At 69.7% G+C, this 55,147-nt stretch carries 50 protein-coding genes and 1 pseudogene (1 of these 51 cut by a window edge); 30 read left to right on the top strand and 21 right to left on the bottom strand.

Annotated elements, in window-relative coordinates:
* A protein-coding gene (locus ACJ8AN_RS02615) for a 2-keto-4-pentenoate hydratase (protein WP_407753600.1) crosses the window boundary here: on the bottom strand, window positions 1-634 show its 5' portion. 152 nt of this gene lie to the left of the window's left edge; only the first 634 of its 786 coding nucleotides appear in the window; its start codon is at window positions 632-634; the stop codon falls past the left edge of the window.
* A gap of 126 nt (window positions 635-760) precedes the next feature.
* Here ACJ8AN_RS02615 and ACJ8AN_RS02610 point away from each other — a divergent pair, with 126 nt between their 5' ends.
* The 8 genes from ACJ8AN_RS02610 to ACJ8AN_RS02575 all read left to right on the top strand — a co-directional run bounded on the left by ACJ8AN_RS02610 (window position 761) and on the right by ACJ8AN_RS02575 (window position 8,149).
* Window positions 761-1,258, top strand: coding sequence for a DUF1579 domain-containing protein (locus ACJ8AN_RS02610; protein WP_407753599.1), 498 nt, complete (start codon window positions 761-763; stop codon window positions 1,256-1,258).
* A gap of 104 nt (window positions 1,259-1,362) precedes the next feature.
* Complete coding sequence (locus ACJ8AN_RS02605) at window positions 1,363-2,805, top strand: aldehyde dehydrogenase (protein ID WP_407753598.1); 1,443 nt, start codon at window positions 1,363-1,365, stop codon at window positions 2,803-2,805.
* Window positions 2,802-3,233 carry a RidA family protein gene (locus tag ACJ8AN_RS02600; protein ID WP_203410376.1) on the top strand — a complete coding sequence of 144 codons (432 nt, stop codon included), beginning with the start codon at window positions 2,802-2,804 and terminating at the stop codon, window positions 3,231-3,233. The genes ACJ8AN_RS02605 and ACJ8AN_RS02600 overlap by 4 nt, the downstream gene beginning before the upstream one ends.
* 1 nt (window position 3,234) lies before the next feature.
* The gene (gene nbaC, locus ACJ8AN_RS02595; protein ID WP_407753597.1) at window positions 3,235-3,759 is read left to right on the top strand and encodes a 3-hydroxyanthranilate 3,4-dioxygenase; all 525 of its coding nucleotides are present in this window, start codon (window positions 3,235-3,237) and stop codon (window positions 3,757-3,759) included.
* The gene (locus tag ACJ8AN_RS02590; RefSeq protein WP_407753596.1) at window positions 3,756-4,769 is read left to right on the top strand and encodes an amidohydrolase family protein; all 1,014 of its coding nucleotides are present in this window, start codon (window positions 3,756-3,758) and stop codon (window positions 4,767-4,769) included. Before nbaC ends, ACJ8AN_RS02590 begins: the two co-directional genes overlap by 4 nt.
* On the top strand, window positions 4,770-6,050 hold the full coding sequence (gene kynU, locus ACJ8AN_RS02585; RefSeq protein ID WP_407753595.1) for a kynureninase: 1,281 nt from the start codon (window positions 4,770-4,772) through the stop codon (window positions 6,048-6,050).
* Entirely contained in the window at window positions 6,037-7,434 is a 1,398-nt protein-coding gene (locus tag ACJ8AN_RS02580) for an FAD-dependent oxidoreductase (protein ID WP_407753594.1), read from the top strand. Before kynU ends, ACJ8AN_RS02580 begins: the two co-directional genes overlap by 14 nt.
* Window positions 7,424-8,149, top strand: a complete 726-nt coding sequence (locus tag ACJ8AN_RS02575) for an SDR family oxidoreductase (RefSeq protein WP_407753593.1) — start codon at window positions 7,424-7,426, stop codon at window positions 8,147-8,149. Before ACJ8AN_RS02580 ends, ACJ8AN_RS02575 begins: the two co-directional genes overlap by 11 nt.
* Here the strand turns inward: ACJ8AN_RS02575 and ACJ8AN_RS02570 are convergent, their stop codons facing one another.
* On the bottom strand, window positions 8,150-8,956 hold the full coding sequence (locus ACJ8AN_RS02570; protein WP_407753592.1) for an alpha/beta hydrolase family protein: 807 nt from the start codon (window positions 8,954-8,956) through the stop codon (window positions 8,150-8,152). It lies immediately after the preceding gene.
* Window positions 8,957-9,114: 158 nt separating this feature from the next.
* On the opposite strand from ACJ8AN_RS02570, the gene ACJ8AN_RS02565 reads away from it, so the two are divergent.
* The 3 genes from ACJ8AN_RS02565 to ACJ8AN_RS02555 all read left to right on the top strand — a co-directional run bounded on the left by ACJ8AN_RS02565 (window position 9,115) and on the right by ACJ8AN_RS02555 (window position 11,961).
* A complete protein-coding gene (locus ACJ8AN_RS02565; protein WP_407753591.1) occupies window positions 9,115-10,707 on the top strand; it encodes a glucose-6-phosphate isomerase in 1,593 nt (530 codons plus the stop codon).
* Between the two features lie 228 nt (window positions 10,708-10,935).
* Window positions 10,936-11,340, top strand: coding sequence for a response regulator (locus ACJ8AN_RS02560; protein ID WP_407753590.1), 405 nt, complete (start codon window positions 10,936-10,938; stop codon window positions 11,338-11,340).
* 219 nt (window positions 11,341-11,559) lie between these two features.
* Window positions 11,560-11,961 (top strand): two-component system response regulator, encoded by a 402-nt coding sequence (locus ACJ8AN_RS02555; RefSeq protein WP_407753589.1) that lies wholly within the window; start codon window positions 11,560-11,562, stop codon window positions 11,959-11,961.
* A 41-nt stretch (window positions 11,962-12,002) separates the two neighbouring features.
* Here ACJ8AN_RS02555 and ACJ8AN_RS02550 read toward each other — a convergent pair whose 3' ends face one another.
* Together ACJ8AN_RS02550 and ACJ8AN_RS02545 are read right to left on the bottom strand one after the other, a co-directional pair.
* On the bottom strand, window positions 12,003-13,355 hold the full coding sequence (locus tag ACJ8AN_RS02550; protein WP_407753588.1) for a haloacid dehalogenase-like hydrolase: 1,353 nt from the start codon (window positions 13,353-13,355) through the stop codon (window positions 12,003-12,005).
* A gap of 203 nt (window positions 13,356-13,558) precedes the next feature.
* Window positions 13,559-14,359 carry an alpha/beta fold hydrolase gene (locus ACJ8AN_RS02545; RefSeq protein WP_407753587.1) on the bottom strand — a complete coding sequence of 267 codons (801 nt, stop codon included), beginning with the start codon at window positions 14,357-14,359 and terminating at the stop codon, window positions 13,559-13,561.
* Window positions 14,360-14,560: 201 nt separating this feature from the next.
* Here ACJ8AN_RS02545 and ACJ8AN_RS02540 point away from each other — a divergent pair, with 201 nt between their 5' ends.
* The 6 genes from ACJ8AN_RS02540 (at window position 14,561) to ACJ8AN_RS02515 (ending at window position 23,657) form a co-directional block, all read left to right on the top strand.
* Window positions 14,561-16,699 (top strand): dipeptidyl-peptidase 3 family protein, encoded by a 2,139-nt coding sequence (locus tag ACJ8AN_RS02540; RefSeq protein WP_407753586.1) that lies wholly within the window; start codon window positions 14,561-14,563, stop codon window positions 16,697-16,699.
* Between the two features lie 4 nt (window positions 16,700-16,703).
* The gene (locus ACJ8AN_RS02535; RefSeq protein WP_407753585.1) at window positions 16,704-17,333 is read left to right on the top strand and encodes a hypothetical protein; all 630 of its coding nucleotides are present in this window, start codon (window positions 16,704-16,706) and stop codon (window positions 17,331-17,333) included.
* 154 nt (window positions 17,334-17,487) lie between these two features.
* Window positions 17,488-18,450, top strand: a complete 963-nt coding sequence (locus ACJ8AN_RS02530) for a DUF2381 family protein (protein ID WP_407753584.1) — start codon at window positions 17,488-17,490, stop codon at window positions 18,448-18,450.
* Between the two features lie 701 nt (window positions 18,451-19,151).
* Window positions 19,152-20,072, top strand: a complete 921-nt coding sequence (locus tag ACJ8AN_RS02525; protein ID WP_407753583.1) for a hypothetical protein — start codon at window positions 19,152-19,154, stop codon at window positions 20,070-20,072.
* A gap of 184 nt (window positions 20,073-20,256) precedes the next feature.
* Entirely contained in the window at window positions 20,257-21,645 is a 1,389-nt protein-coding gene (locus tag ACJ8AN_RS02520) for a hypothetical protein (protein ID WP_407753582.1), read from the top strand.
* A 314-nt stretch (window positions 21,646-21,959) separates the two neighbouring features.
* Window positions 21,960-23,657, top strand: coding sequence for a CotH kinase family protein (locus ACJ8AN_RS02515; protein WP_407753581.1), 1,698 nt, complete (start codon window positions 21,960-21,962; stop codon window positions 23,655-23,657).
* Between the two features lie 3 nt (window positions 23,658-23,660).
* On the opposite strand, the gene gloA is transcribed toward ACJ8AN_RS02515, so the two are convergent.
* Both gloA and ACJ8AN_RS02505 read right to left on the bottom strand, forming a co-directional pair.
* Window positions 23,661-24,047: a lactoylglutathione lyase gene (gloA, locus tag ACJ8AN_RS02510; RefSeq protein ID WP_407753580.1), complete on the bottom strand. Its 387-nt coding sequence runs from the start codon at window positions 24,045-24,047 to the stop codon at window positions 23,661-23,663.
* 5 nt (window positions 24,048-24,052) lie between these two features.
* Window positions 24,053-24,784, bottom strand: a complete 732-nt coding sequence (locus ACJ8AN_RS02505; protein ID WP_407753579.1) for a hypothetical protein — start codon at window positions 24,782-24,784, stop codon at window positions 24,053-24,055.
* 145 nt (window positions 24,785-24,929) lie between these two features.
* On the opposite strand from ACJ8AN_RS02505, the gene ACJ8AN_RS02500 reads away from it, so the two are divergent.
* Window positions 24,930-25,424, top strand: coding sequence for a RebB family R body protein (locus ACJ8AN_RS02500; protein ID WP_407753578.1), 495 nt, complete (start codon window positions 24,930-24,932; stop codon window positions 25,422-25,424).
* Window positions 25,425-25,743: 319 nt separating this feature from the next.
* Here ACJ8AN_RS02500 and ACJ8AN_RS02495 read toward each other — a convergent pair whose 3' ends face one another.
* Both ACJ8AN_RS02495 and ACJ8AN_RS02490 read right to left on the bottom strand, forming a co-directional pair.
* Window positions 25,744-27,414, bottom strand: coding sequence for a hypothetical protein (locus ACJ8AN_RS02495; protein ID WP_407753577.1), 1,671 nt, complete (start codon window positions 27,412-27,414; stop codon window positions 25,744-25,746).
* 153 nt (window positions 27,415-27,567) lie between these two features.
* Window positions 27,568-30,111, bottom strand: coding sequence for a VIT and vWA domain-containing protein (locus ACJ8AN_RS02490; RefSeq protein WP_407753576.1), 2,544 nt, complete (start codon window positions 30,109-30,111; stop codon window positions 27,568-27,570).
* Between the two features lie 325 nt (window positions 30,112-30,436).
* Here ACJ8AN_RS02490 and ACJ8AN_RS02485 point away from each other — a divergent pair, with 325 nt between their 5' ends.
* Together ACJ8AN_RS02485 and ACJ8AN_RS02480 are read left to right on the top strand one after the other, a co-directional pair.
* Complete coding sequence (locus tag ACJ8AN_RS02485; protein ID WP_407753575.1) at window positions 30,437-30,868, top strand: hypothetical protein; 432 nt, start codon at window positions 30,437-30,439, stop codon at window positions 30,866-30,868.
* A 66-nt stretch (window positions 30,869-30,934) separates the two neighbouring features.
* Window positions 30,935-31,429, top strand: a complete 495-nt coding sequence (locus ACJ8AN_RS02480) for a YybH family protein (protein WP_407753574.1) — start codon at window positions 30,935-30,937, stop codon at window positions 31,427-31,429.
* Window positions 31,430-31,439: 10 nt separating this feature from the next.
* Here the strand turns inward: ACJ8AN_RS02480 and ACJ8AN_RS02475 are convergent, their stop codons facing one another.
* Both ACJ8AN_RS02475 and ACJ8AN_RS02470 read right to left on the bottom strand, forming a co-directional pair.
* Window positions 31,440-31,985 carry a glutathione peroxidase gene (locus ACJ8AN_RS02475; protein ID WP_407753573.1) on the bottom strand — a complete coding sequence of 182 codons (546 nt, stop codon included), beginning with the start codon at window positions 31,983-31,985 and terminating at the stop codon, window positions 31,440-31,442.
* Window positions 31,986-32,039: 54 nt separating this feature from the next.
* Window positions 32,040-33,011: a DUF6328 family protein gene (locus ACJ8AN_RS02470; protein ID WP_407753572.1), complete on the bottom strand. Its 972-nt coding sequence runs from the start codon at window positions 33,009-33,011 to the stop codon at window positions 32,040-32,042.
* Between the two features lie 238 nt (window positions 33,012-33,249).
* On the opposite strand from ACJ8AN_RS02470, the gene ACJ8AN_RS02465 reads away from it, so the two are divergent.
* Together ACJ8AN_RS02465 and ACJ8AN_RS02460 are read left to right on the top strand one after the other, a co-directional pair.
* Window positions 33,250-35,214 carry an APC family permease gene (locus ACJ8AN_RS02465; RefSeq protein WP_407753571.1) on the top strand — a complete coding sequence of 655 codons (1,965 nt, stop codon included), beginning with the start codon at window positions 33,250-33,252 and terminating at the stop codon, window positions 35,212-35,214.
* Window positions 35,215-35,267: 53 nt separating this feature from the next.
* Window positions 35,268-36,572 (top strand): CapA family protein, encoded by a 1,305-nt coding sequence (locus ACJ8AN_RS02460; RefSeq protein WP_407753570.1) that lies wholly within the window; start codon window positions 35,268-35,270, stop codon window positions 36,570-36,572.
* On the opposite strand, the gene ACJ8AN_RS02455 is transcribed toward ACJ8AN_RS02460, so the two are convergent.
* Window positions 36,569-37,018: a hypothetical protein gene (locus tag ACJ8AN_RS02455; RefSeq protein ID WP_407753569.1), complete on the bottom strand. Its 450-nt coding sequence runs from the start codon at window positions 37,016-37,018 to the stop codon at window positions 36,569-36,571. The genes ACJ8AN_RS02460 and ACJ8AN_RS02455 overlap by 4 nt on opposite strands.
* Before the next feature lie 242 nt (window positions 37,019-37,260).
* On the opposite strand from ACJ8AN_RS02455, the gene ACJ8AN_RS02450 reads away from it, so the two are divergent.
* Window positions 37,261-37,665, top strand: coding sequence for a helix-turn-helix transcriptional regulator (locus tag ACJ8AN_RS02450; RefSeq protein ID WP_407753568.1), 405 nt, complete (start codon window positions 37,261-37,263; stop codon window positions 37,663-37,665).
* A 66-nt stretch (window positions 37,666-37,731) separates the two neighbouring features.
* Here ACJ8AN_RS02450 and ACJ8AN_RS02445 read toward each other — a convergent pair whose 3' ends face one another.
* The 3 genes from ACJ8AN_RS02445 to ACJ8AN_RS02435 all read right to left on the bottom strand — a co-directional run bounded on the left by ACJ8AN_RS02445 (window position 37,732) and on the right by ACJ8AN_RS02435 (window position 40,233).
* Window positions 37,732-38,922, bottom strand: coding sequence for a cysteine desulfurase-like protein (locus ACJ8AN_RS02445; RefSeq protein ID WP_407753567.1), 1,191 nt, complete (start codon window positions 38,920-38,922; stop codon window positions 37,732-37,734).
* Window positions 38,923-39,036: 114 nt separating this feature from the next.
* Entirely contained in the window at window positions 39,037-39,534 is a 498-nt protein-coding gene (locus tag ACJ8AN_RS02440) for a rhodanese-like domain-containing protein (RefSeq protein WP_407753566.1), read from the bottom strand.
* Between the two features lie 171 nt (window positions 39,535-39,705).
* Window positions 39,706-40,233, bottom strand: coding sequence for a pyridoxamine 5'-phosphate oxidase family protein (locus ACJ8AN_RS02435; protein ID WP_407753565.1), 528 nt, complete (start codon window positions 40,231-40,233; stop codon window positions 39,706-39,708).
* A 337-nt stretch (window positions 40,234-40,570) separates the two neighbouring features.
* Between ACJ8AN_RS02435 and ACJ8AN_RS02430 the strand changes: the two genes are divergently transcribed.
* Window positions 40,571-40,912, top strand: a complete 342-nt coding sequence (locus ACJ8AN_RS02430; protein ID WP_407753564.1) for a hypothetical protein — start codon at window positions 40,571-40,573, stop codon at window positions 40,910-40,912.
* Window positions 40,913-40,941: 29 nt separating this feature from the next.
* Here ACJ8AN_RS02430 and ACJ8AN_RS02425 read toward each other — a convergent pair whose 3' ends face one another.
* Complete coding sequence (locus tag ACJ8AN_RS02425; RefSeq protein ID WP_407753563.1) at window positions 40,942-42,843, bottom strand: glycoside hydrolase family 15 protein; 1,902 nt, start codon at window positions 42,841-42,843, stop codon at window positions 40,942-40,944.
* Window positions 42,844-43,075: 232 nt separating this feature from the next.
* Here ACJ8AN_RS02425 and ACJ8AN_RS02420 point away from each other — a divergent pair, with 232 nt between their 5' ends.
* Window positions 43,076-43,978: a hypothetical protein gene (locus ACJ8AN_RS02420; protein ID WP_407753562.1), complete on the top strand. Its 903-nt coding sequence runs from the start codon at window positions 43,076-43,078 to the stop codon at window positions 43,976-43,978.
* Window position 43,979: 1 nt separating this feature from the next.
* Here the strand turns inward: ACJ8AN_RS02420 and ACJ8AN_RS02415 are convergent, their stop codons facing one another.
* The 3 genes from ACJ8AN_RS02415 to ACJ8AN_RS02405 form a co-directional block, all read right to left on the bottom strand.
* The gene (locus ACJ8AN_RS02415) at window positions 43,980-44,663 is read right to left on the bottom strand and encodes an amino acid ABC transporter ATP-binding protein (RefSeq protein ID WP_407753561.1); all 684 of its coding nucleotides are present in this window, start codon (window positions 44,661-44,663) and stop codon (window positions 43,980-43,982) included.
* Window positions 44,660-46,117, bottom strand: a complete 1,458-nt coding sequence (locus ACJ8AN_RS02410; RefSeq protein ID WP_407753560.1) for an ABC transporter substrate-binding protein/permease — start codon at window positions 46,115-46,117, stop codon at window positions 44,660-44,662. Before ACJ8AN_RS02410 ends, ACJ8AN_RS02415 begins: the two co-directional genes overlap by 4 nt.
* Window positions 46,118-46,285: 168 nt before the next feature.
* The gene (locus ACJ8AN_RS02405; RefSeq protein WP_407753559.1) at window positions 46,286-46,657 is read right to left on the bottom strand and encodes an STAS domain-containing protein; all 372 of its coding nucleotides are present in this window, start codon (window positions 46,655-46,657) and stop codon (window positions 46,286-46,288) included.
* A gap of 233 nt (window positions 46,658-46,890) precedes the next feature.
* Here ACJ8AN_RS02405 and ACJ8AN_RS02400 point away from each other — a divergent pair, with 233 nt between their 5' ends.
* Together ACJ8AN_RS02400 and ACJ8AN_RS02395 are read left to right on the top strand one after the other, a co-directional pair.
* Window positions 46,891-47,388 carry a hypothetical protein gene (locus tag ACJ8AN_RS02400; RefSeq protein WP_407753558.1) on the top strand — a complete coding sequence of 166 codons (498 nt, stop codon included), beginning with the start codon at window positions 46,891-46,893 and terminating at the stop codon, window positions 47,386-47,388.
* Window positions 47,389-47,647: 259 nt separating this feature from the next.
* A complete protein-coding gene (locus ACJ8AN_RS02395) occupies window positions 47,648-49,045 on the top strand; it encodes an LA_2272 family surface repeat-containing protein (protein WP_407753557.1) in 1,398 nt (465 codons plus the stop codon).
* 333 nt (window positions 49,046-49,378) lie between these two features.
* Here ACJ8AN_RS02395 and ACJ8AN_RS02390 read toward each other — a convergent pair whose 3' ends face one another.
* The 3 genes from ACJ8AN_RS02390 to ACJ8AN_RS02380 all read right to left on the bottom strand — a co-directional run bounded on the left by ACJ8AN_RS02390 (window position 49,379) and on the right by ACJ8AN_RS02380 (window position 52,312).
* The gene (locus ACJ8AN_RS02390; protein ID WP_407753556.1) at window positions 49,379-50,017 is read right to left on the bottom strand and encodes a hypothetical protein; all 639 of its coding nucleotides are present in this window, start codon (window positions 50,015-50,017) and stop codon (window positions 49,379-49,381) included.
* Between the two features lie 182 nt (window positions 50,018-50,199).
* Window positions 50,200-51,867 (bottom strand): lamin tail domain-containing protein, encoded by a 1,668-nt coding sequence (locus ACJ8AN_RS02385; protein WP_407753555.1) that lies wholly within the window; start codon window positions 51,865-51,867, stop codon window positions 50,200-50,202.
* Window positions 51,868-52,018: 151 nt separating this feature from the next.
* Entirely contained in the window at window positions 52,019-52,312 is a 294-nt protein-coding gene (locus ACJ8AN_RS02380; RefSeq protein ID WP_407753554.1) for a hypothetical protein, read from the bottom strand.
* A 145-nt stretch (window positions 52,313-52,457) separates the two neighbouring features.
* On the opposite strand from ACJ8AN_RS02380, the gene ACJ8AN_RS02375 reads away from it, so the two are divergent.
* The 3 genes and pseudogenes from ACJ8AN_RS02375 to ACJ8AN_RS02365 all read left to right on the top strand — a co-directional run.
* Entirely contained in the window at window positions 52,458-53,657 is a 1,200-nt protein-coding gene (locus tag ACJ8AN_RS02375; RefSeq protein ID WP_407753553.1) for an esterase/lipase family protein, read from the top strand.
* Between the two features lie 216 nt (window positions 53,658-53,873).
* The gene (locus ACJ8AN_RS02370; RefSeq protein ID WP_407753552.1) at window positions 53,874-54,449 is read left to right on the top strand and encodes an imm11 family protein; all 576 of its coding nucleotides are present in this window, start codon (window positions 53,874-53,876) and stop codon (window positions 54,447-54,449) included.
* A gap of 124 nt (window positions 54,450-54,573) precedes the next feature.
* Window positions 54,574-55,147, top strand: a pseudogene (locus ACJ8AN_RS02365) (hypothetical protein); the annotation flags it as partial.

The raw sequence follows: 55,147 nt of genomic DNA, 5'->3' as shown, positions 1-55,147 counted from the left end.
ACAGCTGGACGACGGACAGCACCGGGTCCCCCGAGATGGCATCCGAGCGCGCCGCCTGGACGCGCTCGCCATTCACTTCCATCACCATCTGCAGCCGGGACAGGTCCAGCTCGCGGGGAGGGCGCTCGGTGGTGCCCAGCACGAAGAGGGAGGACGAGGAGTTGTCCGCGACCACGTCGGGCAGGGAGAAGTATTTGAAGTCGGTGTAGCGCGAGTCGAGGATCTCCATCGCGGCGAAGACACTCGCGCAGGCGTCGAGGGCCTGCTCGCGGGTGATGCGGCCGCGCAGCTCGTGCGAGGTGCGGAAGGCGATCTCCGGCTCGATTTTGGGGTGGATGGCGCCCTGGAGGCGGAGGGTGCCGCCGGCCGGCACTTCCATGCGGTCCGTGAGGACGCCGTACACGGGGGAGTCGAGGTTCATCTGCCGGCGCTTGGCCTCGGAGGTGAGGCCCATCTTGAGGCCCACGACGCGCTCGCCGCGCGAGGTGCGCAGGCGGATGCCCTCGGCCTGGATGGCGTAGGCGTCCGGGAGCGGGAGGTCCGGGTGCTGCCGGGTGAGGGGAGGAATCTCGCGGGCCTCCAGCCGTGCCTGGTCCAACAGCCGGGCCAGCTCCTCGTGCATGCGTGCCGTCATCGCCATCTCCGAAGCGGGGGAGGGCCCCTTTTCCGATGCTCCCGCCTGGAGCGCAAGCGGCGAGGTGGGCGATAGTCTGCCGCCGGCGGGTCCGGGTCATCTGCCTGGACCCGGGGAGGCTCACACATGGCGCGGCCGACGTTCGAGGAGTCCAGGCAGGAGGGTGGCATCCACCACCGGTTGAATCAGCTCGTCGGGGAGTGGGAGGGCACGACGCGCACGTGGTTCGAGCCGGGCAAGCCCGCGGACGAATCCCCCTGGCGGGGAACCATCCGTCCCGCGCTCGGGGGACGGTTCGTGGTGCACGAGTACGAGGGCTCGCTGCAGGGCAAGCCGCTCGCCGGGATGGCCATCTATGGCTACCACCTGGATTCGGACCGCTACGAGATGGCGTGGGTGGACAGCTTCCACAACGGCTCGAGCATCCTGTTCTCCAAGGGAGCGAACGAGGGCCGGGGCTTCGGTGTCCGGGGCAGCTTCGAGGCACCATCCGGGCCGCCCTGGGGCTGGCGCACGGAGATTCAACTGCCCGAGCCGGACCAGCTCGTCATCACGCACTACGTCATCCCCCCCGAGGAGCAGGAGGCCAAGGCAGTCGAGACGGTGTACCGGCGCAAGTCATGAATGCGTGAACCAGAAGTGAACGCCGGGGGTTACCTCCTCAGGTGGCTGTGGCGTGGGGCCCGTGCTATTCCGGGCCCCCGTCTGCCCCAGAGGAGGATGCGCGCGTGGAGAAGGTCCTCAATTACATTGGTGGGGAGCTGGTCCCGCCGGGCTCGCGGGTCTGGTTCGACAAGCCAGATCCCTCCACCGGGGAGCCCTCCGTGCAGGTGCCGGACTCGGATGGCTCGGACATCCAGCGCGCGGTGGAGGCCGCCCGGAACGCCTTCCCGGCCTGGGCCGCTACCCCCGCGACCGAGCGGGCGCGATTGCTGCGCCGCGTCGCGGACACCATCCGCACCCGCCTGGAGTCCTTCGCCCGCGCCGAGGCCATCGACACCGGCAAGCCGCTGAGCGTGGCGTCGACGGTGGACATCCCCCGGAGCGTCCTCAACTTCGAGTTCTTCGCGGACGCGGTGACGCAGTTCGCCACGGAGGCCCACGTCACCGATGGCGTGGCGCTCAACTACACGCTGCGTACGCCGCTGGGCGTCGTGGGCTGCATCTCGCCGTGGAACCTGCCGCTCTATCTGCTCTCGTGGAAGATCGCTCCCGCGCTCGCCATGGGCAATTGCGTGGTGGCCAAGCCCTCCGAGGTCACGCCGCTGACGGCCTATCTACTCGCACAGGTGTGCCGCGACGTGGGCCTGCCGCCGGGCGTGCTCAACATCGTGCACGGCTATGGCGCGAAGGTGGGCTCGGCGATGAGCAGCCACCCGGACATCAGCGCCATCTCCTTCACGGGCAGCACGCGCACGGGCGCGGAGATTGCCCGCACCGCCGCGCCGCTCTTCAAGAAACTCTCGCTGGAGATGGGCGGCAAGAACCCCAACGTCATCTTCGCCGACTGTGACTTCGACGAGGCGCTGGCCACCACGGTGCGCTCGTCCTTCTCCAACCAGGGTCAAATCTGTCTCTGTGGCTCGCGCATCTTCGTGCAGGCCCCCATCTACGAGCGCTTCAAGGAGGCGCTGGTGGCGCGTACGCGGGCGCTGAAGGTGGGGGACCCGCTGGAGCCGGGGACGGAGCAGGGCGCGCTGGTGTCGCCGCAGCACTTCGAGAAGGTGATGGGCTGCATCGACCTGGCCCGGCAGGAGGGCGGCCGCGTGCTCACCGGAGGCCAGCGCGCGCAGGTGCCGGGGCGCTGCCGCAACGGCTGGTTCGTGGAGCCCACGCTCATCGAGGGCCTCGGCCACGCGTGCCGCACCAACCAGGAGGAGATTTTCGGCCCGGTGGCGACGATGACCTCCTTCGAGAAGGAGGAGGAGGTGCTCGCCTGGGCCAACAGCACGCGCTACGGGCTGGCGGCGACGGTGTGGACGCGAGACCTGAGCCGGGCGCACCGCTTCTCGGCGAAGCTCGAGAGCGGCATCGTCTGGGTGAACTGCTGGATGCTGCGCGACCTGCGCACGCCGTTCGGCGGGGTGAAGGACTCGGGCGTGGGCCGCGAGGGCGGTTGGGATGTGCTGCGCTTCTTCACCGAGCCCAAGAACGTGTGCGTGAAGCTATGAGCCACTCCGAGCGAGTCGATTCCCAGAAGGCCCCCGAGCCGGTGGGCCTCTATCCGCATGCCCGCCGCGTGGGCAACCTGCTGTTCCTCTCCGGCGTGGGGCCGCGCGAGCGCGGGAGCAAGAAGATTCCCGGCGTGGAGCTGGACGCGCAGGGCAACATCGTCTCGTACGACCTCGAGACGCAGTGCCACTCGGTGTTCCGCAACGTGCGCTACATCCTGGAGGAGGCGGGCTCCTCGTGGGACCGGCTCGTGGACGTGACGGTGTACCTCACGGACATGAAGAAGGACTTCCCCACGTACAACCGCCTGTGGGCCGAGTACTTCAAGGACGTGCCCACGCCCCCGTGCCGCACGACGCTCGGCATCACCGCGCTGCCCACGCCCATCGCCATTGAACTGAAGTGCATCGCCACCATCGGAGACTGAGATGAGCCGGCTGCAGCCTCTGAATTTCAAGAAGTGGATCGACGAGCACCGCCACCTCCTCAAGCCCCCCGTGGGCAACCAGCTGGTGTGGCAGGACCGGGACTTCATCGTGATGGTGGTGGGCGGGCCCAACTCGCGCACCGACTTCCACATCGACGAGAGCGAGGAGTTCTTCTACCAGGTGGAGGGGGACATCACCCTGCGCGTGATGGAGGACGGCAAGCCCCAGGACATCCCCATCCACGAGGGAGAAATCTTCCTCCTGCCGCCCCGGGTACCGCACTCGCCGCAGCGTCCGGCGGGGACGGTGGGCCTGGTCATCGAGCGCAAGCGGCGCGAGGGCGAGCTGGACGGCTTCGCGTGGTTCTGCCCCCAGTGCAACCACAAGCTGTATGACGAGTTCCTCCAGGTCACCAACATCGTCACGCAGCTGCCGCCCATCTTCGAGCGCTTCTACGGCAACCCGGAGAACTGCACCTGCAAGCAGTGCGGCTTCATGCTGACGCGGGAGAAGCGCGCGTCGTGAAGATCGACATCCACACGCACCTGCTGCCGCCCGAGCTGCCCCGCTTCGCCGAGCGCTATGGCTACGGCGGCTTCATGACGCTGGAGCACCACGCCCCGTGCCGCGCGCGCATGGTGCGGGATGACGGGAAGTTCTTCCGCGAAATCGAGAGCAACTGCTGGGATCCGGTGAAGCGCATCGAGGAGTGCGATGCGTGCGGCGTCAGCGTGCAGGTGCTCTCCACCGTGCCGGTGATGTTCGGCTACTGGACGAAGCCGGAGCACGGGTTGGACCTGTCGCGCTTCCTCAATGATCAGCTGGCCTCGGTGGTGAAGGCGCACCCCAAGCGCTTCGTGGGCCTGGGCACGGTGCCCCTGCAGTCCCCCGAGCTCGCCGTGCGCGAGCTGGAGCGCTGCATGCGCGAGCTGGGCATGGCGGGCGTGCAGGTGGGCTCGCACGTCAACGGGCTCAACCTGGGCGAGCCGGAGCTCTTCCCCTTCTTCGAGGCCGCGGCCGACCTGGGCGCCGCCATCTTCGTGCACCCCTGGGACATGCTGGGCGAGGCGCGGATGAAGAAGTATTGGATGCCCTGGCTCGTGGGCATGCCCGCCGAGGTGGCGCTCGCCATCTGCTCGCTGCTCTTCGCCGGCACGTTGGAGAAGCTGCCCAGGCTGCGCCTCGCCTTCGCGCACGGTGGCGGCGCCTTCCCGGGCACCTTCGGCCGCATCGAGCACGGCTTCCAGGTGCGGCCGGACCTCGTCGCCGTGGACAACCCCGTGCCGCCCCGCGAGTACCTGGGCCGCTTCTGGGTGGACTCGCTGGTGCACGACCCGGACGCGCTGCGCTTCATCGTGCGGCTGTTCGGCCCGGACAAGGTGGCCCTGGGCAGTGACTATCCGTTCCCCCTCGGCGAGGACCGGCCGGGCACGCTGGTGGAGTCCCTCACGGACTTCGATGCCGCCACCCGGGAGAAACTGTTGTGCCGTAACGCGCTCGAGTGGCTCGGGCGCTCGTATGAGGAGTTCAAGTAGATGAGCAGTGACGCCGTGCGGTTCGAGGCCAGTGAGGAGTTCGCCCGTCGGATGGACGCGGAGGATGCGCTTCGTCCCTTCCGCGAGGAGTTCCACTTCCCCGTCCACGAGGGCGAGTCCGCCATCTACCTGGTGGGCAACTCGCTGGGGCTCCAGCCGCGCAAGGCGCGGGGCTACGTGCTCGAGGCGATGGACGACTGGCAGAAGTGGGGCGTGGAGGGCCACTTCATGGGCGAGCGCCCGTGGATGCCCTACCACGAGCTGCTCACCGAGCAGACGGCCCGGTTGGTGGGAGCCCAGCCCCTCGAAGTGGTGGTGATGAACACCCTCTCGGTGAACCTTCACCTCATGCTGGTGTCCTTCTACCGGCCCACGCGCGAGCGCCCGAAAATCCTCATGGAGGCCGGCGCCTTCCCGTCGGACCAGTACGCGGTGGCCTCGCAGGTGCGCTTCCACGGCTACGAGCCGAAGGACGCCATCATCGGCCTCGCCCCGCGCGCGGGCGAGGAGACGCTGCGCACCGAGGACATCCTTGAGGCCATCGAGCGTCACGGGCGGGAGGTCGCCCTGGTGATGCTCGGCAACGTGAATTACCTCACCGGCCAGGCGTTCGACATGGCCGCCATCTCCCGCGCCGCGCACCAGCACGGCTGCCGGGTGGGCTTCGACCTCGCGCACGGCGCTGGCAACCTGCACCTCTCCCTGCACGACGACGGGCCGGACTTCGCCGTGTGGTGCTCGTACAAGTACCTCAACGGCGGCCCGGGCACGCTCGGCGGCGTCTTCGTCCACGAGCGCCACGCGCGCGACAAGACGCTGCCGCGGCTCTCGGGCTGGTGGGGGCACGACAAGCAGACGCGCTTCCAGATGGGGCCGGACTTCGACCCGATGCCAGGCGCCGAGGGCTGGATGCTCTCCAACCCGCCCATCCTCCAGCTCGCGGCGCTCCGTGCCTCCATGGAGCTGTTCGACCGCGCGACCATGCCCGCACTGCGCCGCAAGAGCGAGCGCCTCACCGGCTACCTGGAGTTCCTGCTCGACAAGCTCCCGCCCGGCTTCGTGCGCGTCACCACGCCGAGAGATCCGAAGCAGCGTGGCGCCCAACTGTCGCTGCGCTTCAGCAAGGAACCGAGACGCCTGCTGGAGAAACTCAACGCCGCCGGAATCCACTGCGACTTCCGTTCACCGGATGTCATCCGCGCCGCGCCCGCGCCGCTCTACAACAGTTTCCATGACGTATACCGATTCGCGGGGGTACTCGAAAGGCATGCACGCGATTGAGCAGACGCAACGAGTGACCGTGGTGGGAGCGGGCCTGGTGGGCTCGCTCCTGGCGATGTACCTGGCGAGGCGCGGCTTCCAGGTGGACGTCCTGGAGCGGCGCCCGGACATGCGGCGCGAGGCCATTGGCGCGGGCCGCTCCATCAACCTCGCCATCTCCACCCGCGGGCTGCACGCCCTGCGGCAGGTGGGGCTGGAGGAGGAGGCGCTGCGCCACGCCATTCCCATGCGCGGGCGGATGATCCACCCCGTGTCGGGAGGGCTCGTCTACCAGGCGTACGGCAAGGACGAGTCCCAGCACATCAACAGCCTGTCGCGCGCGTGGTTGAACAAGTTCCTGATGACGCACGCGGAGGGCACGGGCCGCGTGCGCATCGACTTCAAGCAGCGCGTGGAGCACGTGGACTTCGACAAGGGCGTGCTCGACGTGGTGGACGAGGCGAGCGGCGCCCGGCGCGAGCTGCGCACCCCGGTGGTGTTCGGCACGGATGGCTCGGGCTCGGCGGTGCGGCGCGAGATGGTGCTGCAACCGGGGCACACCTCGAACCAGGAGCAGCTGAGCCACGGCTACAAGGAATTGACGATTCCCTCGGGCCCGGGCGGCGCCTTCCGCATGGAGAAGCACGCGCTGCACATCTGGCCGCGCGGCTCGTACATGCTCATCGCCCTGCCCAACGAGGATGGCAGCTTCACCTGCACGCTCTTCCTGCCCTTCCAGGGCCCGGACAGCTTCGAGGCCCTGGAGACGCCACAACAGCTCAAGGCCTTCTTCGAGCAGCACTTCCCGGACGCGCTGCCGCTGATGCCGGACCTGGTGCACGACTTCTTCCACAACCCCACGGGCACCATGGTGACGGTGAAGAGCGGGCCGTGGCACGTGGACGGCAAGGCGCTGCTGCTGGGAGACGCGGCGCACGCGATTGTTCCGTTCTTCGGGCAGGGGATGAACTGCGGCTTCGAGGACTGCGTGGTGCTGGACGAGTGCCTCGGGCGGCACACGCGGTGGGCGGAGGCCTTCGAGGAGCTCTCCCGGCTGCGCAAGACGAACGCGGACGCCATCGCGGACATGGCGGTGGAGAACTTCGTGGAGATGCGGGACAAGACGGCGGACCCGCGCTTCCTGCTGGAGAAGTCCGTGGAGAAGGTGCTGCTCAATGCCTTCCCGGGCGAGTTCCTCGCCCGCTACGCGCTGGTGAGCTTCAGCCGCGTGCCGTACCGTCTGGCGTACGAGGTGGGCGCCATCGCGAGCGGCATCGTCGCCGAGCTGAGCGAGGGCCTCTCCCGCGCCGAGGACGTGAACCTGGACAGGGCGCGCACGCTCATCCGTGAGCGCATGGTGCCCTTCGTGAAGGAGCATTCGGATGGATTTGGGCTTGAGAGGTAGACGGGCGCTGGTGCTGGGCGCCTCCAGTGGACTGGGGTACGCCATCGCCTCGCAACTGGTGAAGGAGGGCGCGAAGGTGGCCATCTGCTCGCGCGATGAAACCCGCATCCGCGATGCCGCGCAGCGCATGGGCGCCACGCTCGCGGTGACGGCGGACCTGACGAAGCCGGGCACCACGAAGGAGCTGGTGGAGAAGATTGTCGAGACGATGGGCGGCGTGGACATCCTCGTGCTGAACACGGGCGGTCCGCCCAAGGGCAGCATCGAGAGGCTCACGGCGGAGCAGTGGCAGGAGGGCTTCCAGAGCCTGTGGATGAGCGTGGTGGAGGGACTCCAGGCGGCGCTGCCGGGGATGAAGGAGCGGCACTGGGGCCGCATCCTCCTGGTGACGTCGGTGGCGGCGCGTGAGGCCATGCCGCTGCTGACCATCTCCAACGGGCTGCGCGCGGGGCTGATGGGGCTGGTGAAGACGGTGAGCAACGAAGTGGCCGAGCACGGCATCACCATCAACGGCGTGCTGCCGGGCTACCACGGCACCGAGCGGCTCAAGGAGCTCGGTGTCCCCGAGGACAAGAATACCTCCGCGATTCCGGCGCGCCGGCTGGGCAAGCCCGAGGAGCTGGGAGCGCTGGCGGCGTTCCTCGCGTCGGAGCAGGCGGGCTACATCACGGGCCAGTCCATCGTCGCCGATGGCGGCTGGATGCGCGGCTTCTGATTACAGCAGGGAGGCCACGGCCTCGACGACCCGCGGCCACTCCTTCGCGCGCGGGTCGATGACGTCGAAGTGCTCGGCGCCCGGCAGGCCCACCAGTCGCACGGAGTCGCCGAGCTTCGTGGCGCGGGCATGGTACTCGGTGCTGAGCGTCAGCGGGACGGTGGTGTCCTCGGCCCCGTGCACCAGCACCTGCTTCACCCCGAGCGGCAGCAGCGCGGCGGGTGAGGCCAGTGTGTAGCGCTCGGGGACCTGCTCGGGCGTGCCGCCGAGGAACGACTCGACGATGCCGCTGCCGAGGTGCAGCGCGAAGGCGCGCTCCAGGTCCACCACGCCCGCGAGCGACACCGCGCCCCGGGGGATGAAGGGCTTCGCGGTGTACAGCGGTTGCCCCGGCTTCAGCCGTCCGCGCCCCGCGAGCCACAGCGCCAGGTGCCCTCCGGCCGAGTGTCCCAGGGTGACCACGCGCGCCAGGTCCAACGGGTGCTTCGCCGCCAGCGTGCGGAGGAAGTCCGTGCCCAGGGACACGTCCTCGAAGGTGCCCGTCCAGCCGCCGCCCGGGTGGCCCACGCGGCGGTACTCGAGGCTCCAGGTGGCGTAGCCCCGCTGCGTGAGGTCCGCGCACAGGTGGCCCACGTGCTCGAGGTCGTACCGCGCCCGCCAGAAGCCGCCGTGCACCACCACGACGACCGGGTGCGGCCCGGGGCCGCGAGGCAGCCGCAGGTCTCCGAACTGGTGGGTGTCGCTCCCGTAGGGGATTCGCTGGTCGGCGGACGGAGCGGGCGTCTCGAGCATCCAGGGCTGGCTCATGGCCCGCGATGATGGGACGGAGCCCGCACCCGGTTCAAGCCGGCGCGCCGCGGGCCGCAGTGTCAGGCCCCGGGCGTGGTGTGCATCAAACCCATTCCCCGCACGCGTGCATGGCGGTAGGAACGAGCCGGAAAGCAACGCCAGCCGAGGGAGATACGATGAGCGAGCGCCAACTGTGGGAGCGCTACAAGAAGTACCTGTGCGGGGTGGAGTCGGTCGGGCTGACGCTCGACGTGTCGCGGATGAGCTTCGCCGATGACTTCCTCGAGCGGATGCGTGGCCCCATGGACAAGGCCTTCGATGCGATGGAGGCGCTGGAGAAGGGCGCCATCGCCAACCCGGACGAGAAGCGCATGGTGGGGCACTACTGGCTGCGCGCCCCCGAGCGCGCTCCGGACAAGGGCCTCGCCAAGGAGGTGCAGGACACGGTGGCGGCCGTGCGCGCCTTCGCGGACGAGGTGCACTCGGCCCGGGTGAAGCCGCAGAAGGCGGACCGCTTCACGCGCGTGCTGCTGGTGGGCATCGGCGGCTCGGCGCTGGGGCCGCAGCTCGTGGCGGACGCGCTCGGCCAGCCGGCGACGGACCGCATGCAGGTGTTCTTCTTCGACAACACGGATCCGGACGGGATGGACCGCGTGCTGGCGCAGCTCGGCGGCAAGCTCGCCGAGACGCTCACCGTGGTCATCAGCAAGTCGGGCGGCACGAAGGAGACGCGCAATGGCATGGTGGAGGCCGAGCGCGCCTACCAGCAGAAGGGCCTCGACTTCGGCAAGCACGCGGTGGCGGTGACGGGTGCTGACAGCGAGCTGGACCGCACCGCGAAGAAGGGCAACTGGCTGCGCACCTTCCCCATGTGGGACTGGGTTGGCGGGCGCACCTCGGTGCTGTCGGCGGTGGGCCTGCTGCCGGCGCGGCTGCAGGGGTTGGACATCGACGGGATGCTCGCGGGCGCGAAGGACATGGACGCGGCGACGCGCGAGCGCGACCCGCTGCGCAACCCGGCCGCGCTGATGGCGCTCATGTGGTTCCACGCGGGCAGCGGGCGCGGCGCGAAGGACATGGTCATCCTGCCGTACAAGGACCGGCTCATGCTGCTGTCGCGCTACCTCCAGCAGCTGGTGATGGAGTCGCTCGGCAAGGAGAAGGACCTGGACGGCAAGGTGGTGAACCAGGGCATCGCCGTCTACGGGAACAAGGGCTCCACGGACCAGCACGCCTATGTGCAGCAGCTGCGCGAGGGCGTGAACAACTTCTTCGCCACCTTCCTGGAGGTGCTGAAGGACCGGGACGGCGAGTCGATGCAGGTGGAGCCGGACATCACGAGCGGGGACTACCTGCTGGGCTTCTACCTGGGCACGCGGCGGGCGCTGTTCGAGAAGGGCCGCGAGTCGATGACGCTCACCGTGCCGGACGTGAGCGCGCGCACGCTCGGAGCGCTGATCGCCTTGTACGAGCGGGCGGTGGGCTACTACGCGTCGCTGGTGAACATCAACGCGTACCACCAGCCGGGCGTGGAGGCGGGGAAGAAGGCGGCGGGGGTGGTGCTGGAGCTGCAGCGCAAGGTGCTGGCGAAGCTGCGCGGGGACAAGGCGAAGGGCCAGACCGCCGAGGAGCTGGCGGCGGCCATGGGCGTGGCGGACGAGGTGGAGACGGTGTTCAAGGTGCTGGAGCACCTGGCCTCCAATCCGGCGCACGGCGTGAAGCGCGAGCCGGGCACCACGCGCTTCGACACGCGCTTCCGCGCGGGCTGAGAAGCTCCCTGTCCCCTCGGGAGAGGGCGGAGGTGAGGGGCTCTCGCGTACATGGGCCGCGAGCACCCTCCCTCCCGTGTAGGAGCGGACGTTCGCGGTATCGGGCGCGTCACAGCGCCCCACTGGTTGTGTTCAGTGCCCGTCGTCACGGCGAACGTGGGCGCCTGCGGGTAGCGGAGCGGAAGAAAACGGGAAATGAATTGAATCCACGCCAGTGAGGGGGTTCCCGTGAAACGCACCGTATTGCTCGTGGAGGACAGCAACACCATCCGGCACATCCTGAAGATCTACCTGCTGAAGCTGAACCTGGACTTCCTCGACGCGGACCGGGCCGAGCAGGGACTGAAGCTGCTGGGCACGCGCCCGGTGGATCTCATCATCGCGGACGTCAACATGCCGGGCGGGATGGACGGCCTGGAGCTCGTGCGCCGGGTGCGCTCCAACGAGCAGTCCCTGGTGCGTCAGGTGCCCATCGTGCTGCTCACCGGCGGCAAGGCGCCGGACCTCGAGGCCCGGGGCCTGCAGGCCGGTGCCTCCGAGTTCGTGCGCAAGCCCGTCTCCATCGACGCGCTCGCGTCCGTGGTGCGCCGGCACCTCCCGTTGGTCGAGGTGGTGGAGCCGCTCGTCGCCTGACCCACGCCGTCGGTTGCTGAACATCGCTCGGGAGTCCGCGGCCTGGAGTGTTCAGCGCTGGTCTCGCCCCAGCCCTTCGCGAGTGGCATCGAATCGACACACGCCGGACCTTCCGGAATTCTGACCTTCACGGCATCCACGGTCGCACGGCTCGCACCAGTCCTCCGCTGCAAGGGATTGCGCGAGCGCTCGGTGCGGGTGGATTCGCGGGGGGCAGCCATGAAGCGCACCGTGCTGATCGTCGATGACAGCGACACCATCCGGCACATCATCAAGGTCTACCTGATGAAGCTGAAGCTGGACTTCTTCGACGCGGACCGGGCGGACCGGGGACTGAAGCTGCTGGGCGCGAGCCCCGTGGATCTCGTCATCGCGGACTTCAACATGCCGGGGATGAACGGCCTGGACTTCGTGCGGCAGGTGCGCGCGGCCGGCCGGCCCGAGGTGCGCCGCGTCCCCATCGTGCTGCTCACCGGGGGCAAGGCGCCGGACCTCGACCTGCGCGCGCTGGAGGCGGGGGCCTCCGAGTTCGTGCGCAAGCCCATCTCCAGCGCGGCGCTCACGGCCGTGGTGCGCCGGCACCTCGGGCTGCCCGAGGACGCGGACGAGCTCGTGGCCTGAGCCCGCGCACGTCCCGTCCCCGGCTGGTGTCAGGCCCGGGCTCAGGGCAGCGCGTAGACGCGGTCCTCGTAGTCCTGGGTGAAGCGGTTGCCGGCCTCGTCGGTGATGGGCTGGCCGGCCGCGTCCAGCGCGGTGGTGCAGGGCAAGGTGGAGCCCTTGGCGCGAGGCTGGACGAACATGGGCTGCACCAGCCACCTGCCCTGGAGGTTCGCGTACGCGTTGCACATGAGCTGCACCTTGTTGCGGTTGATGGCCAGCTTCAGCACCGTGGCGTCCTGCAGGAAGGTCAGGTCCGTGTCCGAGTCCCCCGCGGCGAACACCTGGCGGCCCTGCGCGTCCGCCGTGCGCAGCAGCTGCTGGTCCGCGGGCCGGTGGAAGATGACCTTGTTGATCCAGCAGCGCTTGCCCTGGTCGTAGGTGATGAGTGAGTCCTCGCCATCGGCCACGGTGCCGCAGCCCTGGAGGTGCGCCGTCACCCGGCCCTGCGAGTCCGTGAGCGGCCGGATGCCAATCACCCGGTTGGGCTTGATGCCGACAAGCTCCTCGGACACGGCGTCGATGACGAACTGCGGCGAGGCGGTGGTCACCCAGACATCGAAGCCGTTGGCCTGGAGCGTCTCGATGAGATCGACCATCTCCTCGTACACCTGGACGTGGTAGGCGAGCCCCGAGGTGGTGCCCACCGTCTGCGTGGTGCCCGGCGGGTTGAAGGCGTTCTCCGCGTAGGCCGAGCGGGCGAAGGCGCGAAGCTCCTCCGGCGTGTAGCCCGCCTGGAGCTGCGCCACCCAGGCATACGCGGTGTTCATCGTCAGGGTGATGGGGCTGTTCCAGGCGGCCTGGCCCGCGCGCGTCTTGCCCCCGGTGTAGATGCTGACGAGCTCGTTCGCGCAGTCGGTGTGGATGTTCGTCTGGAGGGTCTCTCCCGGTTCGGCGGCCAGGTCACACGCGTCGTTGAGGGCCGTGCGGGCCTCGGTGGTGAGGTGGCGGCTGGTGGTGCTCCAGTCCTTGTCCGCCGGCTGGAGCACCTTCTCGTGGCGGATCATCCAGAAGAAGGTGGCGTCCCCCAGGTCGTTCTTCACGAGGGTGTTGTCCCAGTCGAACACGGCCACGGGGCGGTTCTTGGGATCGAACGTGGGGCTGGCGATGCCCCGGGTGGCGATGAGCTCGTTGAGGCGGGTGCGGTTCTCCGGGAGCCAGCGGCCGACCTTGTCGTCCAGCAGCCGCACCGGAGTGGGCACGCCGTCCTTGCCCGGAGTACCGGCCGTGCCCGGAGCGCCGGTGGGACCTTCAGGGCCTTGCGGGCCCGAGCAGGCGAGGACACCGCTGGCGAGGCATCCAGCCAGGGCGAGCGCGGAAAGGAAGACACCCGAGGGACTTCGGCGGGAACGGGACATGGGCTTCTCCTGTGAGGGAGGGCCGCCGCGGACGTGTCGCCTCGCGGCGCCCGGACTCATGACAACGGTAGGAGAAGGGGCCCCTGGGAAACCTCGCGAAACGGCCGGGGTGTTCCTTCGATGACTCGGACTTCGAGCTTCAGGGGTGATGGTGCGCTGCGTCGAGAGGCGCCGGGAGGAACTGTCCGTTGGGGCGTGAGGGCCTACGGGCGCACGGGGGCGGAGGGCTTCGCGTCCTGCGCGAGCAGGTAGTCGAGCACGGCGCGGTTGAAGTCCTCGGGGCGCTCCAGGTTGGGCAGGTGCCCCACGCCCGGGAGGGTGACGCGGGTGGGGGCGGGCACGCGGCGCGCCAGCGTCTCCGCGTTGTGCAGCATGGCCGGGTTGTCCCGGTCCCCCACGACGACGAGCGTGGGCATGAGCAGCTCCTCCAGCCGGCCCTGGGCGGCGGGCTCGAGGGCCTGGGGTTGGTTGGCGCCGGGCTTCAGCCCTCCCAGGTTGTCGAGCGTCCACTGCCGCACCAGGGGCGCCAGCTCGGGACGCGCCATGGCGGCGGCGAGGTAGTCGCTGCCGAGCCACGCCTCGGCGACGGCCTGGGGCCCCTGCTCCCGGCTCGAGCCCATGACGGACGCATACCAGGCGTACTCCCCGGGCGAGGGCGGAGCGCCGTTGATGCCGGGCGCCACGAGCACGAGGCAGGAGACGCGCTCGGGGAAGGCCAGGGCGAAGTCGATCGCGATGCGCCCTCCGAGCGAGTGGCCGATGACATGGACGCGGTCCATGGAGAAGCGGTCGAGCAGCGCGCGCAGGTCCTCGTGGGGCGGGTAGGGGCCGGTGGGGGCCTCCGTCCGGCCGAAGCCGCGCAGGTCGTAGCGCAGGAGCGTGAAGTGGCGCGCGAGCGGGCCGGCCTGTCCGTCCCACAGGCGCAGGTCGAGCAGGCCTCCATGGAGGAGCACGACCGGGAAGCCATCACCTTGGAGCTCGTAGTGCAGGCGAGCCCCGTTCACCGCGGCGAAATCCCGGACGGCAGGAGGTGGGATGGTCATGCCGAAGGGATAGCACCCCGCGCCGGGAGACACAGCCGGGTGGGGCCGGAGGACGCCAGGAATTGTGGGAAGCTTCGCATCGCGGGCGGGGCTCCGCTCGCCGCTGGTGCCAGGAGAGGCCGGGTGCTAACTGCCGCCTACCCGACGTCTCCTGGAGCCCCCATGAAAGCCCTCTTCCTGGCGGCGGCACTCGCCGCCACTCCGCAGGCGAAGCCCTCTCCGTCCGCGACTCCCTCCACGCCTCCGGCTGTTCCGGCGGCCGGCCCGGCGGCTGGGACCCAGGCCTTCTTCGTGGAGCGGCTCGGCCATGACGCCGTCGCGCGCATGTTCGCGCCGGGCGTGTCCGCGCTCTCCCCGGACGAGAAGCGCGTGGCCTGGTACCTCTCGCTCGCGGCGCACGCGGGCGAGGAGATCGCCTATGACCAGCTCGGCTGGGACACGGTGGCCCTCAAGCGGCTGCTCGAGGGCGTGTACCTCTTTGGCCGCGAGGGCCATGCGGAGCCCGGCTCGTTCGACGCGAAGCTCGCGGAGTACCTCGAGCGCTTCTACGGCCAGGCCGGCAATCACAGCCAGACGACGGGCCAGAAGTTCGTCCCCACCTTCACCCCGGCCGAGCTGGAGGCCGCGGCGGTGCGGGCGCTGAAGGCCGGAGCGCCCTTCGGCGTGAAGGACGAGGCGGAGCTGAAGGCGTGGCTGGGCGGACTGCGGCCCTCGCTCTTCGACGTGGGCTTCGAACCGCAGCTCACCTCGAAGGCACCGCCGGCGGGCCAGGACCTCCTCACGGCCTCGGCGAACACGGCGTATGGACGGGGCGTGACGTTGAAGGACCTGGAGGGCTTCCAGGAGAAGAACCCGCTCAACTCGCGCGTGGTGAAGGTGGACGGCACGCTGGTGGAGCAGGTGTTCCGCGCGGGCACGCCGGACGGGAAGGTGGCGCGTGGGCTGTATGCCGACGAGCTCTCGCGCGTCATCGCGAACCTGCGCGAGGCGGCGAAATCCGCGCCGAAGGACCAGAGGGCGGCGCTCGAGAAGCTGGTGCGCTTCTTCGAGACGGGCGACCTGAAGGACTGGGACGCGTACAACATCGCCTGGCTGAAGGCGAACCCCACGGTGGACGCCAACCTCGGCTTCATCGAGACGTACGTGGACGCGCGCGGCCAGAAGGGCCAGTGGGAGGCGCTCGTCAACTACCGGGACGCGAAGGAGAACCGGGTGATGGAGCTCATCGCCCGGCGGGCGCAGGACTTCGAGAACCGGATGCCCTGGCCGGATGCGTACAAGCGCAAGAAGGTGGTGAAGCCGGTGGCCAAGGCCATCAACCTGGTGGCGAGCAACCCCAAGCCGCCCGCGGGCATCAACCTGCCCAACGAGCAGTACATCCGCGAGAAGTACGGCAGCAAGAGCGTGCTCATCGCCAACGTGATGGAGAGCGTGGCGGCGCTGAAGCGGCTGCCGCTGGCCATCGAGTTCTCCCGCACGCCCGAGGAGGCCGAGCGGGCGCGCAAGTATTCGGTGACGGCGCGCAAGTGGCTGGTGGCCTTCCACGAGGCGCTGGGGCACGCGTCGGGGCAGGTGGACCCGAAGCTGGGAGGCAATCCCTCGCGCTACCTCAAGGAGTACGACAACACGCTGGAGGAGGCGCGCGCGGACCTGGTGGCGCTCTGGCACACGTTCGACCCGTCACTGGCCGAGCTATCGCCGGACCACGAGCGCATCGCCGAGCAGATGTACCGCGACTTCCTGGTGGAGGGGCTCACCAACCTCACGCAGGTGCCGGAGGGGGACGTCTTCGAGGAGGACCACCAGCGGGGCCACCAGATGACGGTGAACTTCCTGAGGGAGAAGGGCGCGGTGAAGCAGGTGACGGAGGGCGAGCCGGGGCGCACGTACTGGGTGGTGGAGGATTACGGGAAGATGCGCGCGGCGGTGGGCGAGCTGCTCTCGAAGCTGATGGTCATCAAGGCCACGGGAGACTACGAGGGCATCCGCAAGCTGGTGGAGGAGAAGGGCATCCGGTTCGACCCGAAGCTGCGCGACGAGGTGGTGGCGCGCGTGCGGGCGGTGAACGTGCCGGCGGAGGTGTTGCTCATCTCGCCGAGGCTGGTGCCGGTGGTGGACGCGAAGGGCCGGGTGACGGACGTGCGGGTGCGCGACGACCAGGGCTTCATCGAGCAGCACCTGGAGCGCAGTGTGCTGGGCAAACTGTCGCCCGAGGAGGCCTCGCGGGTGGCGGCGCGGCTCGCCGCTTCACCGGAGGCGCTCGCGGAGGAGTACCGCAAGCTCCCGCCGCCGAGGCGGTAGTTTCATGAATGCTTTGCCATCTTTCGATTTAGAGGAAACACAATGCCCATCGTTCACAAGAGAGCACTGCTCATCATTCGAGAAAAAAAGCAATGCGCGCAACGCGTTGGAGGAATTGAACGTCCGGCTTCGCGACGCTCTGGGGAATCCAGAGGAATTCTCATGGACATTTCCTGATGGGAATAAAGATGCCCTTCCTACGTGGCACAGGCGCATGAAGGGGGAATATTTGACGATTGGCTTCAAGCCTGATTTCAGGTGGTCTTCGCAATCCAATGCCAGCAAGCGCAGGTGTCCCGTCTTGATATCTCTTGAAAAGGCTCACGATGGGATGTCACTGCTAGTGGAGGTGAATATACCGAGAAAGGCGGATCGTAGGGTTAACGGATGCTTTTCCCTTGATGAGGATCATCAACTCTGGCTTTGCCACCGCGGAACCAAGTTGACAGTCAATCAAACAGACAAGATCACCAAGGAGAAAATTCATCGGCATTTCAGGAAGAAAATCGTGCCGGCTGCTGATGGTGACGCTTGCGTTAGAATCATTCCGCTCTTTCCTCTGAACTCAAAGCGTATCAGGTTTGAGTTGCTTGAATTTGCTCAGGAAGTAGCCAAGCTGAAGGGAATGCGTTGACGCTCAGTTATGGAGGGCCGTTACCGAAGTGGCATCCACAGTTCATACAGATGGCTCGGCGCACTGGTGCATGACTCCAGGAGTAGGGGGCACGGTGGGGAATGGCTCTCTGGCGTAGACGTGGGCCCGACTCATCCGGTAAGGTCGCCGGGCCATGAGAACACGAGCGCTCGGCTGGTTCGGGAGGAGCCTCCCCATCGTCTTCGTCCTGGTCTCTTTCTTCGTGGAGGCCCAGGAACTGCCGCAGTCCGCACGACAGCCGGTGCGGCGCAACCTGTATCTCTCGAAGGACTCCAACAGCGCGGTACCGGAGGTGTTCGTCGCCGCACGTACGGTCACGACGCTTCGGTTCGAGCATCCGTGTGACCCGGTTGGGACCCGGATGCTCGGGTGGGAAGGCCGCTTCGAGCCGCTGCTCGTCGGAGGCGGTTCCGTGGTCATCGTCCCGCTCCGCGAGTTGGAGCCAGACGACCGCTTCATGCTGGTGGTGGCGCTCACGGATGGTACGTCGCTGCCCTTCACCGTGGCCGCGGCCAAGGACGCGGTCGACGGCCAGGTTGATGTCTTTCCCGATTCGGAGTCCCCCGAAGCCGTGCGGATCGCGTTGCGGGCGAAACAGGAGGAGAACAGCTCCCTGCGCGCCGAGAACTGGCGCTACCGCCGGGAGGAGAGCTCGGTTGACCACGCGCTCGCCACTCTCCTGGCCAACAACCAGATCGCGCTGACTCCTTTCAGGGTGGAGGAGAAATGGAGGCCCCTGGAGCCGGACATCGATGCGGAGGTCTTCATCCTCCTGCCCAAGGGGCGGGTCTACAAGGGGCGGGCAGCGGTCGTCTTTCAGATCACGAATCTGGCGTCTGAGAAGCCATGGAAGTTGCAGGAGGCGCGGCTCCTGAATGCGGCCACGCTGGAGAAGAAGCCCTTTGCCCTCCGTGCATCCACGGCGTCGATTGCTCCCGGGGAGACAGGCCGCATCGCCATCGTCATGGACCTGCCGCCGCTGGATTCCATCAAGACGGGAGATAGGTTCGTCCTGGAGCTCTTCAGGGATGGTGGGCTCCGGCAGGGATACGTCGAGTTGGATCTCGAGTCCCTGGCCATTCGAGCCCGGCGCTGACCTCGGTGTGATGTATGTGTTCTCTCGCACGCCAAAGAGAAGGAGCCCGGTTCATGGTTTCGATGAAAGCAACGCACTTTGCGACCCTCATGGCGCTGACGTGCATGGGGCCTGGCTGTACGGGGTCGGGTGTGTCCCTGCGGGCGGATGGAAGCCCCGGCCCCCAGCCGTGTGCGGAGAAGGCCCTGGAGGCGATGCGGATCCTGCGGTTGCGCCCGGGGGACAGCTCATCGCTCGTGCTCGACGCGAACCAGAGCAGCCAGAGTCCGGTCTCACTCACGGATGGGCCCGTCGAGAGCTATCTGACCGAGGAGCTTGGGTATCTTGATCCCTTGACCCGGCTGTACGGGCAGATCTGGACGGGCGGCCCGAATGTGATCATCCGGTACTATGAGGCACGCCCTCCGGATGGAGACCCCATCCCCATTTGCGCCGTTGCTCGCCTGGGGCGTGGCGGCTTGCAGAAGAGACCGGAGTCTCCTCCCGGAGTCGCGTTGATAGAGCACCCTCGCGCAGCCGTGTTCATCGTCGACGCTTTCCGGTGAGCCGCGCCTCGTTCTCGTTCGGCCGATGACACCCTCGCGCTGAGGTCGCGCGAGTGCTTATTGTCCATTGGCCAGCAAGAGACAGGTGCCCGCGAGCGGCGGCGGCTCCCGGGCACCCCAGGTGGTAGCTTCCCTCGCCTCGAGGAGCCTCCCCGTATGCCCTACTCCGTGTTGTTGACGTCCCATCGCCGCTTCTCGGACGTGCGCTCCGGTGCGCCCGACCGGCTCACGGTCAAGGAGCTGCGTGCCTGTCTGGAGCTGCTCGCGCGCTCGCGGCCCACGCAGGAGGCCAAACGGCCCGATGGCTCCACCTGGGTGTTTCGTGGAGGTGAATCCCCCGCCATGGCGCCTCTGTTGTGGGCGGGCGTGCGGCCCAACAATGGCCCGCAGGCGGGCACCCTCCATCTGGCGGTGGGGGGCACCAGTCCGTTCTTCCTGGCCAACATGTTCGAGGTGCTGTCGATCGCGGCGCTGGCCAACGAGGAGCTGGGCCTGCACGCCTTCGAGGCGACGCACGGCAAGGAAGTGACGGTGGAGTCGCTCCGCCAGCTCACGGACGTGCAGGGCGAGTACTCGCGGGAGCAGGCGACCCTGTGGCAGCAACGCCGCGAGCGGCTCCACGCCTCCATCCTGATGCCGCTCGAGTTCCCCGCGGGCCAGCATGACGAAGGCCCCAACCTGCTGGCGCTGCGGCTCAAGCACCCGAAGCCGCCCCCGTTGGAGCAACTGCTCGCGGAGCCGCCGGAAGGCCAGGAGGTGGAAATCCACGGGCAGCAAGGCGTCTGGTTCGACCGGGCCTCGAAGGAGCCGGTGACGTGGTTCCTGCTCAACCCCAATGCACCGGACGAGCTGCTCATCTGGCCCCAGTGGGGGGATGCGCCCTTCTCGCGGACGGCGCACGCCACCTTCGAAGTGGCGGTGCGGCTGCGCGCGCGCGTGGGGGGACAGCTGCTGTGGAATGGAGAGCCAGTCACGCCGGAGCGCACCGCGTGGCTGCAGCGCTACCCGGAGCTGCTCGGCGTCGAGTTGCTGCAACTCGTCACGCTCGGCTGGGAGCCCGTGACGCGCAAGGTGTAGCGGTCTGCCGCACACCCGCTGTTGGGGCCCCAAATTCAGGTCGGGATGTCAGCCCCGCTCGCACCCGGAAAGGGCGGGGCGGGCGATCCAACCGGAAACCCTCCCGTCAAACAGTGCATGAGCGCCCGTTCCGGAGCCTGGCCGGATGGCCGGACGAGGCGCCTTGCACGTGAGGGAGACAACCTTGAAGACGACGACGCTTCGCAACCTCTGGGCTGCGGTGGTGGTGCTGGGCCTGGGCACGGGATGCGGCAACACGGTGCAGGTGAAGGGCAAGGTCACGGACGGCGAGGGCTCGCAGCCTCAGGCGGTGCTCGCCGGGGCGATTCCGATTGGAGGCTCGGGGACGGTGGCGGCGGCGACGCAGGTGCGCGCCAGCACCGTGGGCCAGGACGGCAAGCTGACGGTGGTGGCCGAGGCCAAGCTCGAGGCCCAGGGCAGCTACACGCTCGACGTGCCCGCCGGTGAGGAGCACCTGGTGCTGCAGGCGGTGGACGCCTCGGGCCAGGTGGTGGCCTCGGCGCTGCTCGAGGCTACGGCCGAGGGCAAGGACGCGGTGGCTCCGCCCATGGACGGCGAGAGCTCGCTGGAGTCCGAAATCTACCTGCAGATGACGGCGGATGCCGGGGCGCAGGCGGTGGACATGGTGGACGTGCGCGCCCGCATCACCGCGAGCATGGCGGCGGCGGCGCGGCAGGGCGCCAACACGGCCGAGGCCTTCCGCGCGCGGGTGGAGGCGCTGGCGGACGCGGTGCGCGCGGCGCAGCAGGCGGAGCTGGAGATGTACGCCAAGGCCGGCGTGCAGACGAGCCAGTCCGCGCTCTTCCAGGGCGAGCTCGAGGCGGCGGCGGCGCTGAACGTGGCGCTGGATGCGGGCACCTCGGTGGCGCAGGCCTATGACACCTTCCACGCGCAGCTGCAGGCGGCGGCCGAGAAGCTGGGCGCCAAGGTGGAGCAGCAGGCGCAGAGCGAGCGCGCGGCGAGCGCCTCCTTCCGGGCCACGGTGAAGGCGCGGCTGTCGGCCGAGGACGCGCAGCCGCTGGTGGACGCGGCGCTGCGGGCCTCGGCGGGCATGGAGGCGAGGGCCTCGGGCGCGGCGCTCTCGGCCATCCTCTCGGCGGCGGGCGCGGCGGAGGACGTGAAGCAGCAGGCGGCGGCGTCGAGCGCCACGCTGCGCTCCGAGGTGCGTGCTTCCACGAGCGCGGCCGTGGCGGCGCAGGCCTTCACCCGCTTCAGCGCGAGCGTGGCGAGCAGCGCCAACGTGCAGACCTCGGTGCTGGGCCAGTACCTCGGGGTGAGCGTGACGAACCAGCTGGTGGTGAGCACGACGGTGAGCGCCACGGTGGCGGCGGCGGCGACGCTGGACACCACGCTGGACGCGGCGGCCTCGGCGGCGGTGTCGTCGAACGCGGTGGACGTCACGTTGCTGGCCACCAAGACGGCCGAGGCCTACCAGGCCTACGCGACGGCGGTGCGCGCACAGGCCTCCGCGCTGGCCGTGTTCGGCACCAAGGCCACTCCCGCAGTGGAGCTGCTGCTGGTGGCCGACGGCTCCTTCCAGATGGGCCAGTAGCCCCCACCTCCACCACGCGTTGACCCCACGCATCCCCTCTCCCCGGCACCGTCCGGCGCGAGAGGGGATGTTGTTTCGATGCATGAAATGACCCGATGAAGACCCGGACGGTCAGCTCCGCCAGGCAGAGCACCCCGAGCGTGCCCGCCCTGGACACGATCACCGAGCGGGTCGACCTGTCCTGACGCGGGAGCCGCTCGCCTGCCCGCCCTCGGGGCAGGGGCTCTGTGTCCGGGAGGAAGGTCCTCCCAGGTCGCTGCCCGCCCGGTTTTGGAGTGACTACTCCTCTCCCACGGCGGGGCGGGGGAGGGGACATGGCAGGCAGGGGGCGGTGGATCCGGTGCGCGCTGGTGTTGCTGGCGTGCCTCGGCGGGGCGGGGTGTGGTTCCTCGGGCGAGAAGAGCGGCCCGCTCGGTGCGGGAGTGGACAGTCCCCCGGACTCGACGGCACCGTCCGACGTCACGCCGCCCGCGCCCTCTCCGGATGACTCGAAGCCGCCGTCGTCTCCGGATGCCGGCACGCCGCCGGACACGGGCACACCGCCTCCGAAGCCCACCGTCTGCGCGCCCACGGGCGCGGGCCCGCACTGGCTCCAGGAGGGCGAGCCGCTGACCGTCACGCTCCGCTGCGGCACGGGCTACTCGGCGGCGGGGCTGCGCTTCACCGTGTCTCCGCTGCCGGAAGGTGCGCGCGTGGACGAGGCGAGCGGCACCTTCACCTGGACACCGGGGAAGGCCCAGGCGGCCGTGTGGCGGCTCACCATCACCGAGCGGAGCACGGGCGAGACGGGGGTGCTCGAGGTGGGCGTGGCCGACAACTTCCAGGCGCCGGGCAACGTGCGCGAGTTGGACCCGGTCACGTACACCGAGGAGTACGGGCTGCCGGTGATGCACCTCTTCTTCGAGGGGCAGCTCACGGCGGGTGGCTACCGGCCGGTGCAGCTCGTCTACCGCGGGCACCGCTACACCGCCGAGGCCAAGTACCGTGGCGCCACCTCGAGCGTCTTCCCCAAGCGCAACTACACGCTGAAGTTCGCCAAGGAGGACCCCTTCAACGAGCCGGAGCTCGCGGGAGGCTTCACCGGCCGGCGCAACATGGTCCTCATCACCAGCTTCAACGACAATTCCAACCTGCGGCCGAGGCTCGCCTTCGACCTGTGGAACCGGATGTCGCCGGACCACGTGCAGGTGAAGACCTTCAGCGTGGTGCTCTACGTGAATGGGCGCTTCTGGGGCCTCTTCACCGCGGCGGACCAGGTGAACGACGACCTGATGAAGCAGCACGGCCTCTCCAAGGACGGAGACCTCTTCAAGGCGGTGGAGGCGGACGCGAACTTCTCGCGGCTCGACCACAATGGCGCGCCGAAGGATCCGCTGCAGCTCGGTTTCGAGAAGAAGGAAGGCACGCCCAAGGACGGCCAGGTCGGCGCCTATGACACGCTCAACGCGCTCATCGCCTTCATCTCGGACTCGGACCGGGAGACGTTCCGCTCGAAGTGGGGCACGTGGCTGAACACCCAGGACTACGAGGACTGGTGGATCTTCAATACGGCCATTCTCGGCACGGACTCGGGCGGGAAGAACGCGTACCACTCCTTCGACCCGGCGACGCGCGCGCCCTGGCGCTTCATCCCGTGGGACCTCGACGCGAGCTTCGGCCAGGACTGGGACACGCGCCGCACCGGCTCCACGGCCCTGCTGGACTTCTCCGGCGTCAACCACCTCTTCGCCCGCATGCTGGCCGAGCCCACCATCTCCACGCCCATGCGCGAGCGCTACCGGCAGATGCTGCACGGCCCCATGGCCAAGGCCGAGGTGCTGAAGCTCATCGACGGGTACGAGCGGGAAATCCACGCCGTGGCCCTGCGCGACGAGGCGCGGTGGCTCCAGCAGTACCGCTCGTTCGAGCGCTGGAGCGACCGGAGCGACTTCACCACCCACGAGCAGGAGGTGGACTACATCCGCCGGTGGGTGGACGAGCGGTGGGAGTTGCTGGAGCGGCGGTTGCCGTAGGGCCTACGCGCGCTGCTGGATGAGCTCGACGCGGTAGCCATCCGGGTCCTCGATGAAGGCGATGACGGTGGTGCCGTGCTTCATGGGGCCCGGCTCGCGCACCACCTTGCCCCCGGCCTGGCGGATGGCGTCGCAGGTGGCGTGGATGTCCTGCACGCCGAGGGCGATGTGGCCGTAGGCCGTGCCCAGCTCGTACTTCGAGGTGCCCCAGTTGTAGGTGAGCTCCAGGGCGGGGTGGGTGTCCTCGGGGCCGAAGCCCACGAAGGCCAGGGTGAACTTGCCGTCCGGGTAGTCGTGGCGGCGCAGCAGCTTCATGCCGATGACCCGGGTGTAGAAGTCGAGCGACTTGTCGAGGTCTCCGACGCGCAGCATCGTGTGGAGGATTCGCATGCGCGCTACATACCCTGGAACGTGCGCGTCCACGCCTCCAACCGCCGCTGCAGCGCGGTGAGTGTCCAGAGGTCGGCGGGGTTGTCCGGGGCCACCTGCGCGAGCGCCCGCTCCACGTGGGGCAGGGCACCGGGCTCGCCCCACTCGGACAGCCGGCGCAGGGCGGACAGCGACGGGCCCACCTCCAGCGTGGCCAGCAACGTCCGCACCACGCGCGGGCTGCGCTCGCGGCACAGCCTGTCCACCGCCTCGTGCCGCTCCTCGAAGGTGGAGTGAGCGTCCAGCAGCACCGCGGAGAGCGCCTGGAAGGTCTCCTCCGGCAGCAGGGGCTGGGGCGAGGGGTGGGGCCAGTGCTCGAGCGTGATGCCGGTGGTGCCCGCCACGCTGGACTCGCGCTTCACCCCGTCCGCGCCGAGCAGCTCCAGCAGCCGTCCCGGGGAAGGCCTGCCCGCGTCCAATACCCGCTGCGCCCGCTCGGTGAGCGCGGCCGAGTGCCCGAGCAGGTGCAGCCGCAGCACGGACACCTCCTCGAGCGCGCAGGCCGCCTTCTCCACCCGCTTCCACTTCACGAAGACCTCGGCGAGCCCCCGCTCGTGCACGTACCAGCGGTACTCCAGCCAGACGGCGCTCAGGCGCTGGTCGAAGCGCGCGTCCTCGGGCTCGTACATCCGGGAGGCGCCCTCGCTCATTCCCTCGAAGGAGGAGTCCAGCAGCGCCTGCACGTGGCTCAGTTGCATGGGGGCTCGGTGCAGTGTGTCACGTCCGAGCGGGGCGGGAGAAGGTGGCGCCCGGGGCACGAGTTCTCGACGCCGCCGGGCCGGAGGGCTTTACTCCACGCGGGGGGGCACCGGGATGCCCTTTCATTCTTCCAGGAGGAACGCGATGGCGGATGGCGACAAGGTGAATCTGGCGACGCTCGGTGCCGAGGCGGAGCTGGTGCGGCTCGGGACGGCGGTGGCCGAGGTGCTGACGAAGCTCAACGAGGTCACCGCGCAGCAGCAGCGGGGCATCCTGCAGCTCGTCGTGGAGGCGCGGATGGCGTGCGAGGCCATGAAGGGTTCCTCGCCCGAGTCGAAGTCCGCCTCGCTCCCGCCCATCGAGCCGGCGCAGTCCGTGGCCCCGGCGGAGAAGCCCGTGGTGTCCGCCTCCACGTCCGCCCACCCCGACGAGGTGCGGGCGCGGGCGCTGGCCTCCGTGTACGAGGCGGCGGCGCAGGCGCTCGGCCTGGCCTTCCACAACGCGGTGGCCAATCAGCAGCAGCTCAACACCCTGGGGCAGGCGGCGCTGAGCCAGTCGGCCGTGCTCGTGCTCTCGACGGGCACCTCGGGCGAGCCGCACGGCGAATCCCAGCCGGCCAGCGTGCTCAAGGCGGGTTGAGCTGGAGCGCCGTACCCCGGGCCCGGCGTGGATGTCGGGCGCTGGACGCCGGCACCGCGCGAGGGCTCCGAGAGACTTCCGGAGCCCTGCCCGGCCCGCGCTGCTGCCACATGCCGGAGGGCAGTCACGCCTTCCCGGGCGCGCACTCGCCGGGATGGGGGGCGGACGTGCTCTCCGTCTCATTCACTCGGGAAGGCGAACGGCTCGTCGCCGAGGCGTGGGCGCGTAATTGCTCGCGGGGACGGAGCTGGAGGGGCTCGTTACCCCCGAGGAACTGTGTCTGGAATTGCAGCAGGGGAGCGTGCCTCTACGGTAGGGCTCAGCGCTGGGTGACGGCGGTCGGGGGACTCCAATCGAGCTGCGACAGGCCGCCCTCGGTGCCGAAGAGGACCGAGCCCTCCTCCACGAGGATGGAATACACGCGCGGGTCCGCGAGCCGGAGCAGCGGGTGCACCGTGCCGCTCCGCGCGTCGTAGTGCACCGCGCCCAGCAGCGTGCCCACCAGCGCTCCGTCCGGCACCAGCGCCGTGGACACCACGTAGCGGCTCGGCAGGCCCTCGGCGTCGCGCACCCGCGTCCAGCGCTCGCCGTCGAAGTAGCTGAAGCCGTCCTGGCATGAGCCCACCACCGCCCGCCCCCCCTCGTCCGCCGCGAGCGCCGTCACCCAGTTGTCCGTCAGGTCCTTCCCGTCGTGGAAGCGCATCCACTGCTCGCCGTCCCAGCGCACGAGGCCCCGGTCCTCGCTCGCCACCCAGAGGTAGCGCCCCGCGCCGTCCGCGACCGACACGTGCGAGCTCCAGCCCTCGGGCAGTTGCAGCCGCTTCGCCAGCTCGAGCGGCTGGCTCGCCCGCTTCACGAAGGAGACGCCACGCCCGTCCACCAGGCCCACGCCGTCCTCGGTGTCCGGCAGCGCCGCCAGCACCGCCAGCTTGCTGAGCCCCACCGGGTTGCGGCCCCCATACGCCATCGGCGTCCACGTCTTCCCGTCGTAGAGGCCCAGCCCGTACATCGTGGCCACGTAGAGGTTGGGCCCGTCGCTCGCGACACCCAGCACGTGGTTGCTCGGGATGTTCGGCATGCGCACCGTGCGCCACCGGCCGTCCGGCTGCTCCCAGCACACGCCCTTGTCGAAGGTGCCCACCACCCGCTGGCCCTGGTGCCGCGCGAGCGCGGTGATGTGATTGCCGCACAGCTGGCCCGTGGGCGTCACCCGCTTCCACTCCTTGCCCTGGCGCCGGAAGACGCCCTGCTCGCGCGTGCCCACCCACGCCACGCCCTTCTCCTCAAGCAGGCGCGTGGGGCCCGGGGGCAGCGCCTTGGACTCGCCCGTGCTCGCGCCCCAGGGCCGCGACTCGCCCTCACCGCCGAGCACCCGCGTGCCGCCCTTCGCGTCCGTGGCGTACGCGAGTGGCCCCACGGGCACGGGCAGCGACACGAGCCCCTCCGGCCCCAGTGTGAAGGCGCCCTCGGTGGTGCCCACGTGCAGCGACTCGCCCGCTTCCTCCAGCAGCAGCACCTGGCCCGGCACCGTCCACATGCGCCCCGAGGCCGGCGCCATCACCCGCCCGTCCGCCGTGCCGAGGTAGCGCTCGGTGAAGGCCGTGTACGTGGGGCCCGGGGCCAGCCGCTCCGAGAGCCACCCGAGCGCCGCGCGGTACACCTCGGCGTTCATGCTCCCCGCGGCGGGCAGCGCGTACCACTTCGCGCCCACCACCGGCTCCACGCGCCAGCCCTTGTCCACCGCCACCACGCCCTCGTCCGTGGCCGCGAAGAGGCGGTTGCCAGCGACTTGCAGCGCGCGGCAGAAGTGGCTCGGCAGGCCGTCCTCCACCGTCAGCGTGCGCACCGGGCGGCCCGAGCGGGTGAAGAGCTCGAGGCCTCCCTCGGTGCAGGCCACCACGTGGTCGTTGTAGGCGGCGAGGTCATGCACCGTCTCGGTGTTGGTGACGGTGGCGGAGAGCAGGGCGGCGGTCAGCGTCGGGAGCAGCATGCGTGTCTGCATTGCGAAGCCCGGGCCAGCGTGCATCTCCGCGAAATCACTCGGGCGTGTCTCCTGCCGGCCACGAGATGCGGCCGTGCGCCAGCACCCGGCCGAGGAGGGGCCGAGGCACTGGCGCACGGAGTGGCGCACGGAGGGGCGGGGCTACTCCTCGACGGTGAGGGCGACGCGAATCTTCTCGCGGCGCTCGAAGCGGTTGCCAGCGGCGTCCCGGGCCACGAGCACCAGCTCGTACTCCCCGGGCTCGGTGCCAGCGGGCACCACCAGCTCGCGGGAGAAGCGCAGGCCATCGCGCGTCTCCAGCAGCACCTGCTCGTCGCCGAAGAGCTCGCCGTAGACGCTCAGCTCCCGGGTGGCCTCCACCGCATCCACCTCCAGCCGCAGCGTCTGGCCCGGGGCGAGCAGCCGCGAGGACAGCGTCACCTCGAAGTCGTTGCCCTGGGAGTCCAGGCGGTAGCGCACCTCGCGGCGGCGCACCGTGCCGTCCTTCATCTCCACGGCCACCAGCACGTCGTAGTACCCGTCCTTCACGAAGAGGGGCACGAGGAAGCGGCCGCGCCAGTAACCCGACACCGTGTCGTACGTGAGCGGCTTCACCAGGCCGAAGGGGAAGTAGGCCGTCACGCGGCGCGCGTTCCTCGGGGCCACCACGGAGATGATGGGGTCGCCCGGCGGAATCTCCTCGCGGCTCAGCTCGCCGAAGACGCCCGTGTACGAGGTGCCCTCGGGCAGCTCCACCGGCACCACCTCGCGCACCGACTCGCTACCGGGCTGCGTGCGCGCCACTTCCTCCACCGCGACGAAGGAGGTGTACTTGCTCATCAGCCCGTACTGGAGCGCCGTGGCGGTGATGGCCTGAACCACCTCGGGCTTCTCGCCGCGGAAGTTCTCCACCGACAGCTCCTCAATGCGCTGGCGCGCCCACAGGCTGCGCAGGGCCGAGTGCTCCGGCGCGGACTCGGGGAAGGTGAGGGGCACCTCGAAGCGGCGCTCCTGCCCACGCACGCGGCCGGTGATGCGCAGCAGGCCCTGGCCCGAGCCGTGGAACTTGCCGACGAGGAACAGCGGCTGGCCGCTGAAGAGGTCCGGCATGACGCGCGGGTAGACGTCCGACACCGGCAGCCCGTCCGTGTCCACCTTCACCGAGGTGAGCACCGGGCCGCGGATGCGCGACTCGAACTCGCGAGCCACCTCGTCCTCGGGCCGGTTGAGGTTGACGAAGGTGGAGGCGCCACGGCCCACCTCGCCCATCTTCGCGACGAGGTAGCGGTTGACGTCGTTGCCCACGCCCACGCTGAAGACGCGCGTCTCCTCGCGCAAGTGGTGCTGGAGGGTGCCGAGCACCGCGTCATCGCCTCCGATGAAGCCATCCGTCATGAGCAGCACCATGCGCAGGCGGGCCGGGTCGTTGGCGGGCACCATGGCCTCCCGGGCCGCGATGCCGATGTCCGTGCCGCCACCGCCCCAGAAGTTGGCCACGTAGGGCAGGGCGCGCGCCACGTTCTCCGGCGAGGCCGGCACCGCGGCGGGAGCGAACTTCGTCACCGACGTGTCGAAGTTGAGCACCTGGAAGGTGTCCTCGGGCTGGAGGTGGCTGAGCACCTCGGCGGCGATGGCCTTGGACTTCTCGATGGGCTGGCCCGACTGCGAGCACGAGGTGTCGAGCACCAGGTACAGCTCGCGCGGCACCACCTCCTCCTGCTTCGGCTCGAGCTGCGGGTTGAGCAGCACGAGGAAGAAGCCCTCCTCCGAGCCGGGCTCGCGGTGCACCAGCACGGCGGGGCGGATGAGCGCATCGGCCACGTGGTACTCGAGCGTGAAGGTCTTGTTGGGGATGCGGTCATCCGCGGCCAGCTCCACGCGGGCGCGGCTCGTGCCCTCGCGCGCCACCGTCACCCGGTGCGAGGTGGAGCGCAGCTCGTGCACGGGCATGCCCGCATCCAGGCGCACGCTGAGACGGATGTCCCGGCCGCTGCGCACCTCGGGGGGCAGCACGGGCGGGGTGATGCGGCTCGCGTCGGGGACGGTGGTGGTGTCGGGCGACGTGCCCTCGCCCTGGCGGAAGGCCACGGGCTCGCCGCCGATGTAGCGCGGGCCCACCGTCATGGGGAAGTTGAAGCTGTACTTGCCGCCCTCGTAGACGAGCCGCTCCACGTAGTGGATGCGCACGCGAATCTCCTCCCCGGGGAGGATGTTGGCGACGGACTGGGTGAAGAGGTTGGGGCGCTCCTGGTCGAGCAGCGCGGCCGTCTTCCCCTCGGCGCGGGCGCGCTCGTAGGTGTCGCGGGCCTGCTCGCGCGTCTTGATGACGCCGCGGATGACGCGCTGGCCCACCACGAGCTCCATGGCGTCCACCGCGGCCTTCTCCGGCAGCGGGAAGGCGTAGAGGGCCTCGAGCGGCTCGGCGTAGGGATTCTCGAAGGCCTGGGTGACGGTGACGCTGGCGAGGAAGCCACTGACCTCGGCGTCCACCTCGGTGTGCTTGAGGCTGAAGTGCTGGGGCTGGGACTCGGGGCAGCCGTGGGAGTCGGCGTGGCCGCGCAGCTTCGCCACGAGCGTGCCCTGGGTGATGGCGCCGGAGCTCAGGGGCGAGGCGGGAGCGGGGCAGGACGTTCCGGCTTCGCGCTCCTGGGCGGAGGCGGGCACGGACAGAAGACAGACGAAGAGCGCGGCGAGTGCGGCTCGCATGGAATTCCTCGGACGGGTGGGGTACGCGCCGGGGAAATGCAGCCCGCGGGCCAGGGGCCTGCTTCGCGGCAAGTGCGCGGAAGGACTGGAGCGCGGGCCCGTGCTTCCGAGGGCGAAACGCAAGCTGTGGCCGCCCTGCCGCACGGAGCGCGGGGCGCATCTGTGCCCGGGTGACGGCGCTCAGGACTTCGCTTTTCGCCGAAATGAGGAAAACAAGTATTCATTGACAGATAGTGAAAACGTCATGAATATGCCCGCGCGTCACCTGCCGTGGCCCGTGAGCCACCGAGGTGCGCTCACCCCCCCCCAAGTAAGTGAGGACGCCATGAAGAACCTCCGTCTCCTGAGCGCGCTGTGTGTGCTGTTCCCCGCCCTCGCCTGGAGCAATCCGGTCCACAGCGTCTGGTCCAACTCTCCGATGTTCGTCGCGGATCCCGTCGGTGGTTTCCGCACCGCGACGAAGGCCAACTGCGCGTTCAGCTGGACCGAGGGCACCGGCTATGCCTTCGCCAACGCCACGGCCACGTCCAGCACCGGCGACCTCTTCGAGTTCCAGTTCCTCTCGCCGACGGCCAGCACCAACAGCGGCGCCATCATCGGCAACTGGAATGTCACGAAGAATGGCGTCCTGGTGTGCGGCAACTGCTCGGGCTCGGCCTATGGGCTGAACGGTGGAGTGGGCAGCGGCTTCAAGATCTACGTGAGCGGCGAGAGCTACCACCTCAGCGGCTACGTCACGAGCGTCTACAACTACTGAAGCGCCGGGCCCGGCGCGGGCCCATGACTCACGGTTCCAGAGCGAGCGAGTGTAGTGTGGGAGTCCATGCGACGACTCTCACTGCTCACGGCTGGAATGCTGATGATGTCCGGATGTGCCGCCACCTCCGCTGCCTCGCGGGCGATGACGCCGGAGGAAGAGGTGCTGCTGCGCACCGACCGCGAGTTCAACGCGGCCACGCAGGCCCGGAAGGTGGAGGGCTGGGTGTCCTTCTTCGCGGAGAACGGCTCGATGATGCGGCCCAAGGCCCCCATCACCGGCCACGAGGCCATCCGCGCGGCGATGACGCCGGCCCTCACGAATCCGGACTTCTCGCTGACGTGGGAGCCGAAGCGCGCCGAAGTCACTCCGGGAGGACGGCTGGGTTACACCACGGGCCGCTACCTGAGCGTGCACAAGGACGCGAGCGGCAAGCGCGTGGAAGGGCGCGGCACGTACATGAACTTCTGGCAGAAGCAGCCGGATGGTTCGTGGAAGGTGGTGGTGGACATTGGCGACCCGGATGAGGCGCCGCCACCGCCTCCCACGAAGCCCGACTGAATCGCCCGGGCTACTCAGCCAGTGCCTTGTCGATGGCGCCCTTGAGCTCGGTGCTCTCGGGGGCCACCGAGCTGGGGAAGGCGGCGCGCACCTGGCCGTCCTTGCCCACCAGGTACTTGTGGAAGTTCCACTTGGGCTCGCCGTGCTTGCGCGCGAGGAACTCGTAGAGGGGGGACTGGCCCGCGCCCTTCGTCTTCACCTTCTCGAGCATGGGGAAGGTGACCTTGTAGCGGAGCTCGCAGAACTTCGAGATCTGCTCGGCGCTGCCGGGCTCCTGGCCGCCGAAGTCGTTGGACGGAATGCCGAGCACCACCACGCCCTTGTCCTTGTACTCGCCCCAGAGCTTCTCCAGGCCCGCGTACTGAGGCGTGTAGCCGCACTCGGAGGCGGTGTTCACCACGAGCACCACCTTGCCCTTGTACTCGGAGAGGTTCACGGACTGGCCATTGAGCCGCTTGGACTGCAGGTCATGAAGGGACATCGCACGCTCCGCGGAGAGGGCGGCGGTGCCCAGCAGGAGCGCCGCCGCGGTGAGGGAAAGCAGTCGGTTGAGCATGCCCCCAGATGCCCCAGCCCGCGAGCCGTTTCAAGGTATCGACGGTCCTCCCGCTCACGCGGGGACGGTGCGCGAGCCCCGGGGTGGCGGGGTCGTCCGGGAGGCCCGCCGCGCGCGGCGCGCCAGCGTGAGGCCGAACCACAGCCCGTAGCACACCGCGAGGCACGCGAGCGCGGAGGCCACGGCCAGCGGCACCGAGCCCAGCACCTTGCGCACCACCACGTAGAGGTCCCCGGAGAGCCCGAGCGCGAGCGGGACGAGCGACGCCAGCACGGTGCGGCTGGCGAAGCGGTGGAAGCGCTCCGTCTCCTCGCCCTGCTCGACGATGCGGTGCCAGGCCGCCGGCGTCAGCAGGAGGATGACGCTGAGTGCCACCAGCGCGAGGCTCCCCAGGTGCACGAGCTTCGAGGAGGCGGGCAGCTCGTCGAAGGGCTTCATCAGCATGGTGGCGAACTGGAAGCCCATCAGGGCCTGCGCTCCCGGGAGGACGACGCGGCTCTCGGTGAGCACGTGGCGGATTTTATCTTCGACCTTCGTCTTCCCCTCGGACTGCTCCGCCTGGGCCATGGCCTGCCTCCGCTGGATGTCGGGCGCGAACCTGCGCCGCTGGACCGATTCGAGCCCGTAGAGGAGGCCGAGCGACACCACGCCTCCGCCGAGCCCCAGGGCCAGTCCGCCCGTGCGTCCCAGCACCTTCTCGCCCGCGACGAACAGGTTGATGCCGAGCGCCGCCGAGATGGGCAGCAGGGCCGGCCACATCAGGCGCGTCACCGTGCGGTGGAAGCGGGGCGTGTCCTCGCCGCGCTCGACGATGCGGTGCCAGGCCCCCGGGGTGACGAGCAGGGCGAAGGTCAGCAGCAGCAGCCCCAGGTCCACCAGCAGCAGGTGCTGGGAGGCCACGGGCAATTTCGGGAAGCCTTCCTCGAACACGACTCGGAACCCGAAGCCGATGAGCACCTGCGTCCCCAGGATGAGGATACGGGCCTCGTCGAGTGCGTTCTGCACCTTGCTCTTCAGCTCGGCCATGTGGGCTCCCTCGTACGAGCGTGTGAATGCCTCCGGGCGGTCGCAAGTCACGCCCCCGCCGCGGGAGCCCGGCGCCCCGGCGCTCACCTGACCGCCCGCCCTGGAAGCGGAACTCTTCCATTCCTGCTCGACGAGGAAGGTAGGGGCTTCGCTCCTACTCGAAAGGTGGGATGAGAGGCGGGCATTGTTGTCCTCTGGAACACTGACCACCCGCGAGGGGGCCTCACTACTTTCGAATATGTCTTGGAAGGAACTGCTCTTCGGGAAGCCCATCCCGGATGACGAGGCGGAAGAGGAGAAGCTCGGGCCGCTGGCGGGAATCCCCGTGCTCGGGCTCGATGCGCTCGCATCGGCGGCCTATGGACCGGAAGCCGCGCTCACCGTGCTGCTCGTGCTGGGCACGGCGGGCAGCCGCTACATCGGCCCGCTCATCGCCATCATCGCGGGGCTGCTGCTCATCGTTCAATTCTCCTACCGGCAGACGATCGCCGCCTACCCGGACGGTGGGGGCTCGTACTCGGTGGCCCGGGAGAACCTCGGGACGAAACCGGCGCTGCTCGCCGCCGCCGCCCTGGCGCTCGACTACGTGCTCAACGTGGCGGTGGCCATCTCCGCGGGCGTGGGAGCGCTGGTGTCCGCCGTCCCCGCGCTCTTCCCCCACATGCTCCTGCTGTGCCTGCTGCTGCTCGGGCTGCTCACGCTGGTGAACCTGCGCGGCCTGCGCACCGCGGGCATGCTCTTCATGGTGCCCACGTACCTCTTCGTCGGCTGCCTGGGCCTCACCCTGCTGATGGGCGTGGTGAAGCTCGTCGCCTCGGGAGGGCACCCGGCGGCCGTCGTGCCACCGCCGCGGCTTCCCACCGGGACGGCCACCGCGAGCCTCTGGCTGCTGATGCGCGCGTTCGCGAGCGGCTGCACCGCGATGACGGGCGTGGAGGCGGTCAGCAATGGCGTTCCCATCTTCCGCGAGCCCCGGGCCCGGGGAGCCCAGCGGACGCTCGCGGGCATCGTGGGCATCCTGGCGATGCTCCTCGGCGGTGTGGCGCTGCTGAGCCACGCCTATGGCATTGGCGCGACGCCTCCAGGCCAGGCGGGCTACCAGAGCGTGCTGTCCCAGGTGGTCTCCGCCGTCGCCGGACGCGGGGTGTTCTACTACGTCACCATCGCGGCCATCGTCGCCGTCCTGTGCCTCTCGGCCAACACGAGCTTCGCGGGCTTCCCCCGCCTGTGCCGGCTGCTGGCGCTCGAAGGCCACCTGCCCGCCGCCTTCTCCCACTCGGGGCGCCGGCTGGTGTACTCGACGGGCATCATCATCCTCTCCCTGCTGGCCGCGGTGCTGCTGGTGGCCTTCGGCGGCGTGACGGACCACCTCATCCCGCTGTTCGCCGTGGGCGCCTTCCTGGCCTTCACGCTGTCGCAGTTCGGGATGGTGTTCCACTGGCGCCGGAGCACCGACCCGCGCGCGAAGCACTACCGGGTGGTGAACGCGGTGGGCGCGGGGGCTACGGCCCTCACGCTCGGAGTGGTGGCGGTGTCGAAGTTCACCGAGGGGGCCTGGATGACGTTCGTGTTCATCCCCCTGGCCTTCCTGCTGTTCAGCGCCACGCGCCGCCACTACGAGCGGGTGGAGCGCGCCACCGGGACCGACCAGCCGATGCAGGTGGTCCCCGCTCCCGAGCCCGTGGTGGTGGTGCCCGTCAAGCGGCTGGACCTGGTGACGGAGAAGGCCCTGCAGTTCGCGCTCACCATCTCCCCCGAGGTTCACGCCGTCCAGGTCCGCGCGCAGGTCCACGAGTGCGCTGAGCTCAACGGCTGCTGGCGCAAGCGGGTGGAAGCGCCCCTGAAGGCCGCGGGGCTCCCCGTGCCCACGCTGGTCGTGCTCCGCTCGACGTACCGCCAGGTGGTGGATCCGCTCCTGGGCTACATCCGCAAGCTCGCGAAGGCGCATCCGGACCGGTTCATCGCCGTGCTCGTGCCGGAGCTCATCGAGCACCGCTGGTACCACTACCTGCTGCACAGCCACACGGCCACCGTGCTGAAGATGATGCTCCTGTTCCGGGGCGGGCCGCAGGTCGTGGTCATCAACGCGCCCTGGTACCTGCGCGAGCGGAGGCACCCGTTCCGGGACGCCGTCCTCCGGGCCCGGAAGCAGCCGGCGCTCCGGGGCGCCCGCATCCAGCAGCCCGTCTCCGACGCACCCTGAGTGCGGCCGGGGGGCTCTGTCCTCCTGGCCGCCTGCTCGGCTAGCGTGAGGGCGTGCTCGTCCCGGCGCTGCTGCTCGCTTCTTCGCTGTGTGCCACCCCGCCCGAACGCGTGGAGCTCGTGTTCGGGGGCGACGTCATTCCCCATGGTGAGGTGAAGGAGTCCGCGGCCGACCACGCGCGCGCCGACCCGGGAGATGCCGCTCCGGCCCGGTCGCTCAACCACGAGGGCTGGGACCATGTCTTCGGGCCCCTCGCCCAGACGCTGCGCTCCGCCGATATCGCCATGGTGAACCTGGAGACGCCCGTCAGCGCGAACCCCAAGGCCCGCACGGGACCGCTCCTCTTCGACGCGCCCCCCGCCATGCTGCACGCGCTCGCCGCCGCCGGGGTGGACGTGGTGTCCATGGCCAACAACCACGCCTATGACCAGCAGCGCGCGGGCGTTGCGCGCACCTGGGCACAACTGGCCGAGGCGGGCCTCCAGGGCGTCGGCTCGGGCACCTCCGAGGCCGCGGCGTGGGAGCCCCTCATCGTCGAGAAGCACGGGATGCGCATCGGCTTCCTGTCCTTCACCCGGTGGCTCAACGGCGCCCGCAACCCGATGGAGCCGGACACCTCGCCCCACGTCGCCTTCGTGCCCTACGTGACGGGGAAGAAGCCGCTCAAGAGCGGCCTGGCTCCCGAGTCGGCCGTGGAGCTGGTGCGCGCCGCGTCCCGGCGCTGCGACGCGCTCATCGTCGCCATCCACTGGGGCACCGAGTACCACCACACGCCGCACCCGGAGGATCGCAAGTTCGCCCGGGCCCTGCTGGAGGCCGGCGCGCTCGCCATCGTCGGCCACCATCCGCACGTGCTGCAGCCCGTCGAGACGTACCGCACCTCCACCGGACGTGACACGCTCGTCGCCTTCTCGCTGGGCAACCTCGTCGCCAACCAGGACAGGTACTTCATCCACGGCCGCCACCTGGGGGAGGACGGACGCAAGCGCGACTCGCTGCTGCTGCGGCTCTCGCTCTCGCGGCCCGCGCCGGGCGCGCCCGTGGCGCTCGAGGACATGTCCGTGCTGCCGGTGTGGATCGACAACAACCACTACGCCGTGCGCAGCAAGCCCAACGTGCCGCGCCTCATCCAGCCCGTGCTGCTCGACGAGGAGCTGCGCGCCATCAACGAGCGCCTCGTGGACCTCGCGGCCCGGACCGCCCACCCGCCGCGCGAGGTCCGCCAGGAGCGCACCGTGCTCGAGCGCCGGCTGGACCTGGCCCGGAGCCGGCGCGAGCTCATCCTGCGCATCGCCCTGCCTCCCGGCCCCGGCGTGAGCGCGGCCGAGTCCGGGAAGCGCCGGGCGGGAGCGGGTTAGCGCTCGGGCGGCGGGCGCGTGCCCGGGTTGACGGTGTCCTGATCGGCCTGGCCCTCGTCGTCGTCGAGCCCCTCGTCATTCACGCCCGGCTGGAGCACGCCCTCGTCCTCGTCGAACACGCCGGCGCCCCCGGTGCCGCGCGAGCCGCTGGTGCCGGGCTCGTTCGTCATGCCCTCGTCCGTGGTGCCCGCACCACCCGTGCCGGGCTCGTCGAGCGGGCCCTGGTCGTCCCCGCGGCCCGTGTCTCCGGTGCCCCTGTCCCGCGAGCGCGTATCGTCCGCTGAATCCTGCTGGGCGTCCCCGCCCTGCTGCTGCTCCTGCTGCTGCTGGAGGATGTCCTGCGCGCGCGGCTCGGCGTCCGCGCGCTGGCACCCGAGAGTGCCTGACGCCACCGAGGTGGCGAGCAATCCCGCGAGTGCCAGACGTGTCTTCCTGTTGCCGGCCATCGTTCCCTCTCCTTGGGTGTCAGGTGCCTGACGTCAACGTGGGCACGCGGGCGGGGCTCCAGCAGGAGGCGCTCGCCCTCCCGGACCCTCCGCGGCCGCCCGGGAGGGAGGCGACGCTCGCGGTCATGAGGCTGTTGGGCTCTCGGGGGGTGGCCCCGAGGGAAAAGAGATTCCGCAAGTCCCTAGGCGCGGGTTGGCCTCTCGGGTAATGTCCTCCAACGTCTCTTTGGACGTCAGGCACCATGGCATCGAAACGCACCACCCCTCCGCCCCCCTCGCAGCAGCGCATGGATGACAAGCTGGCACTGGCCCTGGGGGCGGCGGCGCGGGCCGCCCGGTTGCGCGCCGGGCTCACCCAGGCGGAGGCGGCCGAGAAGGTGGGCCTCGCCTCCGGCGTCTATGGCCGCATCGAGCGCGGAGGCATGATGCCCAGCGTCCCCACGCTGCGCCGGCTGAGCATCGCCCTGAAGATTCCCTCGGACACGCTGCTGAGCCTGAGCCACTCCGAGGTGACGGCCTGGGTGGACTCGCTGCCGCCCCGGGAGGAGCGCCCCGCGGACCTGAGGAAGCTGGCGCGCTCGCTGCGCAACCTCTCCCCGGCTCAGCTCAAGGTGCTCAACGTCATCGCCACCGCGCTCACCCGCTGAGCGTGAGGTTGGGACACATGGCCCGACCTGATGGGGCTGGTCGGGCCACCGCTCGCGTCAGCCCTCTCAGGGCAGCGAGTCCAGGCCGGCCATGAGCCGGTCCACGTCCGCCTGCGTGTTGTAGTGCAGCAGCGAGACGCGCACCGCGCCCTCGGGCATGAGGCCCAGCCCCTGCATGGCCAGGGTGGCGTAGTAGTGGCCCGCGGCGACGCCCACCTCGTGACGCGCGAGGTGCTCGGCCACGGCGCGTGGTGGCAGTCCCGGCACGTTGAAGCAGAAGGTGGCCACGCGGCCCTTCGCCTCCGCCGGGCCGTACAGCTTCACGCGCTGGTGGGCGCGCAGCCGCTCCAGGGTGGACTCCAGCAGCGGGCGCTCGAGGGACTCGATGCGGCGGAAGGCCTGCTCCAGGCCCGCGCGCCCGGGCACGCCGCCGCCGAGCACCTCGCGCACGTAGCGCAGCGAGCCCAGCCAGCCGGCGAGCCCCTCGTGGTTGGCGGTGCCGGGCTCGAACTTCTGGGGGCTGTCGTCGGGGACGAACCACAGCTTGTCCGCGGGCAGGCGGGGCAGCAGCTCGCCGCGCACGTACAGGCAGCCCAGGTGCGGGCCAAACACCTTGTAGGGCGAGAAGGTGACGAAGTCCGCGCCCCAGCCCTTCACGTCGGGCAGCAGGTGGGGGCTGGCGTGCACCGCGTCGATGATGCTCCACGCGCCCACGGAGCGCGCGAGCTCGGCGGCGGCGGCCACGTCCGGCGCGGTGCCCACGGAGTTGGCGGCGGCGGTGACGGCCACCAGGCGGGTGCGCGGGGTGAGCAGCGCACGGAGGTCGGCGGGCTCCAGCCGGCCCTCGGGCCAGCGCGCGCGCCACACCTTCACCCCCACGCCCTGGGCCTCCAGCCAGCGCCAGGGGCTGGCGTTGGACTCGTGCTCCAGCTCCGAGATGACGATTTCGTCCCCGGGCTGGAACACGCGGCTGAAGGCGCGCGAGAGCTGGAAGGTGAGGGCGGTGGCGCTGGTGCCGAGCATCACCTCCTCGGGCTGGCAGTGGAGGAACTCGGCGGTGGCGGCGCGGGCCTGGGCCTTCACCTCGGTGGCGCGCACGGAGGCGGCGTAGGGCTGGCCCACGTTGCAGCTGCCGCGGGTGAGGAAGTCGGTGAGGGCCTGGAGGGTATGGGTGGGCACCTGGGCCCCGGCGGCGTTGTCGAGGTAGCTGAAACCCGACCGCAGTGCGGGGAAGTGCTCGGCGAAGGGAGTGCTCATGGCGCGCGCAGCATAGCGCCCCGGTGGCCGCGGGCGCTCGGGGAGGGGAGGGGCGCCGGGCACCACGGTGCGCGCACCTCACGGTGAAGTGAGGCGCGCGCTCGCGGCGGTGCGTCAGCTCTGCGGCGCGAGGGAGGCGGTGGGCCGACCCGCCTTCTTCCAGCCGAGGAGCCCGTCGGGCAGCACGCTCACGTCGGTGTAGCCGGCCTCGAGCGCCTTCTTGGCGGCGGCGTGGCTGGCGGTGCACTGGGTGTTGGCGCAGTAGAAGACGAGCTTGGCGTCCTTGGCGGCCGGCAGCTCCTTGGCCGCGTCGTACTTCTGGAAGTGGGTGAGGAGCACGGCGCCGGGGATGATGCCGTTCTGCTTGCGGAAGTCGGCGTTGTTGGCGTCGAGCACCGTGACCTTCTTCTCCTTCTGCAGGTCGGCCACCTGGGCGATGGAGACCTGCTTGAAGTCGGACGTGGTGTCGGCCTTCGCGGCGGCGTCGTGCTTGGCCTTGTCGCAGGCGCACGGCTTGCCATCGGCGTGCTTCTCGCCCTCGCAGGCGAGCGCGGCGGCGGGAGCGGCGAGCGTGGCGGCAACGAGGATGGCGCCGAGGAGCTTCTTCGTCATGAGGGACTACCTCCGGTGGGAAAGGGGGACGGCGGGCGAATAACGCTTCACGCGGAGTTTGATTCCACGCTCGCGTGCGAATCCACCCCTTCTCCGACGCGAAGACCCGGGCGGTATTCATCCCGGCCCGGGCCCTCGTGACGCTTGCTGGAAAAGTGCAGCGGGGCCGTGTCAGTGCAGCGCGGCGCCGGAGTCGTCGAGGTTCACCTTCTCGTTGTCGCCCGGGCGGAACGGCTCGCCGGTGAGGACGCTCTTCACGAAGCCCACGAGCTGCACCATGCGCTTGTTGGGCGTGTCCCAGTACTCGGCCTTGGTGACCCTGACGCACAGCAGGGCGAGCTCGGCATCATCCAGGCCCTGGGGGAACCAGGCCTTGAGGGTGGGGCTCCACAGCTCGCGCGCCTTCTCCTTGTCGAGCACCAGGCGGGCCATGCCGCTCACCGACACGTAGCGGTCCTTGCCCGGCTCCGAGTACGAGAGGTTGACGTGATGGTCGCGCTCCACCTCGTCCACCTTGGGCGAGTGCTCGCGGGTGAAGAACCACAGCTCGCCGTCGAAGTCCCGGTCGTGCGTCCACATGGGGCGGCCGCGCAGGGTGCCGTCCTCCTCCACCGTCGTCATCATCGCGACCTTGATGCCGTGGATGAGCTCGCCCAGGTGCGCGGTGGGGTCCTTCTTCTCCGTCTTCTTCGTGGCCATGGGTGGTGCCTCCCAAAGCCACACGGTAAGCAGGGCGGGTGGGGCTGGCAGGAGCGCGGACGGCGACGTTCCCTCGCCGGCCCTCTAGGAAGGCCCTGGGGGCGGGGTTGCCAACGGCGGGGAGGATGCAGGGGATTTCCGGACTGCGAGAGTGGGGCTCTTCACCGTTGAGAGGTGTGACCGGATTGCTCCTGTACGCGGAGTATTGGGCGTCCCTTGCTTGTCGTGCGGTCGCGATTCTTCTCTCTCCGCGTGACTGTGCAGGCGGGCATCACCCATGTACGCTGATTCCACTGTTCTTCGCGGCAGCGGCCGCAATCTCGGACAGGGGGGCTGTATGGCTGGCATCCTTGGAATGGACGGCCTGTCCACGGCGCAGGTTCAGGACGAGCTGCGGCGCGGCGGTAGGTTCGTCGTCTTCGAGTATTGCGTCTCGTTCTTCGTGACGACCCTGCGGCGCTCCTCGGACGTGTATTTCATCCGGGCCGGGCAGGGCACGTTCGGCCTGAGCCTGGGCTACACGCTGCTGTCGCTGTTCCTCGGCTGGTGGGGGATTCCCTGGGGCTTCATCTACACGCCCCTGTGCCTCGCCACGAACCTGCTCGGGGGCAAGGACGTGACGGAGCAGGTGGTGCCCTCGCTGCTGGCGCCCCGGTACGATCCGAGCCTGGGCTACTAGCCGGCGTCCCAAACGAGTCTCGCGACGGCTCAGTGCGCCGCCTCCCACGAGAAGTGGGACATGAAGATGGAGCGCCGGCCGAGGTGGTAGGTGAGCGCGAAGTCGGCGTAGTCATACGCGCCCGGCCTCGGCAGTTGGAAGCTCCGCCCCGCGGAGAGCTGCGCGCACGAGGCCACCAGCGCCATGTGTGTGAAGGCCTGCGGGAAGTTGCCCATGGCCTCGCCCGTGCCTGGAATGGCCTCCTCGGCGTAGAGGCCCACGTCGTTGGCCAGGCTCAGCAGGTGGCGCAGCAGCTCCTCCGCTTCCTCCGTCCGGCCCGAGTGCACCAGCACGTCGTGCAACCAGAAGGAGCACAGCAGGAAGGTGCCCTCGCCGCCGCTCAGGCCGTCCGGCGCGTGGTAGCGGAAGAGCAGTCCGCCCTTCTCCAGGTGCTCTCGCACGTGCTTCACCGTGCGGCTCACCAGCGGATGCGCCGAGGGCAGGAAGCCCAGCGCGGGCAGTTGCAGCACCGACGCGTCCGCCCGGTCCGAGCCCACCGATTGGGGGAACCACCCGAGGCGCGTGCCCTCCTGGAGGAGGTACTCGCGCAGCAGCGCGCGCTCGCGGGCCCAGCGGCCCACCGGGGCCGGGAGCCGGCGGGTTCGCGCGATGCGGATGGCCCGGTCCAACGCCACCCAGCACAGCAGCTTCGAGTGGAGGAAGTGCCGGGGCTCGTCGCGAATCTCCCACAGGCCCTGGTCCGGCTGACGCCAGCGCACGCACACGTCATCCACCAGGCCGCGCAGGAAGCTCCAGTGCTTGGACGACAGCCGCACGCCCAGCTTCGAGGACAGCCACGCGCCCTGCAGCAGCTCCCCGAAGACGTCGAGCTGCAGCTGCTTCACCGCTCCGTTGCCGGCGCGCACGGGCCGCGAGCCCTGGTGTCCCTCGAGGTGGGGCAGCTCCACCTCGGGCAGCAGGCGGTGGCCGCGGATGCTGTACATGATTTGAACGTCCTCGGCGCGGCCCGCGCTGGTGCGCTCCAGCCAGTGCTGGAAGGCGAGCGTCTCCTCCTGGTAGCCCAGCAGCATCAGCGAGATGAGCGTGAGCGTGGTGTCCCGTAGCCAGGTGAAGCGGTAGTCCCAGTTGCGCTCGCCCCCGGGCTCCTCGGGCAGGGACGTGGTGGGCGCCGCCACGATGGCCCCCGAGGGCGCGTACGTGAGCGCCTTGAGCACCAGCGCCGAGCGGCGTACCGCATGCGAGTATTCGCCCTCGTAGGCGCAGTGGGAAATCCACTCGCGCCAGAAGGCCACGGTGTCCTCCAGCCGCCGGCGCATCGTGGCCAGGTCCGGCATCTCCGCCGGGGTGCGCTCCACGAGCGAGGGCGTCCAGGCCGACTCCACCCAGGCCTCGTCCCCGGCGCGCATCCGCCAGCGCGCGCGCAGCGCGTTGTCGTGGGCCACCAGCGGGCGCGTGGCCGTCACCCAGAGCGCGTCCGCGCCGCCCACCAGCTCGGCCGTCTGGGGCGAGGTGAGGCGGATGCGCGGCACGAAGGCCCCGTACTCGAAGCGCGGCGCCACCACCACGCGTGCGTGCACGTGCCCGCTGGTGCAGCGCAGCCGCCGCAGCAGCGAGTGCCGTGTCCCCAGGCGCGCGGCGTGCGAGCCGCTGGTGCGGATGGGCATGCAGTCCGTCACCTCCAGCACGCCGGTGGGCGTGGTGAAGGTGGTGACGAGCACGTTGGTGTCGTCGATGTAGCGGCGCCGGGACTGGAAGGGGCCGTCGGGGCTCACCCGGAAGGAGCCGCCCCGGCGCACGTCCAGGATGCGGCAGAACACCGAGGGCGAGTCGAACCGGGGGAAGCAGGCCCAGTCGATGGAGCCATCCCGGCCCACCAGCGCCGCCGTGTGGCAGTCCCCCAGCAAGGCGTAATCGTCGATCCTCTGCCGCATCACGTCTCCCGAGGGCCTCGCCACGAGGTAGAGGGCCTCCCTCGTCATTGAGTACGGGGGGACGCCGTTGCAACCAGGCGCGGTTGCTCGCCCCGTGGGTCTCCAGGCGGGAAACCGGCGGCTCGTGTCAGGCTTCTCGCCGGCCGTTCGTCCCGGCGGCATGCGAACCGAACGCAAACTCATTCCTACCCCCTGTGCGCCCCAATCCCTTTGCTGGAGCGGCGATGCGCTCGTGGATTGGATCTCCGGCGGCAACCGCCATGGCCTGGACGGAAGCGTCGTCGAGCCTCCTGTCCGCTATGGCTACCGCTTCGACAGCGCGGTGATGTCCCGGGACGGCCGGTATGCCGTCATCTACGAGAGGCTCGGCACGAAGGGGCTCGTGGTGAAGGAGGGCATGGTGGAGCGGGAGATCAACCGCAGCTGCTACCACGCCGACGCCTACGAGTATCCCGTCGCCCTCGTGACCCTCCCGAGTGGACGCACGCTCCTCGCGCACTGTCCTGATGAGTATTGCCGCCTGGAGCTCGAGGATGTCGAGACCGGCGAGCGGCTCACCCGGCGGAAGAGCGAGTCTCCGGACATCTTCCACTCCCGGCTCCAGTTCAGCCGCGATGGCCGCTACCTGCTCAGCGCGGGGTGGCTCTGGCATCCCGTGGACGTGGCGTATGTCTTCGACGTGGCGCGCGCGCTCGAGCACCCCGAGTCACTCGACCAGCCCCAGGGCCTCGCGCCAGGGGACTCGTTCGTGGAGGTCCAATCAGCGGCCTTCGGGGAGAAGGACACGCTCGTCGCCCGATTCTGGGGTCTGGAAGGGAGCGAGACGGAAGAAGAGGGGGGCCTCGGGGTGTACTCGCTCACCGAGCGCCGCTTCCTGTCCGTGGTCCAGCCGGGGTGTCCCATGGGCACGATGATGGTGATGGACGGGTACGTGGTGGGTTTCTACGAGCACCCGCGCCTCATCGAGCTCGCCACGGGCCGGGTCGTGGAGCAGTGGCCCGAGCTCTCCACGGGGAAGCAGGCCAGCAGCATCATCCGGCACCTTCCCCGCCTGCCGCCATTCGCGCTGGACCCGGCCCGATGCCGCTTCGCCGTGGGGACGGAGAAGGGCATCGAGGTCGTCAGCTTCCGCTAGTTCAGCCGTGAGCCTGGGCGAGCAGCCGGCGTGTGGCCTCGTGCTGGGGCGCATCCAGCACCTGCCCGGGAGGGCCCAGCTCCACGAGGTGGCCCTGGTCCAGTACCAGCACCACCTCCGAGGCCCGAGCGAGCCCCACGTCGTGCGTCACCACGAGCTGCGTCATTCCGAGCGTGCCCACGCGGCGCAGCGTCTCCACCACCTCGCGGCGCAGGGAGGGATCGAGCGCGCTCGTGGGCTCGTCGTACAGCAGCACCGCGGGCTCCATGGCCAGGGCCCGGGCGATGGCCACGCGCTGCCGCTGCCCTCCCGAGAGCATCTCCGGGTAGGCGTCCATCCGGTGGCCCAGCCCCAACTCCTCCAACAGCTTCCGGGCCCGCGCCTCCGCCTCCGCGCGCGAGCGCTTCGCCACCAGCCGCTGCGCCAGCATGCAGTTGGCCAGCGCCGTGAGGTGGGGGAAGAGCTCGAAGGATTGGAACACCAGCCCCGCCTGCCCGCCGAGGTTGATGGTCCCCGCGTCCGGCCGCTCCAGCCCGACGATGCAGCGCAGGAGCGTGGACTTGCCCGAGCCGCTCGGCCCGAGGATGGCCGCCAGCCGGCCCGTCTCCAGCGAGAAGGACACCCCGTCCAGGGTGGCCGAGGCCGTCCCGGGGAAACGCTTGCGCACGTCCTCGACGCGGATCATCGCGCCACCTCCTTCAGGTGACGGCCGAGCCGCGCCTCCACCGTGCGCGCCAGGTGCGCGAAGGGCAGGCCGAGCAGCAGGTAGATGGCGGCCACCATGAGCCCCAGGCCCAGGTGGTCTCGCATGGCGTTGGCCAGGTTGAGGTACGTGCGCGTGAGCTCGGTGAGCGTCACCAGCGACACCAGCGAGCTGTCCTTGAGCAGCGCGATGAAGTCATTCGTCATGGGCGGAAGGGAGATGCGCACCGCCTGGGGCATCACCACGTGGCGCAACGTCTGCCACCGTGTCAGCCCGAGCACCTTCGCCGCCTCGTGCTGGCCCGAGGGCACGCTGGAGAGCCCCGCGCGGTAGTTCTCCGCCTCGGCCGCCGCGTAGTTGAGCCCCAGCGTCAGCACTCCGGCCGTGAGGGGATTCAACCGCAGGCCGAGCTGCGGCAGGCCGAAGTACACCAGCGTGAGCTGCACCAGCAGCGGCGTGCCCCGCACCACCTCGATATAGGCCGTGGCCAGCCAGCGCAGGGGCGCCGGGCCGAAGACGCGCGTCACCGCCAGCACCACGCCCACCGCCACCGCGAGCGCCATCGCCAGCAGCGACACGCCCAGCGTCATCAGCGCCCCTCGCGCGAACAGCACCAGCGTGGTGGGGTAGCGCTCCCGCACGCGCTCGAGGAAGGGCGGCATCTTCCCCACCGAGGCCCGCCAGGACTCGTACTGCTCCGGCACGCCCCGCGGCGTTGGATCCGGGTCGCCCAGCAGCCGCGCCGTCTCGGCGTTCCACAGGCCCCAGCGCTCGTAGAGGGTGCGCAGCGTGCCCTCGCGCGCCAGATCCGCCAGTGCCGCGTCGATGGCCTGCCGCAGCTCCTCCTGGCCTTGGTGCACCGCCACCGCGTACCGCACCTCGCCGAAGGTGCCCGGCACCACCTCCAGGTCCGGGTCGATGGCGCCGTAGTACCGGGTGATGGGCTCGTCGAGCAGCACCGCGTCCGTGCGGCCCAGCTTCAGGTCCGCGAAGATCTCGTCCTGGCCCCCCTCGTACGCCTTCACCTGGGCGCCCTCGCGGCGGAGGATGCGCTCGGCCAGCGAGCCCGGGAGCGTGCCCACCGGACGGCCCTTCACCTGCGCCAGCGTGTGCGGCGCGCGCGTGTCTCCCCGGCGCACCGTGAGCCGCTCGGCGGCCGCGTAGTAGGGGCGCGAGAGATCACAGACGCGCTTCTTCTCCTCGGCCACTTCAATCCCGTTGAGCGCCACGTCGAAGTCCCCGCGCGCCAGCAGCTCCAGCAGCGAGTCCCATGGGCCGAGCACCGGCCTCGCCCGCACGCCCAGCTTCCCGGCGATGGCCTCGGCCAGGTCCACCTCGAAACCGATGAGGCGGTTGGGATCCATCGGGTCTTGGAAGACGTAGGGCGCGCCACCTTGAGCGTCGGCACCCCACAACAACTCGCCGCGCGCCTTCACCGCCGCGAGCCCTCGTGGCTCGGCGACGGGAGTCTCCTGCGCGAACGTTGGCAGACAAAACAGGACGAGGCCGGCGAACAGGGCTCTGGTCAGTGCTGGGTCCCTCCCATGGCGGGGGTTGAGGAGGGCCGCAGTGTAATGCGCTTTCGCGCCGGGTGCAGAAAGCCGTCAGTCGTCGAGGTCCCGGTCGTCGCGCGCCGGGAAACAGGCCGGGCAACGCATGCTGTGGCGCGTGGGCGCGAGCGTGTGCGGGTCGATGTTCAGGTACTGGAGCACCCGCGCCGGATGGCCGGGAATCCCCCGCGTGCGCAGGTGGAGCTCCGGCATCCGGCTCAAGCCCTGGACGAGGAGATTCAACGCGAAGTCCTGGAAGGTGCTCACCTTGCCGAAGTCCAGCAGCACCTGGCCCTCGCTGGCCTGGCGCTGGAGGAGCTCCAAAACCTCCCGCGCGGCCCGGGCGTCGAAGGCTCCCTGCAACTCGATAGAGGAGAGCGGATGGCTCCTCTCTCCTTCTCCGGTGCTGGGCGCTGTCTGGGACATGGGAGCTGCTCCTTTCCTCCAGCCTGACGTCTCTTGGAAGTCGCGTGCCAGCCACCCCGCCCCGGAATGTCAGGCACCGGGCGCGATTCGTGCGCTTCCGTACATCCCGGCGCGCAGGATGTGCGCCGAATGCACGGCCTCCCCCGGAAGGAACGTGATAGGGGCACGCGCCGTGCCCGCGGGACGTCCCCGGGATGGAAAGAAGGGCCGGACGTGGCCCGAGGAGACTGGCGATGCTGAAGTCGGCGATGAACGATTGGGCCCTGAAGGCCATCCAGCTGGAGACGGCGCTGATGGCGCTCGACGAGGTGGGCCTGCCCGCGACCATGAAGGGCCTGCAGGACAAGGCCGAGCAGGCCATGCGCGACCTGGTGAAGGGCTGGATGGCGCAGAAGCCCAAGGCCGACGAGCGCAAGTGGAAGGTGGAGCCGCCCAAGGAGGGTGGCATGCCCCAGGACGAGGAGCTCGCCGAGGTGGTGTCCAACCTGAAGGAGGACGGCACGGAGTGGAGCCTCCTGCGCGCCACCAGCGACAAGGGCGACACGGTGGAGACGCTCGTCGCCGGGGACATGGCGTGGATGGTGGCCGGGGGCGAGTACTACGTGGGCCAGTGGGACGAGGAGTCGCAGCAGCTCGAGCACGGCCGTGACGACGAGGAGGGCGAGATGGGCACCGGCCTCATCCTCACCGTCAAGGGCGAGCTCGTCTTCGAGTCCCAGCTCGACGACTGAGCCGCGCTGCTACAGGCCGAGCAGCTCCACCCTCCGGGCCCGGGTCTTCGCGTCGGGCAGCCGCCCGGTGCCTGCGCGGAGGTTGTCCTCGAGGTGGCGCGGGTTGCTCGTGGCTGGAATGGGGCACGTCACCGCCGGCTGCCCCAGGAGGTACTTTCGGAAGGAGGGCCGGGAAGAATCGTGAGCGGGGCAGGTGACAGTTGCTGGAGGGAGCGGTGTTCCAGTCGCCGAGAGGTTCAGTTCAGGAAGAGGGTTTGCGATGAAGCTCGAGCGTTCGGTGTGTGCAGGTGTCATGGCGGCGCTGGTGTCGTTCTCGGCGGGCGCCCAGCAGCCGGCTCCCGAGTCCCCCCCATCCGCCCCGGTGGAGGTCTCCCAGCCGGCGCCCGCGCCCCAGGCTCCGGTGCAGCAGGCCCCCGCGCAGGACGCCCCCGTACAGCAGGCTCCCGCGCAGGACGCCCCCGTACAGCAGGCTCCCGCGCCGCAGCCGGACCCGGTGCAGCCTCGGGCTCCCGTACAGGAGGCCTCCGTGCCGCAGCAGGCCTCCGTGCCGCAGGCTCCGGTGCAGGAGGCCGTGGCGCAGCGGACTCCCGAGAAGGAAGTGCGCATCCCGGTCAGCCTCGCCCTGCTGCCCGGCCTGAGCAACAACGGGTTCGACAGTGGCAACGTGGTGAACAGCCTCGCCATCGGAATCATCACCACGCACGTGGGCCGGGTGGATGGCCTGGCCGTGGCCATGCTGGGCAACTGGGTGGATCGCGAGCTGAGCGGTGCCTCGCTGGCGTTGGGCGGCAACTACGCGGGCCAGGTGAAGGGCACGCAGATGGCGCTGGGCCTCAACGTGGCCGGGGGCTCGATGCACGGCTGGCAGGCGTCGTTGGGCGTGAACGTGGCCGCCGGCGAGATGGTGGGTGCGCAGCTCTCCTCGGGCCTCAACATCGCGGCGGGTAAGGCCTGGGGTCTCCAGGCGGCGACGTGGCTCAACCTCGCTCCGGACCTGGTGGGCGTGCAGGCCTCCTCGGGCCTCAACCTCGCGCGCCGTCTCGAGGGCGCCCAGCTCTCGCTGCTCAACGTGGGCGGTGACGTGAGCGGTGCACAGGTGGGCCTGCTCAACATCGCGGGACGGATGAAGGGCGTGCAGCTGGGCCTCATCAACGTGGCCGGCGAGGCGGAGGGGCTCAACCTCGGCCTGCTGAACTTCGTGGGCAACGGCCAGCACCACGTGCAGGTCTGGTACAGCGACATGGCCATGACGAACGTGGCGCTGAAGCTCGGCGGCCGGTACTTCCACACGCTGTTCACCGTGGGCTTGCGTCCGAGCCGCGCCACCCAGCAGCGCCTCTGGGCGGCGGGCCTCGGCCTTGGCGCACACATTCCGGCCGGGCTCCTCTTCTTCGACGTGGACGCGCTCGCCAGCAGCCTGCACGAGGGCCGGTTCATCGACTCCAGCCAGCACCTGCTCACCCAGCTGCGCCTCGTGGCGGGTTTCCAGCCGGTCAGGCACTTCGCGCTCTTCGGCGGCGTGACGGCCAACACCCTCCTCTCCTTCAACGGCGAGGAACTCGAGGGCATGGACCGGTTCGGCGAGGGCCAGGTCTTCCACTCGAACGGCGCGCGCGTGCAGGTGTGGCCGGGCCTCGTGGCGGGCCTCCAGATTTGAGCCAGGAGGGGCCGGGTGGCGGGCGAGCCCCCGTCCTCCGCCGCGCTGTCCGGCCGGGCACTTCCACGGGGGGTGGTGCCCGGCCGAAGTGTACCTAGGTTCTAGATGCGTGCCCGGCACGGACCATGAGTGGGTGGTCCGGTGCGGGACGGGGTGGGTACCGGATGGATGGGTGTGGAGGTAGGCGAGCCCGTGCCGGACGCGCTCCTTTTCACGAGCCGATGAGCCCTCCGTGCGTGCCCGGGTGCTCCATGCTCCAGGTCAGCCGCGGTGCTGGACCTGGGCGCCGCTCGGGTGAGGTAGCTCCCAGCGAGGTGTGCCCCAGGTGCTGGCTCAGGGGCACTGCTGCAGGGCGAGCCGCCCGCCGCCCACGCGCGCCAGCGTGTCGTAGTACGCGAAGGGGCTGAGGTTGGTGTAGCAGGCGTAGTGCCGGTAGTTGTACGGCTCGATGTGGACGTGGGGGGCGGTGGAGCAGCTCCCGTTGTACTGCCAGGTGGCCGAGGCGAACCGGTACGAGTTGCTGATGACGGCGCCGTTGCTCACGTTGATGTTGTCCACGTGGGCGTACTTGACCCAGCCAATCGGCGTCCAGGTGCCGTTGTAATAGGCCTGGACTTCGATCTGCACCACATAGCCACCATCGTAGTAGTTGCCGCTCGCGCAGGCGGGCACGGGTGCATTGGCTCCTCCCGAGAGGACGACCCCGCGGATGGCCGTCGCCGGGCTCAGGGGCCTCACGTCGAACCAGACATTGGTGCCGCCCGTCGAGCCGCTCTGCAGGGCGACATCGAAAGCCGTGTCCCCACCGAAGACGACGTGGTGGTAGGGCGCGGGCGACGTGACCACGCCCGTGTAGTCGAACGGGCTCACGACGTTGGCTTCCAGGTGATAGGGATTGGTGCCATCCGCCAGGGCCTGGCCCGCCATGCCCAGGGTGGCCAGCAAGACGAGTCGCTTCATTCCCGCGAGCATGGGGTTCTCCCACTGCATGGGTTTGTGATGCGCGCGCACCGTACCAGCCCACCCGGGCGTATGACAATCATCATCCAGGATAACGGCACAATCCCCATCAAACGGAATATGCCGTCATCCCTGGAGGCGGGTCCGGCGCGGCTCCAGTCCGGGCGGGACGGGAGCCACGCGCGGCCCTGGTGTCAGAAGGCGTTGCCGTTCACGCGCTCACCCGGCGACGCGCTCAGCGACGAGAGGGTGGTGTGGAGCACGAAGCCGCCCGTGGCGCTCGCATCGGGGCTGCGGTTCATCGACACGCCGTCCTGCGCGGCCAGCGAGCTCGCGTAGGTGTACGCGTTGATGGTCGTGGCGCCGTTCTTCACCGTCACCGTGTCGCCCGTGTTGTTGAGGCTGAGCGTGCCGGTGGAGGCCACCACCGCATTGGGCGTCCCCGCGGGAATCCCCGTCGAGCCGCCGAACACCGCGATGGCCTTGCCCACTCCGAGCACCGTGCCCGTGGGGAAGGTGTGCCGCACCGACGTCGCGTCCGAGACGGTCCACCCGCTGATGTCGATGGACGTGCCGCCCACGTTCACCAGCTCCACGAACTCGCCGTCCGTGGCGCTGCCGGGCTCGTTGGCCAGGATTTCATTGATGATGACCTTGGCCGGGCTGGAAGCGGCCGGGGTGGTCGCGGAAGCGGTGTTGCTGACCGCGGACTCGTTGCCGGCCACGTCATCGGCCGTCACCCGGTAGTAGTAGGTGGTGCTGGCGGCGCGGCCGGTGTCCGAGTAGGTGGTGCCGGTGGTGCTCGCCACGGCCACGAAGTTGGCGTTGTCCGTGCTGCGGTAGATGTTGTAGCTGGCGACGCCCACGTTGTCGGTGGACGCCGTCCAGCTCAGGTTCACCTGGCTGGCGGAGGCGGCGCTGGCGCTCAGGCCGCTCGGAGCGGTGGGCGCGGTGGTGTCGGTGCCGCCGCCCTTCGAGGCGTAGCTGACGCTCTGGGTGCCCTGCTTCACGGTGAAGGTGCTGCCATCCGCGGAAGAGGTCAGCTCGATGTGGCCCAGCGCCTTGTTCATGGCCGGGTCCTCCGTCTGCCAGATGTCCGAGTTGTGCGCCGTCAGCCGGTCCAGGCACTCCACCGTCGGGTGGCCGTAGGTGTTGTCCCTGCCCACGGAGATGAAGGACACGGTGGGGTTGGTCGCGTCCAGCAGCGGGTTGGTGGACGAGTAGCGCGAGCCGTGGTGGTGCACCTTGTAGAGCTCGAGGGGGCCCACCTGCGTGGCGATGAGCGACTCCACGTCATCGGGCGTGCCGGTGAGGTCTCCGCCCACCAGGCCGTCGAAGGCGCCGTACGAAATCTTCACCACCACCGACTTGGTGTTCTCGTCCGTGGTGGAGACGCCGTTGCCATTGGCCGCCACCACCGAGAGCGTCACCTGGCCGCACAGGCTGAAGGTGTCGCCCTTGCGCACGGTGGTGCGCTTGCCGGCGAAGTGGCTGCTGTACTCCGTGTACGCGGTGGAGGAGTACGTGCCGCCGTGGTCGTACACCTGGGTGATGGGCACCGCGTTCGTGCCCACGTCCACCTCGTCGATACCGCCCATGTGGTCGGTATGCAGGTGCGAGATGAAGACCATGTCGATGCGCGTCACGCCCAGCGACTTGAGGTAGGCCTTGATGGTGGTGCCCGAGCCGGTGGGACCGCCATCGAACAGCGCCACGCAGCCTCCGGGCGCGATGAGCACCCCCGAGTCACCCTGGCCGATGTCCAGGGTGGTGAAGCGCAGCCCCTGTGCCCCGGCGAGTGCGGGCAGCAGGACGGTGAGCAGCAGCAGCGAACGTAGGACGGACCACGGGCGGGTCAGCATGGGCTTGCCTCCAGAGGGGACGGGCAAGCCCTGGCTACCTCAATTCTTGAGAAACAAGCAAGACGGCAAGTTTCAATATCCCACGAATTCCGGGAGAGCCCTGCCGTCCTTGACGCGGGGCCTCACGAGGCGTGAGGGCTTCTGGGGGGTGTTACGTGTCCTCGTCCTCGCGCACGGGTGCGTCGGCTTCGGCCTCGGGCGAGAGACGCGCCACCTGCTGCTGGCTCTCCTCCCAGGAGTCCCGCGCATCGTTGGCATGCACCTCCGCGGCGGCCTCGTCGTCCTGCTTGCTCGCCCACGTGGTGTGGCCTCCGGCATAGCCCTCGAGGGGACGGGGGCCGCGCTGTGCCTCCACCTCCAGGTCCCTGGCCTCGAGCTCGCGCAACCGCCGCCGCTCCTCTTCCCGCTCGTGCTGATGCAGCTTCTCCACCGGATCGTCCGCCATCTGGCACCTCCTTGGACCGAAGGTGCGAATGGTGCTCTGGGGTTTCAGCGGATGGCGGCGGCATGCCCGGGGCCCGCACGCCTGGCCGCCGGGCGGAGGGACGGGAGCCTTGCGAGCGAGGGGCTTCCCCCGGAAGCTGCGTGCCATGAGGACACTCCACCGCTCGCGCCTCCTGCTGCTCCTGCTGGGCACGGTACTCACCGGCTGCTCCGTCGCCCGAGTCACCGTGCCCCCGCCCACCGGAGACGAGGTGACGCTGCTCGTTCCCGGCTACCGCGGCAGCTTCCTCGTCACCGAGGGCCCGGAGCCCGAGCGGGCCTGGCTCACGGTGGGACAGGCGCTCTCGCGAGGAGAGCGCACGCTCGCGCTGCCCTTTCCGGGACAGCGGCCGGTGCCGGGCTACGGCCCCCTGCGGCCGGACGGTCCGCTCACGCGCTTGTCGGCGCTGTTCATCTCGGTGGACGCGTACCGCACGGCGATGGAGTTCGGCCGCGAGCACCTGCCGGGCTTCGTCCCGTTCTCCTATGACTGGCGGAAGGATGTGCGCGAGAGCGCTGGGGCGCTGTGCGCGCGCATCGAGCAGCTGGTGGCGGAAGGGGGAGGGCAGCGGAAGGTGAACATCGTGGCGCACAGCATGGGCGGGCTGGTGACGATGCACTGCCTGCTGCACGGTGGCGCCCAGGCTGGCGAGCGCCCGTGGGCCGGGGCCGGGCACGTGAAGCGCGTGGTCATCATCGGCACGCCGTTCACCGGGGGCCCGGGCATCTTCGATGACCTGCTGGTGGGCACCGAGACGATGCGCAACCGGGCGTTGATGGCACCCGAGGCGCTCTTCACCTTCGCCTCGTCCTTCCAACTGCTGCCCGAGCGCAGCGACTTCTTCGTGGACGCCGAGGGCAGGCCGGTGGAGTTGGATGCCTTTGATGCGGCCGTCTGGTTGAAGCAGGGCTGGGGACCCTTCGCGGACCCGGCGCTGCGCGAGGACGAGGCCTACCGGGCGCAGCTCGTGCGGATGCTGGACGCGCACCGGGAGCTGCACGAGGCGCTCGCGCCCCGGCCGGGGCTGCCGCCGCCTCCGTTCGAGACGCTCGTGGTGGTGGGGACGGGGCGGTCCACGGTGAGCGGTATGCGGATGGTGGACGGGAAGCTCGACCTGGAGCACCCGCCGCGCGCGGATGGAGATGGCTCCGTGTTGTCCGCGCGAGCGCTGCCCGTGCTGCCCATTCCCTATCAACGCGTGGACAGCGCCGCCGAGCACGTGGCGCTCATGTCGGACCGCGAGGTGCTCCACACGGTGGAGCGCTTCCTCCAGGGAGAAGCGGTGGGAACGGTCCACCAGCCGTGAGGCGCCACGGGTGACGGTGCGCGGTGGCGTTTCCCGCGTGTTCCCCACCCTCGAGAGGAAGGACACTCGTGCGGCGACGGTGACGCTGGGGCTGCTGATGACATACACGGCGGCGGAGCTCTACAACGTGGGAATGGCGTGCCTGCGCCTATACAAGATTGCAGGAGAAGTCTGTAAGCCGGGCTCCAAGCTCAACAAGCTCGCCACGAGGACGCCATGACCGCGCAGATGAAGTGCTACGAAATGTATGACGACATGTACATCCCAGGGCGTTGGCACTTGAAGATGCCTGTGGATGCACAAGGCGAGTGGATCGACACCTGGCAGTTCAACGAGGGAAGAGTCCTCGAAATAGAAGGGCCGATCCGCTTTCCCTTGAAGCGCGCGGGCGTGGCTCTCGAGTTCTCCCTTTGTTCCATGGGCATTCCCGTCGTTCACCGCCGGGTCGTATCGCTCTTCGAGCGTCTGGGGATTCAGAAGGAGGTCCAGTTCATTCCTGTCGAGATAGACGGGCAGGAGGAACCCTGGTTCATCCTCAACACCTTGCAAGTCATCCGATGCATCGACGACGCCCGATGTGAAGAGGTGTTCTACTGGCTACCGGAGCACAACCGCCCGGACAAGTTGGGCGGATACAAGAACGTCCGAGGGCTGAAGGTGGACCCCGCGAAGATCGGGGAGGCCAACATCTTCCGGCCCTGGGGCTGGCTGGTGGTCCTCATCGTCTCCGAGCGCGTCAAGCAAGCCATGGAGGAGGCGGGCATCACCGGCATCAAATTCCTCGAGGTCTGATTCACAGGTAGGCCCAGCGCTATGCTGGCAGTGTGAGCCGGGTCGTGCGTTCCCGGAGGGGAGCGGTCATGGGGTGTAGCCGGGTCTGGTGTCTCCGCCTTCCGAGGAGGGACAATCACGGCCCATGCACTCGCGAATCCTGCCCGCCCTCTGGTTGTTGTTGGTGCCGCTGGCGGTCCAGGCAGCACCGTCCGAAGTCGAAGCGCGGCTGTCGGTGTTGGAGCCCGTGCGGGTGAGTCCCTACCAGGGAGAGCACGGAGAGGGGCTGAAGCTCACCTATGCGGCACTCGGGCCGAACCCGGCGCTGGCGCTGTTGTCGCGGGAGGACGCGCGGGAGGTGGTGGCGGCGCTGGAAGGGGAATTCCAGGTGGCGAGGCCCGGAGCGCATCGGGTGGCGGCGGTCCCCATGGGAGTGCTGGCGGCGGGGATGGTAATGGGGGCAGCGCCCGAGTCGTGGCTGCCGGACCTGGAGAGGCGGGTACGCGAGGAATACGAGAAGCTGTATGGGGCCGCCGGATTCACGCTGCCGGAGTCGCTGGAGAGCGCCCGGTGGATGCAGGCGCTGAAGCTCTCGCCGCGCTACATGGGGGAGGGGGTACGCGAGGCGGCGGTGGAGCTGTTCAGCTCGCGCACGGTGCTGCTGTCGGTGGGCATGTCGATGATGCTCTACATGATGGCGTGGGCGGCGCCGGAGCCGG

This window comes from Archangium sp. (genome assembly GCF_045802675.1).
In the GTDB taxonomy this organism is placed as follows: Bacteria; Myxococcota; Myxococcia; order Myxococcales; family Myxococcaceae; genus Archangium.
The sequence above is the reverse complement of the archived record's forward strand: the minus strand, read 5'-3'. Positions and strand labels throughout refer to the sequence as shown.

Coding starts and splice junctions, on each gene's coding strand:
- ACJ8AN_RS02565 (WP_407753591.1), top strand. CDS start 9,115: ATGAGCGAGCGCCAACTGTGGGAGCGCTACAAGAAGTACCTGTGCGGG.
- ACJ8AN_RS02380 (WP_407753554.1), bottom strand. CDS start 52,312: ATGGCGGACGATCCGGTGGAGAAGCTGCATCAGCACGAGCGGGAAGAG.
- ACJ8AN_RS02505 (WP_407753579.1), bottom strand. CDS start 24,784: ATGCAACTGAGCCACGTGCAGGCGCTGCTGGACTCCTCCTTCGAGGGA.
- ACJ8AN_RS02515 (WP_407753581.1), top strand. CDS start 21,960: ATGGCAGGCAGGGGGCGGTGGATCCGGTGCGCGCTGGTGTTGCTGGCG.
- ACJ8AN_RS02525 (WP_407753583.1), top strand. CDS start 19,152: ATGCCCTACTCCGTGTTGTTGACGTCCCATCGCCGCTTCTCGGACGTG.
- ACJ8AN_RS02580 (WP_407753594.1), top strand. CDS start 6,037: ATGCACGCGATTGAGCAGACGCAACGAGTGACCGTGGTGGGAGCGGGC.
- ACJ8AN_RS02385 (WP_407753555.1), bottom strand. CDS start 51,867: ATGCTGACCCGCCCGTGGTCCGTCCTACGTTCGCTGCTGCTGCTCACC.
- ACJ8AN_RS02540 (WP_407753586.1), top strand. CDS start 14,561: ATGAAAGCCCTCTTCCTGGCGGCGGCACTCGCCGCCACTCCGCAGGCG.
- ACJ8AN_RS02415 (WP_407753561.1), bottom strand. CDS start 44,663: ATGATCCGCGTCGAGGACGTGCGCAAGCGTTTCCCCGGGACGGCCTCG.
- ACJ8AN_RS02400 (WP_407753558.1), top strand. CDS start 46,891: ATGCTGAAGTCGGCGATGAACGATTGGGCCCTGAAGGCCATCCAGCTG.
- ACJ8AN_RS02430 (WP_407753564.1), top strand. CDS start 40,571: ATGGCTGGCATCCTTGGAATGGACGGCCTGTCCACGGCGCAGGTTCAG.
- ACJ8AN_RS02395 (WP_407753557.1), top strand. CDS start 47,648: ATGAAGCTCGAGCGTTCGGTGTGTGCAGGTGTCATGGCGGCGCTGGTG.
- ACJ8AN_RS02550 (WP_407753588.1), bottom strand. CDS start 13,355: ATGTCCCGTTCCCGCCGAAGTCCCTCGGGTGTCTTCCTTTCCGCGCTC.
- ACJ8AN_RS02480 (WP_407753574.1), top strand. CDS start 30,935: ATGCGACGACTCTCACTGCTCACGGCTGGAATGCTGATGATGTCCGGA.
- ACJ8AN_RS02610 (WP_407753599.1), top strand. CDS start 761: ATGGCGCGGCCGACGTTCGAGGAGTCCAGGCAGGAGGGTGGCATCCAC.
- ACJ8AN_RS02375 (WP_407753553.1), top strand. CDS start 52,458: ATGAGGACACTCCACCGCTCGCGCCTCCTGCTGCTCCTGCTGGGCACG.
- ACJ8AN_RS02405 (WP_407753559.1), bottom strand. CDS start 46,657: ATGTCCCAGACAGCGCCCAGCACCGGAGAAGGAGAGAGGAGCCATCCG.
- kynU (WP_407753595.1), top strand. CDS start 4,770: ATGAGCAGTGACGCCGTGCGGTTCGAGGCCAGTGAGGAGTTCGCCCGT.
- ACJ8AN_RS02490 (WP_407753576.1), bottom strand. CDS start 30,111: ATGCGAGCCGCACTCGCCGCGCTCTTCGTCTGTCTTCTGTCCGTGCCC.
- ACJ8AN_RS02485 (WP_407753575.1), top strand. CDS start 30,437: ATGAAGAACCTCCGTCTCCTGAGCGCGCTGTGTGTGCTGTTCCCCGCC.
- ACJ8AN_RS02555 (WP_407753589.1), top strand. CDS start 11,560: ATGAAGCGCACCGTGCTGATCGTCGATGACAGCGACACCATCCGGCAC.
- ACJ8AN_RS02440 (WP_407753566.1), bottom strand. CDS start 39,534: ATGACGAAGAAGCTCCTCGGCGCCATCCTCGTTGCCGCCACGCTCGCC.
- ACJ8AN_RS02450 (WP_407753568.1), top strand. CDS start 37,261: ATGGCATCGAAACGCACCACCCCTCCGCCCCCCTCGCAGCAGCGCATG.
- gloA (WP_407753580.1), bottom strand. CDS start 24,047: ATGCGAATCCTCCACACGATGCTGCGCGTCGGAGACCTCGACAAGTCG.
- ACJ8AN_RS02455 (WP_407753569.1), bottom strand. CDS start 37,018: ATGGCCGGCAACAGGAAGACACGTCTGGCACTCGCGGGATTGCTCGCC.
- ACJ8AN_RS02435 (WP_407753565.1), bottom strand. CDS start 40,233: ATGGCCACGAAGAAGACGGAGAAGAAGGACCCCACCGCGCACCTGGGC.
- ACJ8AN_RS02500 (WP_407753578.1), top strand. CDS start 24,930: ATGGCGGATGGCGACAAGGTGAATCTGGCGACGCTCGGTGCCGAGGCG.
- ACJ8AN_RS02470 (WP_407753572.1), bottom strand. CDS start 33,011: ATGGCCGAGCTGAAGAGCAAGGTGCAGAACGCACTCGACGAGGCCCGT.
- ACJ8AN_RS02475 (WP_407753573.1), bottom strand. CDS start 31,985: ATGCTCAACCGACTGCTTTCCCTCACCGCGGCGGCGCTCCTGCTGGGC.
- ACJ8AN_RS02370 (WP_407753552.1), top strand. CDS start 53,874: ATGACCGCGCAGATGAAGTGCTACGAAATGTATGACGACATGTACATC.
- ACJ8AN_RS02495 (WP_407753577.1), bottom strand. CDS start 27,414: ATGCTGCTCCCGACGCTGACCGCCGCCCTGCTCTCCGCCACCGTCACC.
- ACJ8AN_RS02600 (WP_203410376.1), top strand. CDS start 2,802: ATGAGCCACTCCGAGCGAGTCGATTCCCAGAAGGCCCCCGAGCCGGTG.
- ACJ8AN_RS02570 (WP_407753592.1), bottom strand. CDS start 8,956: ATGAGCCAGCCCTGGATGCTCGAGACGCCCGCTCCGTCCGCCGACCAG.
- nbaC (WP_407753597.1), top strand. CDS start 3,235: ATGAGCCGGCTGCAGCCTCTGAATTTCAAGAAGTGGATCGACGAGCAC.
- ACJ8AN_RS02465 (WP_407753571.1), top strand. CDS start 33,250: ATGTCTTGGAAGGAACTGCTCTTCGGGAAGCCCATCCCGGATGACGAG.
- ACJ8AN_RS02390 (WP_407753556.1), bottom strand. CDS start 50,017: ATGCTCGCGGGAATGAAGCGACTCGTCTTGCTGGCCACCCTGGGCATG.
- ACJ8AN_RS02530 (WP_407753584.1), top strand. CDS start 17,488: ATGAGAACACGAGCGCTCGGCTGGTTCGGGAGGAGCCTCCCCATCGTC.
- ACJ8AN_RS02535 (WP_407753585.1), top strand. CDS start 16,704: ATGAATGCTTTGCCATCTTTCGATTTAGAGGAAACACAATGCCCATCG.
- ACJ8AN_RS02445 (WP_407753567.1), bottom strand. CDS start 38,922: ATGAGCACTCCCTTCGCCGAGCACTTCCCCGCACTGCGGTCGGGTTTC.
- ACJ8AN_RS02425 (WP_407753563.1), bottom strand. CDS start 42,843: ATGCGGCAGAGGATCGACGATTACGCCTTGCTGGGGGACTGCCACACG.